The following is a 57,671-nucleotide window of genomic DNA, read 5'->3' on the forward strand; positions in this document are numbered from 1 at the left end:
GGGCCTTCCTCAAGGTCACCGTGCCGCTGATCGTCCCGGGCATTTTGGCGGGAGCGCTCATGAGTTTCGTCACCGCCATGAACGAGCTCTCGTCGTCTCTCGTGCTCTATGTGGGCCGCACGATCACCATGCCGGTGAGGATCTATCTGTCGGTCATGGACGGCGAATACGGCACGGCCTCGGCGCTCTCGTCGATCCTTCTCGCCATGACCGTTGTGGCCGTCTATGCGGCCTTCCATCTCTCGGGCCGCAAGGAGAGCGCTCTGCTCTGATCCGCGCCCGCGTTTCGATGCGGCGCCTGCTGCGCCGCATCGAGAGCGCTTGTTTAAATTCCTGTCTTGCGCCCGAGGACCGAGAGGCATAAAACGCTGCCGTGCGGTCGCAGGCGTTTGTCCTGCCGCTGCCCCGGCCCCGGCGCGTTTTCCCCATTGTCATTGCCATCTGCGTTCGACGGAACGCGGACCCTTTAGCCTTTCCGACATTCGGTCGGACCTCAGCAAAGCCTTTTCCCATGAAATCGACATTTCTTCGCAATGCCCTTGTTCTCGGCATGTTGTCTGCGATTGGGCCGTTCGCCATTGATATGTACCTGCCCGCTTTCCCGGCCATCGCGAGGGAATTGCAGGTCGACGTCAGCGCGGTCCAGATGAGCCTGATGAGCTTTTTTCTGGCCGTTGCCCTGTGCCAGGTCATCTATGGGCCCATTTCCGATCAGGTCGGACGCAAGCCGCCGATCTATTTCGGCCTCGCCCTGTTCATCGTCGGCGCCATCGGCTGCAGCTTCGCCCGGAATGCCGAAACCCTGATCGCTTTTCGGTTTCTCCAGGGCGTCGGCGCCTGCGCCAGCATGGTGATCACGCGGGCGATCGTCCGCGATCTTCATACCGGTGCGGAGGCCGCGCGCCTCATGGCGACAACCATGCTGGTGTTCAGCGTGTCCCCGATCCTGGCGCCGTTGGCCGGCAGCACGTTGACCGAGTTCTACAGCTGGCGCGTGATTTTCTGGGCCATCGCCGCCATCGGTCTCGGCGGCCTGTTGGTGGTCCTCATCCTCCTGCCGGAAACCCGCAAGCCCGACGCGGGGCGCAGAAGCGTCGGTCAGGTCGTGCGGACCTATGGCGAGCTTTTCAAGGATTGGAGATTCCTTGGCCTCGTCTTCATCGGAGGGCTCGGGCAATCGAGCTTCTTTGCCTATCTCGCAGGATCATCGGTCGTCTTCATCGAGCATTTCGGTCTCACGCCGTCGCGCTACAGTCTCGTTTTCGCCTCCAATGCGGTTGCCTTTATCGGCGGCGCGCAGTTCAACAGCATGCTCATGCGCCGCTTCGGGGCCGAGCGGGTCGTCCGTATCGCCATCAGCGTCTTTGCCGTTCTGACCACCTGTCTCTTTGCCCTGACGCTGTCCGGAATGGACAATCCTTATGTGCTTTGGGGCTTGCTGTTCGTGTCCTTCGGCTGCCTGGGTCTCGTCATTCCGTCGACGGCTGTCCTGGCGTTGGAATCCCACGGCCCCATCGCCGGCACGGCGTCCGCCCTCATGGGGACGTTGCAGCTTTGCACCGGCGCCACCGTGATCGTGCTCGTCAGCGCTTTCTTCGACGGGACGCAGCGTTCCATGGTGGCGGCCATCGCGGCCTGCGGCTGGGGCGCCCTCACCTTGGCCTGGACGGTGCTGAAGCGTCAGCGGTCTTTCCCATAGCCGGAAGCGGCGCCTGCTGCGCTCTTGTCTTGATCCAGTCGCGGAAGGAGCGCACCAAAGGCGCTTCCGCTTTGGGCTCCGGATAAACCAGGTAGTAGGCGCCGCTGCTGACCAGGCTTTGCGGAAACAAACGGGTCAGGCGGCCTGCCGCGAGTTCGTCGGCAATAAGGAAGTGCGGAATGAGGCCGACGCCGAGACCGGCTGCGGCCGCTTGAGCCACCATGGCAAACTGCTCGAAACGGGGACCGCGCAGCGCATTGCCGATCGTCACGCCGACGCTGGCGAACCACTCCGCCCAGGCGGTGGAGCGTGTGCTCTGCTGAAGCAGGATCGTGTGCGTCAGATCGGCCGGTTCCCGTATCCGCTCACGCTCCTTGTATTCCGGGCTGCAGACGGGAACGCATTCCTCGTCCATGAGATGATCGCACAAGGCCCCTGGCCAATGGGGTTGCCCGAAATGGATGGCGGCGTCGAAGGGTTCGGCGGCGAAATCGAAGGGGACGAGCCGAACTCCGAAATTGACCGTCACGTCCGGATGACGCTCGAAGAATTCGGGCATGCGCGGAATGAGCCAGCGCGTGCCGAAGGTCGGCAGAACCGCGAGATTGAGAACGCCCCGGGTTCCGGACAGGGCGATCGCCTGATGGGTGGCGTCGGAGAGTTCGCCCAAGGTATTGCGCACATGGGTCGCGTACATCCTCCCCACATCCGTCAGGACAACCCGCTGCCGGGTCCGGCTGAAAAGCGAAACGCCGAGGGAGTCCTCAAGCTGCTGGATCTGCCGCGACACCGCGCTCTGCGTGAGGTTCAGCTCTTCCGCGGCCCGGGAGACGCTGCCGTGCCGTGCCGTCGCCTCGAAGGCCAGGAGGTTGCCGACACTGGGGAGAAAGCCACGCTTGAGCACAGTTCATTCCGTTTTTGAATAACGTGCTTCGAAGATGTCGCTTTACTTCCCGGCTGTCCAGGGCGAATTTCCCGCGCAATTTCATCAACTCGGTTCGGCGTTGCCGTTTCGCAGCGCCTGGGAAGAAGGATCGGAACCATGGCCGGTGCTCACGAACTTGCGAAGCTCAAATGGGATGACCCGCTCCTGCTCGACGATCTGCTGACCGACGACGAGCGCATGATCCGGGATACGGCCCGCGCCTATGCGCAGGAAAAGCTCCTGCCGCGCGTGATCGAAGCCTATCGCGAAGAGCGCACCGACCGGGCGATCTTCAACGAGATGGGAGAACTCGGCCTGCTGGGCGTGACCCTGCCGGAGGATTACGGCTGCGCCGGAGCCTCCTATGTGGCCTATGGGCTCGTGGCGCGGGAGGTCGAGCGCGTCGATTCCGGCTATCGCTCCATGATGAGCGTGCAATCATCCCTCGTCATGTATCCGATCTATGCCTATGGCAGCGAGGAACAGCGCCGGAAATATCTGCCGAAGCTGGCCTCCGGCGAGTTCGTCGGCTGCTTCGGCTTGACCGAGCCCGATGCCGGATCGGATCCGGCCGGCATGAAGACCCGTGCCGAGAAGATCGACGGGGGCTATCGCCTGACCGGCAGCAAGATGTGGATTTCGAATTCTCCCATCGCGGACGTGTTCGTGGTCTGGGCGAAGTCTGCCGCCCATGACAACCAGATCCGCGGCTTCATCCTCGATAAGGGCATGAAGGGCCTGTCCGCGCCGAAGATCGGCGGCAAGCTGTCCCTGCGGGCCTCGATCACCGGCGAGATCGTCATGGACGGCGTCGAGGTGCCGGAAGACGCATTGTTGCCGAACGTCTCCGGCCTGAAGGGCCCGTTCGGCTGCCTCAATCGCGCCCGCTACGGCATTTCCTGGGGCGCCATGGGCGCCGCGGAGGATTGCTGGCATCGCGCCCTGCAATACACCCTCGATCGGAAGCAGTTCGACAAGCCCCTGGCCGCCACCCAGCTGGTCCAGAAGAAGCTCGCCGACATGATGACCGAGATTACGTTGGGGCTGCATGCATCCTTGCGTGTCGGCCGCCTCTTCGACGAGGGTCGCATGGCTCCGGAGATGATCTCCCTCGTGAAGCGGAACAATTGCGGAAAGGCGCTGGATATCGCGCGCCAAGCCCGCGACATGCACGGCGGCAACGGCATCCAGGAGGAATATCATGTGATGCGCCACGCGCAGAACCTAGAGACGGTGAACACCTACGAGGGGACGCACGACGTGCATGCGCTGATCCTGGGGCGCGCGCAAACCGGATTGCAGGCGTTCTTCTAAGCACAAGAGCGGAAAGCAAAAACCTCATGACGAAGCCGCTTGAAGGGCTCAAGGTTCTTGAACTCGCCCGTATCCTGGCCGGCCCCTGGGTCGGTCAGCTCCTGGCCGATCTCGGGGCCGATGTGGTCAAGGTCGAGCGGCCGGGGGCCGGGGACGACACGCGCGGCTGGGGCCCGCCCTTCATCGAGGCCGCCGACGGGGGCGATCTCTCGGCTGCGTATTTTCATGCCTGCAATCGCGGCAAGCGCTCCATCGCGGTCGATTTCGAGACGCCGGAGGGTCAGGAAACCATCCGGAAGCTCGCCGCCGGCGCCGATGTGCTGATCGAGAATTTCAAGGTCGGCGGCCTCAAGAAATACGGTCTCGATTACGAGAGCCTGAAGGCCGTCAATCCGCGCCTCGTTTATTGCTCCATTACCGGGTTCGGTCAGGACGGGCCTTACGCGTCCCGTGCGGGCTATGATTTCATGATCCAGGGGATGGGCGGGATCATGGATCTCACAGGTGATCCGGACGGGGAGCCGCAGAAGATCGGCGTGGCCTTCGCCGATATCTTCACCGGCGTTTATTCCGTCGTCGGCGTGCTGGCCGCCCTTCGGCACCGGGACCAGACAGGGGAGGGGGCTCAGCTCGACATGGCCCTCCTCGATGTGCAGACGGGTGTCCTGGCCAACCAGGCCATGAACTACCTGGCCTCCGGCAAATCCCCCCGGCGAATGGGCAACGCTCATCCCAACATCGTTCCGTATCAGGTCTTTCCCGTCTCGGACGGCCATGTGATCGTCGCGGTCGGCAATGACGGTCAATATGCCCGGTTCGTGAACGTTCTCGGACGGCCGGAGCTGGCCGAGGACGAGCGTTTCAGGACCAATGCGGGCCGGGTTCGCCACCGGGCCGACCTCGTGCCGATCCTGACGGAGCTGACGCTGCGAACGACCCGTGGCGCCCTTCTGTCGGACCTCGAGAAACAGGGTGTTCCGGCGGGCCCCATCAACGCGGTGGCCGATGTCTTCGCGGATCCTCAGGTAATTGCGCGGGGCATGAAGATCGATCTGCCGGCCGCGGCCGCTAAGGGTGGGTCGATCCCGTCGGTTCGGTCGCCGATCGTCATGAACGGCAAGCCGATGGCCGCGACACGCCCGTCGCCCCGGTTGGGAGAGCATACCGACGAGGTCCTGAACGATCCGTCCTGGGTCGCCTGACGACGTGCTTCAGGCGGCCTGTTCGGCAATGCCCTTCTCAAGCAGGCGGCCGATGGCTTCGATGAGACGCTCCCGGTCGGCATCCGTGAACGGGCTGATATCGTGCATTTCCATGCTGCGCAGGCCCTCGACCGCAAGCCAGGCCAGAAGACTGGCGTCGGGATCCTCGGACGTGGTCTGGAGCTTTTCCAGCGTGTCCTTGACCACGTGGCGAACGGGCTCCAGGAGACGGGGGTTCTCGGAAGATGCCGCCAGCATTCCGGTGGCGATCTCTTTCATCTTGCCGCCGACACACATCTTGAGAAGGGCTGCCGTGCAGAGCTTGGCCTCAAGGTTGCGGCTGGGCGTCATCTGCGCCCTGAGCGCCTCTTTTTCAGAGGAAACCTCATCAACCAAGCGCTGAATCATGGCTTGGAGAAGTGATTCTTTACTTGGAAAGTTGTAAAGAAGCCCGCCTTTGCTGAGGCCCGCTCGTTCCGCGACAGCGTCAAGAGTCAGGCGTCCGGCGCCGATTTCGCCGACAAGTTCTGCAGCTGCATCGAGAATTTTTTCTCGGGAACTCTTCCGGCCCCGGACACATCCGAACATTTACATCTCTTGCAACTAAACCGTCTGGACGGTATATAAAGGCTGCCGCGGCATTGGCGTCAAGGGGAAGTTGCGCTAAAGCCGCCCCTCCACAATCAGATAGGATCCGATTCTTCGGACCCGCAAACTCTCGGATTAAGCCATGAAGCGGCGCATCGTAGTCTCCCTTGTGTTCATTCTTGCGGTTGGACTCTGCGCCGGCTTGGTCTGGTTCAACTTCTTCAAAGACAAGATGATCAAGGACTTCTTCGCCAACATGAAGGCGCCTCCGCAGGTGATCTCTTCGGCGAAGGTGGAAACCAAGACCTGGAATCCGGCCGTCAGCGCGATCGGGACCGCCCGTGCGGCGAACGGCGTCGAACTCTCGTTCGAGATCCAGGGCATCGTGAAGGAAATCAAGTTCAAGGCGAACCAGGAAGTCCGCAAGGGCGAGGTTCTGGTTCAGCTCGATGATGCCGTGGAGCGCGCCGACCTGACGGACGTGCAGGCGGCCGTGAAAGTGGCCGAGAGCAATTTCGAGCGGGCGAAGACGTTGTCCGCACGGGGTTACGGTACAGAAGCCAATTTCGATCAGGCGAGCGCCGCGCAAGCCGCCGCACGCTCCCGGCTCGCGCGCCTGGAGGCGACCATCGAGCAGAAGGCCCTGAAGGCTCCGTTCTCGGGCATCATCGGCATTCCGCGGATCGATATCGGCCAGTACCTGCAGCCCGGAACGGTCATTGCGAGCTTCCAGGATCTGTCGTCCATGAAGGTCGACTTCACGGTTCCGGAGCAGGAAGCGAGCAAGATCAAGCTCGGTCAGGAAGTCCGCGTCGGCGTTGCGGATAACGATCTGCGCTTTGCCGGCCGTGTCACCGGCAAGGATCCGCGTGTCGATCCCAAGACCCGCCTGGTTTCGGTCCAGGGGATCGTCGAGGCGAACAAGGACGGTGCCATCCTGCCGGGTCAGTTCCTGCATGTGGAAGCCGTCCTGCCGGCTGAGCCGAACGTCGTCACGATCCCTCAGACGGCGGTCATCACGAGCCTTTATGGTGATTACGTCTACACCATCGAGCCGGAAGACAAGGGCGGACAGAAGGTCGACGTGGCGAAGCAGGTTTTCGTCAAGCTCGGCCGCCGCCGCGGCGGCACGGTGGAAATCCTCTCCGGCGTCGAGCCGGGCCAGCAGGTCGTCGCCTCGGGGCAGAATAAGCTTCAGGCGGGCTCAACGGTGAAGATCAACAACACGATCGACCTGACCAAGGTCGACGCGACCAAGCTCGCGACCGGAGAATAGGCAGCTTTCCCATGAGTTTTACAGAACTCTTCATTCGCCGCCCGGTCTTGTCCATGGTGGTGAGCCTCCTGATCCTGCTGCTTGGTGCGCAGGGTCTGATGAGCCTCCAGGTCCGTCAGTATCCGGAGGTCGAGGAAACCACGATCACCATTACGACGACTTACACGGGCGCCAGCGCGGACCTGATGCAGGGCTTCATCAGCACGCCCATCGCCAAGGCCGTGTCGAGCGCCGAAGGCGTCGATTACGTGACCTCGCAGAGCCGTCTCGGCCTGAGCACGGTTTCCGTGCGCATGCGCCTCAATACCGATCCCAATGCGGCGCTCACCGAAGTGACCGCAAAGGTTCAGACGGTGCGCGCCCAGCTGCCGACGGATGCGGAAGATCCGGTGATCGTCAAGGGCACCGGCCAGACCTTCGCCCTCATGTATCTGACCTTCGCCAGCTCGGAGATGAATCCCGAGCAGGTGTCGGAATTCCTGACCCGGGTGGTGCAGCCGCGCTTCGCGACCCTGGAAGGCGTCGGAACGGCGGAAATCCTCGGTGGCCGCGACTTCTCCATGCGCGTGTGGATCGATCCGGTGCGTCTTGCGGCGCGCGGCGTGACCGCAGGTGACGTCGTCGCCGCCGTGCGCTCCAGCAACTTCCTCGCGGCGCCGGGCAAGACGCAGAACGAGTTCGTGGCTTATGCCCTCGAGATGCAGACCACCTTCCAGACGCCGGAATCCTTCGGGACGCTCCCGATCCGTTCCAACGGCGATCAGGTTGTGCGTCTGCGTGACGTCGCAGACGTGGCTCTGGGTCCGAAAAGCACCGATACGAAAGTCAGCTTCAACGGCAAGGAAGGCACCTTCATCGGCATCACGCCGACGCCGTCCGCCAACCCGCTGACGGTTGCCGCGGAGGTGACGAAGGCGATCGATTCCATCCGGCCGACGCTTCCGAAGGGGATGACGGTCGAGATCGTCTACGACGCCTCGAACTTCATCTCGGCCTCCATCGAGGAAGTGTTCAAGACCATCGGCGAAGCGGCCCTGATCGTGATCATCGTGATCCTGCTCTTCCTGGGCTCGTTCCGCTCGGTGCTGATCCCGATCGTGACGATTCCGCTGTCGCTGATCGGTGTCTGTTTCGTGCTCTTCGCCCTGGGCTATTCGATCAACCTTCTCACGCTACTGGCAATGGTGCTCGCCATCGGCCTCGTGGTGGACGACGCCATCGTGGTTCTGGAGAACATCCATCGCCATATCGAGGAAGGTTTGAAGCCTGTCGATGCGGCCATCGTGGGCATGAAGGAAATCTTCGTGCCGATCGTCTCCATGACGATCACGCTGGCGGCGGTTTATGCGCCGATCGGCTTCACGCAGGGCCTCACCGGCACTCTGTTCCGGGAGTTCGCGTTCACGTTGGCGGGATCCGTCGTGATCTCGGGCGTCATTGCCGTGACCTTGTCGCCGATGATGTCGTCCAAGCTCCTGAAGGCGCATGGGCATGGGGGCCAGACCGGCTTTGCCGGCGTGGTCGACCGGACGTTCACGCGTGTTGAGAACTGGTATGCGCGGAGGCTCAAAGGCTCCCTCGAATACCGCTATGTGACGCTGCTGATCGTTGCGGCGCTACTTGGGACGACGGTTTTCCTGTTCTCGAAGACACCGTCCGAGCTTGCTCCGGAAGAGGATCAGGGCGCCTATCTCGGTCTGGTCAACGCACCGCAATATGCAACGGCCGACTATACGCAGACCTTCTCGACCCAGTTCACCAATGCCGCCGAGAAGATTCCGGAGATCGAGGATTCGTTCCTGATCGTCGGCATCGACGGTGGCGGTGGCGGCTTTGTCGGCTTCAAGCTCAAGGAATGGAGCGAGCGGCAGAAGAAGGGTGCGGTCACCAAGCAGGACATTCAGAACCTTCTGAACGAGAATGCGGGCGTGCAGGCATTCGTCTTCGCACCACCTTCGCTTCCGGGCGCAGGCGGCGGTCTACCGATCCAATATGTGCTGCGTACGATCGGGGATCCCGCTCAAGCCTACGAGGTCGCCGAGCAGGTGAAGCAGAAGGCGATGGCGAGCGGCAAGTTCATCGTCGTGCAGAACTCCGTCTCCTATCAGACGCCGCGGGCTCGGATCGTCGTCGATCGTGACCGGGCTGCCGCCATGGGCGTTCCGGTCAGCGAGATCGGCAACACCCTGGGAGCGCTGGTAGGTGGTGCCCCGATCTCGAAGTTTGACCGGGACAACCGGAGCTATGACGTCATCAGCCAAGTCAAGCAGGAGGACCGCCTGAACCCTGAGCGTCTCGGCACATATTATGTGCGCGCGTCGGACGGGTCGATGGTGCCTCTCTCTGCCCTGGTCCATATCAAGACGGACGCCGCGCCGGCATCGATCGAGCAGTTCAACCAGCTCAACGCGGCGACGCTATCGGCGCTTCCGCTTCCGGGCGTCACCACATCGGAAGGGCTCCAGACGCTTCGGTCGATCGCAAAGGAGATCATGCCGCAGGGCTTCTATGAGGATTATGCCGGCCAGTCGCGCCTCGAGGTGCAGGAGGGGAGCTCCATTGCGCTTGCCTTCGGTCTCGCGATCATCGTGATCTATCTGGTGCTTGCAGCCCAGTTCGAGAGCTTCCGCGATCCGTTCATCATCATGATGTCGGTTCCGCTCTCGATGTTCGGAGCGATGATCTTCCTCAACCTCGGCCTGGCGACCCTCAATATCTATACGGAGGTCGGACTGATCACCCTCGTGGGGCTGATCACGAAGCACGGCATCCTGATGGTCGAGTTCGCCAACGAGCTCAAGGAGAAAGAGGGCATCAGCCGCCGGGAAGCCATTCAGGAAGCCGCCAGAGTTCGTCTCCGGCCGATCCTGATGACCACGGCCGCGATGGTGCTGGGTGTCGCGCCGCTGCTTTACGCCAGCGGTGCGGGCGCTGCCGCGCGCTTCTCGATGGGTCTCGTGATCGCGGCGGGAATGTCGATCGGAACGATCTTCACGCTCTTTGTCGTGCCGATGTTCTACACCTTCATCTCCCGTGAAACCAAGAAAGCGGTGCCCGGGGACAAGCACGAGCCCATCCCCCACAGGGCTCTCGCCGCCGAGTAACAATAAGAAAAGCCGGGCATTGCCCGGCTTTTCTGTTTGCTGCCTCGAGAAGAAAGGGCGGGGTTCGCCCTGTTCCTGATTTTATGAGCGAACCATTTCGCCTTCGACTTCGATGAACGGCGAGAGGGACTTGAAGCCCGCTTCCTCGGCCGCCTTCTTGACCGCCTCGGCCACTTCCTTGGAATGAACTTCCACGGTCTGGCCCGTCTTGGTGCAGACGAACATGATCTTCATCGCGTTCACTTCGGGCTGGCCATGAGACACGATGTAGGAGTTCTGCGTCGCCAGGCGGTGAACCAAGCCGGCATCGCGCAGGAAGTCGAGAGCCCGGTAGATCGTCACGGGGGCAAGACGCTTCTTGTCGCTGCTCAGGCGGTCGACAAGATCATAAGCCCCGACAGGACCGCCGCTCTGCACCAGCTCGCGATAGACCCGCTCACGAATAGGCGTCAAACGAAGATTGTTGGCACGGCACAAATCGTCCGCACGCTGGAGGAGCATCTCCTCCTCTTCTTTCCGATGGGCTCGGGCGTTCATACCTGGCTCCTGTAATTTCAAAACCTATATGTTCATATAGGTAAAGCTTCGCTTGCACAATGTGGTATCGTTGCAATTTCTGCTTGCAAGGTTGCATAGAGACCTATGCTTCCGCGCGAAATTTAGCCGGGCAGCAGCCGTAACTGCCGGATTGCGCTAGCCTATTGGGGCGCCGCTGCATCCGCGCAGCAGCCGACGCAGAGGCCGCGAACCTCCACGGTGACTTTCTTCGGACGGAACGAATGGGCGTCGCTCCAGCCGGTTAGTCGCTCGTCGATCTGCGAATCCGTGAACTCCGTAACGAGGCCGCAGGCCTCGCAGATCGCGAAGGCCGCCATGTCATGGTGGTGCGGGTGCTTGCAGGCCACATAGGCATTAAGGCTCTCCAGCCGGTGAGCCAGTCCTCTTTCGATCAGCTTGTCGAGCGAGCGATAAACGGTCGGAGGCGTCACGGCGCCTTTCGAGCGCATCTTGTCCAGCACCTCATAGGCCGAGAGAGGATTCTGGGCGGCCATGAGGATTTTGTGGACACGCTTCTGGGTGTCATTCAGCCCCTCGACGGAGTGATCGTGATGATGGGTCGAGGCCATGAACGAACGAGAACTCCCTGTTGCCGAAGCGCGAAGACGGACGGAGGACAACCCGCCCGTAGCGCACCTTTGGCTATGTTATAGGTGGCCGAGCCGCCGGTTGCCAGCCTGTCCGCCGTTCCTGTGACAAAGTGAATGTATGGGCGAAGGATTCATGCCCTTCGCCCGCAACGATCCACAGGTTAGAGATTGATCCAGGCGGCCTTCCGCTGCGACGAGCGGACGGCGGCTTCAATGAACCTCACACCGCGCACGCCGTGTTCGACGGTCGGGACCTGAAGCGAATAAGGATTCGGCTCCCGTTCTTCGAGGCGAGCCGCAATCTGTTCGGCGACGTCCGCGTAGATCTGGGCGAAGCCTTCGAGATAGCCCTCCGGGTGCCCGGCCGGAATGCGCGATGCGGCCTGCGCCACCTCCGAGGATCCTGCGCCGTTGCGCCGAATGAGCCTGGGCGGCTCTCCCAAGGGCGAGTGGATCAGGAGGTTCGGATTCTCCTGATGCCATTCAAGGCCGCCCTTTTCACCATAAACCCGGATGCGAAGGCCGTTTTCCTGTCCGGCGGCGACCTGGCTGCACCACAGCATCCCCTGAGCCCCGGAAGCGAAGCGCAACATCATGTGGGCATTGTCGTCCAATCGTCGTCCCGGCACGAAGGTGTGAAGGTCGGCCGCGAGGGACACGATCTCCACCCCCGCAATGAACTCAGCCAGGTTGAAGGCATGGGTGCCGATGTCGCCGACGGCCCCTGCCGGTCCGGACCGGGCCGGGTCCGTCCGCCATTCCGCCTGCTTGCTCCCCGTTTCCTCCACGCGGGTTGCCAGCCAATCCTGCGCATACTCGACCTGAACGACCCTGATCTCGCCCAGATCCCCGGCCTTCACCATCGCCCGCGCCTGCCGAACCAGCGGATAGCCCGTGTAGTTATGGGTCACCGCGAAGATAAGGCCGGAGTCCCGGGCAAGTCTTGCCAGCTGATCGGCCTCGCGGCGCGTGGTGGTGAGCGGCTTGTCGCAGATGACGTGAATGCCGGCCTTGAGAAACGCGCGAGCCGCCGCCGCATGGGCATGGTTCGGCGTCACAATGGCGACTGCATCGATACCGTCCTTCAAACGGCGCTCCCGCCGCGCCATCTCGTTGAAGTCGCCATAGATCCTGTCGTCCCGCAACAGGAGGTCCTGTCCTGAAAGGCGTGCCCGTTCCGGGTCGGAGGAGAGCGCCCCCGCCACCAGCTCCCAGCGGTCGTCGAGCCGGGCCGCGATGCGATGAACGGCACCGATGAAGGCGCCGCGGCCACCCCCAACCATCCCGAGCCGAAGACGGCGATTGAGCTTTTGACGATCCGATCCTTTGATGGTCATGGCGCTTACTCCGCGGCCTTCGCAAGGTCGTCGATGCCGAGCAAACGCCGATTGGCCGCGTCGTCGGTTCCGCCCGCGGCGAAGTCGTCAAACGCCTTTTCGGTGACGCGGATGATGTGATTAGCGATGAACTGCGCTCCCTCCCGGGCTCCATCCTCCGGATGCTTTAGGCAGCATTCCCATTCCAGGACGGCCCAGGAATCGTAATCGTATTGGGCAAGCTTTGAGAAGATGGCGTTGAAGTCGACTTGCCCATCCCCGAGGGAGCGGAAGCGGCCGGCCCGATTGATCCAGCTTTCATAGCCGCCATACACGCCGACCCGGCCCGTTGGATTGAACTCCGCATCTTTGGCGTGAAATGCCTTGATCCTCTCGTGGTAGAGATCAATGAAGGCGACATAGTCGAGCTGCTGAAGAAGGAAATGGCTCGGATCATAGTTGATGCAGGCTCGGGCATGCCCTCCGACCGCATCCACGAAGCGCTCGAAGGTCGCACCATCATGAACGTCCTCGCCAGGGTGGATCTCATAGGCCACGTCGCAGCCTGCATCCTCATAGGCATCCAAGATCGGACGCCAGCGGCGGCCCAGCTCCTCGAAGGCGGTTTCGATTAGCCCCGCGGGTCGCTGCGGCCACGGATACACGAAAGGCCAGGCCAGAGCGCCCGAGAACGAGACGCTTGCCGTCAACCCCAAGCGCCGGGAAGCCTTCGCGGCCATGAGCATCTGTTCGACCGCCCATTCCTGACGCGCCCGCGGATTGCCGCGCACCGCCGGAGCAGCAAAGCCGTCGAAGGCTTCGTCGAAAGCCGGATGAACGGCGACGAGTTGCCCCTGAAGATGGGTGGAGAGTTCCGTGATCGACAGCCCGTGCGAGCGGACGATACCCTGGATCTCATCGCAATAGGTTTCCGAGTCCGCCGCCTTTGCGAGGTCGAAGAGCCGCGCATCCCATGTGGGGATCTGCACGCCCTTGTAGCCGAGCGAAGCCGCCCAGCGGCAGATGGAGTCGAGCGAGTTGAACGGGGCTTCATCGCTTGCAAATTGAGCAAGAAAGAGCCCCGGCCCCTTCATGGTTTTCATGGAATGCCTCCCGGTCTCCTCCATGGCGCGAAAAGGAGGGTGCCCGTCGGTGAAGTCTGTTGCGAGGGGTGTCCCTCTCCCGAAAGGAGAGGGACGGGACCATTTTAGAAGGACGAGTTGGGGAAGTAGTGTTCCTTCGCATTGTCCTTCGTGATCAGCTGGGCATTCAGCACATAGGTGCCGCGCATCGGCGCATCCGTGAAGAACTGAGCGGCCGTCACGTTCATGGCCGTCGCGATCATCGCAGGCGGATAGGACACGTCGGCGGGGATCATCTTGTCGCCATCCATCACGCGCTTGATCATATCCTTCATGCCGGCGCCGCCGAGCACGAACTTGATATCCTCCCGCTTGGCCTGGCGAATGGCCTCGAGCACGCCGAGCGCCATGTCGTCGTCGGAAGCCCAGACTGCATCGATCTTCGGATGCTTCGACAGGTAATCCTGCATCACCCGGAAGGCGTCGTCGCGGTTCCAGTTGGCATATTGCTTGTCGATCACCTTGACGCCGGATCCTTCGAGCGCCTTCTCGAAGTTCGAGACACGCTCCTCGTCGATCACCGTCGGGATGCCGCGAAAGACGACGACGTTACCGGACTTCAGGTTGTCGACCATGTATTTTCCAGCGACCCGGCCGAATTCAGGATTGTTGCCGGCGACATAGATATCCTGGATCGCCGGATCCTTCAGGCCCCGATCCACGACCGTGATAAACGTTCCGCGCTTCTTTACGGCCCGAACCGGATCGGTCAGTTCGTCGGAGTTGAAAGGAAGGACGACCAGGGCGTCAATCTTCTGCGCCGTCAGATCATCGAGGGCGTTGGCCTGGGAAGCGCCGTCCGGAGATGTCTTCACGACGACCTTGAGGCCCGGATAGGTCTTCTCCAGTTGTTTGGCGGCTTCCTGGGCGTGATACACAACGCCGCCCGTCCACCCGTGAGTCGCGGCCGGGATCGACACCCCGATGGTCACGTTCTTCTTGTCCTGCGCCATGGCACCCGTGGCGAGGCCTGCCAAGAGGCCCGCTGCGGCTGCCAGTCTTAAGGTCGTTTTTCTCATGTTTCCCTCCCTGAAGGATCTGTTTTGAGCTCTCATGCGGAACCGGCGAGCTCGGCCGGCTTCATCGCCCGCGCTGAAATGAGCGCTGCACGAGCATGGCGATAATGATGATGGCGCCCTGAACCGCCCCGACCAGAAACTCGGACACGAAGTTCGACAGCACCATGATGTTTGCAACGAGTTCCAGAATGACGGCGCCGGCCACCGTTCCCCAGATCCGGCCGATCCCGCCTCTCAGCGCCGTTCCGCCGACCACCACGGCGGTGATCGCCTGGAGTTCCCAGAGAAGGCCCGTGGTCGGAGTCGCCGAGCCGAGGCGCGGCACATAGACAAGCACGGCGATCGCCACACAGATGCCCTGGATGACGTAAGTGAGCGTCCTGACGCGCCAGATGGGAACGCCCGAATAGCGCGCGACATCCTCGTTGGAACCGATGGCGATGACATGCCGCCCGAAGGACGTCCGGTAGAGAAGAACCGCCCCGATCGCCGCCACGACCAGGAAGACCAGGATTGGAACAGGAATTCCGGCAATGGTTCCGAAATAAGCCGGGCGATAGATTTCTCTCAGATCAGCGTTGCGGAGCGTGATCGTCCCACCGGCCGCGAGCCAGATTACCAGGGAGCGGAAGATCCCCATCGTCCCCAGGGTGACGATGAAAGGCTCGATGCGTCCGAACGTGACGATCAGGCCATTGGCAAGGCCGCAGACGGCGCCCAGCGCAAGAGCCGCGCCCATGCCCATCGCGAGTGTTCCGACGTCCGCGCCGCCCATGCGGTTCAGAATGAGAATCATGGCTCCGGCGATAAGAGCCGCCATGGAGCCCACCGACAGATCCAGGCCGCCGCCCGAGATAACGAATGTGGCGCCGACCGCGATGATCGCGATAAAGGCGGACCGGGTGACGACATTGAGAAGATTGGATGCCGTCAGGAAGTCGGGATTGATGAGCGTGCCGGCAATGATCAGCACGATGAGGGCAATAAAGGGAGACAGCGTCCGCATATCCACGGAAAAGCGTCGGGCTTGAGATGCGCTGCGGATAACGGTTTCAGTCATACATGGCCTGCGGCGATTTCCGCCGCCCTTTCTTCGTGAACTCCAGTCGCCAGAAAGACGATGGCATCTTCGGTCAGACGGTTGCCTTCCACCTCTCCGGCGATCTGCCCGTTGCGCATCACGAGAACGCGATGGCACAGGCCGATCAGTTCCTGCATCTCCGACGAGATGACGATGACGGAGCGTCCTTCCTGAGCAAGGGAGGCAATGAAGCTATAGATCTGTTGCTTGGTTCCGATGTCTACGCCGCGGGTCGGCTCGTCGATGATGACGATCTGGGGCTCGGCAAGCATCATCTTGGCAAGAAGCAGCTTCTGCTGGTTGCCACCGGAGAGCTGTCCCGCCAGCATGTCGCGGCGGCGAGCTCGGATATCGAAGTCCTGAATGGCTTTGTCGAGCGCGCCTTCTTCGGCACCTCTGTCCATGAGCGACGCCCGGGTGAATTTCTCGAGGGCCGCGAGGGTCAGGTTCACGCGCAGATTCTGCTGCAGCAGAAGCCCTTTTCCCTTTCGGTCCTCCGACAGGTAGACGATCCCTGCCGCCATCGCTTCCCGTGCATCCTTGAAGCGAATGGATGCGCCGTGAAGAGTTATCGACCCATGGCCCGCCCGCAAACCCAGGAGACTCTCGAAAAGCTCCGTCCGTCCTGCCCCGATCAGTCCGCCAAACCCAAGGATTTCACCACGCCGCAGCGAAAAGGATGCCCGTGTGACATGTCCGGGGACGGTGAAATCCCTGACCGCCAGAACCGTATCGGCAGAGGCCCCCGCGGGCTTTTCCGGGTAGAGCTTCGACATGTCGCGCCCGACCATCAGGCGGGCCATTTCGAGGGGCTCGAGCCCTTCGATATCCCGATTCGTCACAAGGCGGCCATCCCGCAAGACTGTGACGCGATCTGCTATCGCCTTCACCTCGTTGAGGCGGTGGGAAATATAAAGGACGGCGACGTTCTGCTCCCGCAGTTTCCGGATGATGGCGAAGAGGCTCTCGGCTTCGACAGGGGTGAGAACGGCCGTCGGCTCGTCGAATGCGACCACTCGGTGCGGCACCAGGAGGGCGCGGGCAATCTGAACGAGTTGCCGGTCGGCGATGGACAGGTTGCGGACATGAGTGTCCGGATCGATGACTGCACCCAGATCGTTCAGGATCGCCCGGGTCTTGTCGCGCATCGTCCGGTCGTCGACGAAGCCTAGCCGCTTTATCTCCCGTCCGAGAAACACATTCTCCGCCACGGTGAGGTCTTCCGCGAGGAGAATCTCCTGATGCACCAGGACGATGCCCTGTGCCTCCGCCTCTACAGGGCCGGAAAAGCGGACCGGGACTCCGTCGAGCAGCAATGCACCCTGGCTCGGCAGAAGATGGCCGGACAGGATACGCATGAGGGTCGACTTCCCGGCGCCGTTCTCGCCGATGACCGCGTGCACCTCACCGGCCTGGAGATCGAGGGAGATGTCCTTGAGGACCTCAATCGGCCCGAACGATTTCGAGATGCCTTCTGCACGAAGAACGGAAGCCATGCGCTGCTCCGGACCCTTGTCGATGATTGCGGTCCGCCGCCGTGTTCCGGAAGCGGTTCTCGGACGTCGAAGACGTCCTTCATGTCAGCGGGGCAAAGGGGATGAGAGCATGCATTTTCCTCCGGATGAGCCGGCATCCTCTTTCGGGACGCTCGGCGACAAAGGCTCCGCGGGTCAGTGCGGAGCCACGATGTAATCGATTACATCAACTTTACCGCAACCCTCGCTTCTGTCAAACAGAGGTCGGAAGGATCAGGCTGGGATGGACGATTTCGGGCCCAAGAGGCGTCTGGAGCGGCGCAGCACTCCCCACCGCGGAGTGCGTATCCAGGATGTGGCAAGACTGGCCGAGGTTTCGACCGCCACGGTCAGCCGTGCCCTCGCGACGCCACAACGGGTCTCCCCGGAGAAGCGGGCACGGGTGCTCGAGGCCATCGCCCAGACGGGCTACACGCCCAACCTTACGGCTCGTTCCCTGCGCTCCCAGAAAACCGGAATGGTTCTGGTGGTTCTGCCCGATCTCGCCAACACCTTCTTTTCGCGAATCCTGCGCGGCATCGAGGAGACGCTGTTCGAGGCTGGCTATGGCATGATCATCAGCGACCTGGATGGTTCGCCGGAGAAGGAGGCACATTTTACCGCCTTCACCACTGCGGGCCGGGTCGATGGGGCCATCCTGCTGAATGGCCACCTCTTTGGCCAAAGCCGGGATGGTCAGGGCAGGGCGGCGGATATCGATATCCCGATCGTGGCGCTGTGCGAGGCCATTCCGAACGCGGACATTCCCCAAATCGAGATCGACAATCGAACGGCCGCCCGCAAGATGACCCAGTACCTCGCCTCGCGGGGCCATCGCGAAATCCTTTACGTCAGTGGCCCAGCCGGGAACGTTCTCGAGAAGGAGCGTTATCGGGGCTATCGCGACGGCCTGCAGAGGGCGGGGCTGTCTTTCGACCCGACATGGGTCATTCCTGGCGATTACACGATCGAATCGGGAATGCGGGCAGGGCACTCGATCGTTCAAAGGGCCAATCGCCCGTCAGGCGTATTCTGCACGAGCGACGAGATGGCGATCGGCTTGATCCGCACGCTGCTATCCGCCGGTATCCGCGTGCCGCAAGACATCTCCGTCGCAGGGTTCGACGATATCGAATTCGCAGCCGTCGCGGAGCCGGCTCTCACGACAATCCGCCAGCCACGCCAGGAACTTGGCCGGGCGGCTGCAGCGGCCTTGATCGCCTTGCTGCAAAAACAGGAAACACCGCGGCTGATCCGCCTCGAAACGGAACTCGTCATCCGGGACAGCGTCACGGATCGCTAACCGAAATCCGGAAAACCGCTGACGGTCGCCAGGCGGACCTAACCCTCCATACTCCTAAAGAACCGGCAAAATTTCGGAACCTGTCCGGATTGACGCTCCCTTCGTTCTGCCGCACTATGACATAATTAAGATCCATATTTCATAAATATGGAATAAGGAGGGGAAGTCGTGAAACTGATCAGTCGTGTTCTGCTGCCAGGACTCCTGGCTCTTGGAATAAGCCCTGTTGCTGCTCAATCGTCCGGCGGCGTCATCAACGTGGCCACCGTCGGTGAACCGCCGACCATGGACCCCATGGTCTCAACGGCGGATCTCGTCGGCATCGTCACCCAGCACTTTTATGAGACTCTCTTCACCTTCGATAAAAACTGGAAGGTGACCCCACTCCTTGCCGAGGCGATGCCGGAGATCACCGAGGCCGGAAAGGTCTACACGATCAAGCTCCGGCGCGACGTGACCTTCCACGACGGATCTCCCATGGCAGCCGAGGATGTCGTGGCCTCTCTGAAGCGGTGGATGGAGCTTGCGTCCCGCGGCAAGCAGACGGCCGCGAATATCGAAAAGGTCGAGGTTGCGGATCCTGCGACGGTGCGGATCACCCTCAAGGCTCCCTATGCACCTCTCCTGGCGCTTCTAGCCTTCAACAATTCCGCGGCCGTCATCATGCCGGCGAAGAAGATGGAGAATCCGCTAAAGGAGCCTGTCGGAACCGGCCCCTATATGCTCAAGGACCGCAAGGCCGACCAGTATATCCAGCTCGTGCGCTATTCCGGCTACAAGCCTCGCCAAGGGGAAGCCGACGGTTATGGCGGCGCGCGTAAACCCATTCTCGACGAAATCCGCTTCGTTCCGGTGCCCGATCCCAACACGCGCATCGAGGGCGCCATTTCCGGCCAGTTCGACTATGTGGATGCCCTGCCGGTTGAGGCGTATGACCGGCTCAAGGGGCAGCAGACGACGAAGCCGGTTGTTCTGAAGCCCTTCGGTTGGCCGGTCTTCGTGATGAACACGAAGCAGGGCGTGATGGCCAATACGGATAGCCGGATGGCCGTGCGTCTGGCTCTGAGCATGGAGGACATGCTTGCCGCGGCTTTCGGATCGACGGACTTCTATGCCCTCGATGCAGCCATGTATCCGGAAGGTTATGTGTGGCACACGAATGCAGGGACGGAGGGCAAGTACAATGTCGCCGATCCGGAAAAGGCGAAGGCTCTTCTCAAAAAAGCCAACTACGACGGTTCGCCGGTGCGAATCCTGACGAGCCGCCAGTACGAGTTCCATTACAAGATGGCGCAGGTGGCCGCCGAGTATCTGAAGCAGGCTGGCTTCAAGGTCGACATGCAGGTGGTGGATTGGGCAACGCTCACGCAGCGCCGTGCAGATCCGGCCGTCTGGGACATCTATATCACCCACAGCCCCTTCCTGCCCGAGCCCGCCCTCATCGGTCAGCTTTCCGAGAGCTCGCCCGGCTGGTGGACATCTCCGGCGCGCACACAGGCGGTTGATGCGTTCAATACCGAAAGCGATCCGCAGAAGCGGGTTGCCCTGTGGGCCAATGTCCAGAAAGTCATGTACGACGAAACGCCCAGCATCAAGATCGGCGACTTCAACGCTCTCGCGGCTCAGGCTCCGAAGCTCGAAGGCGTTGTCCCGGCCCCATGGCCTTACTTCTGGAACGTATCCGTCAAGAAGTAGAGCTTGTCTTGCACTCACGGGAGACGCGGATGCCGCGTCTCCCGAACCCGAGGCTGAAAAAGAAACACCATGGGTCGCTACGTTATTCAACGTCTGCTCGGCATGCTTGCGGTGATGTTCGTCGTGGTGACGATCGTCTTCGTGATCGTGCGGATCGCACCGGGCGATCCGGCCGCCGTCATGCTCGGCCCCGATGCCACGCCGCAGGATATTGCCGCTTTGCGCGGACGCCTTGGACTCGATCGGCCGCTTCTTATCCAGTACGTGATTTTCCTGGCTCAGCTTGTTCGCGGCGATCTCGGTGAGTCCATCTTCCTCAATCAGCCCGTTCTGTCGGCCCTTGCGGATCGCGCCGAACCGACATTCTTTCTGACCCTGTTCTCGATTCTGATCGCTGCTCTCATCGCCATTCCGATCGGCGTCATCTCGGCCTACAAGCGCGGCTCCTTGTTCGATCAGACCGCGACCACCCTGGCCATGCTGGCGGCCTCCGTGCCGAGCTTCTGGCTCGGTCTGCTTCTGATCCAGTTTTTCGCCGTGCGCTTCGGCTTCTTTCCGGTCTCCGGTTATGGAGGACCGGGCGCCAGTTTCGGAACCCGCCTGGTCCATCTGGTTCTTCCTGCCTTCGCGCTCGGCATCGTGTCGTCGGCACTGATCCTGCGCTTCACGCGCGCCAGCATGCTGGATGTCCTCAACGACGATTATGTGCGGACAGCACGCTCGAAAGGCATGGGTGAGTTCCGTGTCGTCATGAAGCATGCGTTCAAGAATGCTCTCATTCCTGTTCTGACGGTCATCGGATTGACCGCCGCTCTCCTGGTGTCGGGAGCTGTCGTGACGGAGACCGTTTTTGGACTTCCCGGGGTCGGGAGCCTTGTGGTTTCGGCGGTTCTGAGGCGGGACTATCCGATCATTCAGGGCGCGCTTCTGATCATCGCGGCGCTTTACGTTCTCATCAATTTCCTGATCGACATGCTCTATCTCGCGGTCGACCCGAGGGTGCGCTACTGATGGTTGCCGTTGCGTCCAATCCGGAACAAGTGCGTTTCATCTCCCTGCTGCTTCGCCGCCGGACAGTTCTCATCGGGCTGGCCGTGCTGGCGCTCATCGCGGGATTGGCCATTCTTGCGCCGGTGACTGCCCCTTATGCGCCCAACAAGCTGTCCATCGCCAACCGGTTGAAGCCGCCGAGCGGCACATTCTGGTTCGGAACCGACGAGTTCGGCCGGGATATCTTCAGCAGGACCATCTATGCGGGCCAGCTCTCCTTGCTGGTCGGCGTATCCGTTGTGTGTTTCGCGTCGATCTTTGGAATTGCCTTGGGCCTCGTGGCCGGATTCTTCCGGAAGCTCGATACACCCGTGGCGCGGTTCATCGACGCCATGATGGCGTTTCCCGATATCCTGCTGGCAATCGCTCTTGTGGCTGCCCTGGGGCCGTCCCTGGCAACCGTCATCGTGGCGCTTGGAATCGTCTATACACCTCGTCTTGCCCGCATCGTTCGCGCCTCGACGCTCGTAATCCGTGAACTTCCCTACGTGGAGGCCGCGCGTGCGCTCGGCGTATCGACCTGGCGGATCATGACGCGGCATGTGCTGCGCAATCTGGTCTCGCCGATCCTTGTCCAGGCGACCTTCATCTTCGCCTATGCGATGCTGGCCGAGGCTGGGTTGTCGTTCCTCGGCCTGGGGGTCAGCCCGGAGGTGCCGACGTGGGGAACGATGATCGCGGCGGGTCGGCAATATGTCGGCCGCGCCGACTGGATGACCTTGTTCCCCGGGATCGCCATCATTCTCTCCGTTCTGTCGCTGCAGATGGTCGGCGATGGCTTGAGGGACATGCTCGACCCACGCTTCAGAAAGGATCTTTGAGTCAATGACCGCTGCTGCAGAACTCTCGGGCGGCTTGCTGCTGACACGGGCCAAGCCGGTAGGCTTCGGGCCGGGAACGCCGCAAGGTCCCGTGGATATCCTGATCGGAAGAGACGGAACAATTCAGACCGTCGGGTCTGATATTCAGGCTCATGACGGGTACCGCCGCATCGATGCCGGAGGGGCCTATGTCTCACCCGGCTGGGTCGATCTTCATGTTCATGTCTGGCATGGCGGCACGGACATTTCGATCCGTCCGGAACTTTGCGGACTGGAGCGTGGCGTCACGACCATCGTCGATGCCGGTTCCGCAGGCGAGGCCAATTTTCACGGCTTTCGCGAGTTCATCATCGAGCCTGCACGGGAACGCATCAAAGCGTTCCTGAACATCGGCTCGATCGGGCTCGTGGCCTGCAACAGAGTCAGCGAGCTGATCGACATCCGATCGATCGATCTCGACCGGACGATTGCCTGTGTCGAGGCGAACCGTGACGTGATTGTCGGCATCAAATGCCGGGCAAGCCATGTGATCCTGGGATCGTGGGGCATTACCCCGGTCAAGATCGCCAAGAAGCTGGCCAAGATCCTGAAGCTGCCGCTGATGGTTCATGTCGGCGAGCCTCCTCCGCTCTACGATGAAGTGCTCGAGGTGCTCGGCCCGGGCGACGTCATCACACATTGCTTCAACGGCAAGGCCGGTGGGAGCATCATGGAGGACGAGGACCTGTTCCAGCTCGCCGAGCGTTGTGCCGGTGAAGGGATCCGTCTCGATGTCGGCCATGGGGGCGCTTCGTTCTCCTTCCGGGTCGCCCAGGCGGCCATCGAGCGTGGACTTCTGCCGTTCTCGATTTCGACCGATCTGCACAACCGTTCCCTCGACAATCCGGTTTGGGATATGGGAACGACCATGTCGAAGCTTCTGGCGGTCGGCATGCCGTTCGAGTCCGTGATCGAAGCCTCGACCCTGGCTCCGATGTCGGTCATCGGGCTTCCGACCAAGGATCTTCTCTCTCCCGGCACAAGAGCCGAGCTGACGGTCTTCGACATCGAGGACAGCGATCTGAGAATACAGGATTCGATGGGTGACGAGGCGCATATCGACCGAATGATCACACCGCGCTGGGCCATCGTGGGAGCGCAGGCAACCAAGGCCAGCCGCTATGAGCCGAAGAGCAAATACTCGCTCAAGGGCTCCGGCTGTCCCCATTGCGGATGGGTTGGGGCGCAATGAACTCACTGCCGGCCGATATCGTCCTGAGAGTTGACCGCCTGCGTACGCACTTCGAACTTGGAAGTCGTGTGGCGAAGTCGGTCGACGACGTCAGCTTTGACGTGAAACGCGGCGAAACCGTCGCCGTCGTCGGCGAGTCGGGGTCCGGCAAGTCGGTCACGAGCCTGTCGATCATGCGGCTTCTGTCGCCGCCGGGGCGCATCGTCGGCGGGCAAATCCTGTACCGTGCGGGCGACGGGCGGGTTCTCGATGTGGCGGCCGTATCTCAAAAGGAGATGCGACGAATTCGCGGACGGGAGATCGCCATGATCTTCCAGGAGCCGATGACGAGTCTCAATCCGCTCTACACGGTGGGGGACCAGATCGTGGAGATGATCAGGCTCCACGAGCCCCTTCCGAAGCAAGAGGCCCGCAAGCGGGCGCGCCGGATGTTGGAACTCGTCGAGATTCCGGCTGCCGAAAGGCGTCTCGACGAGTATCCGCACCAGATGTCGGGGGGGATGCGCCAAAGGGCGATGATTGCACTGGCGCTGTCCTGCAATCCGAAACTGCTCATTGCGGACGAGCCGACGACGGCTCTCGACGTCACCATACAGGCGCAAATTCTCGATCTTCTTCGCCGCCTGCAGGCGGAGATCGGCATGAGCATCCTGTTCATCACGCATAATCTCGGCGTGGTTGCCGATATCGCTCACGAGGTTGTCGTGATGTACGCGGGCCGGGTCGTCGAGCAGGCATCGTCGCAGCGCCTGTTCGAGCGTCAGAAGCACCCCTACGCGCGGGGACTGCTCGCTTGTATTCCAGATGCATCTCGCGATCGGACCCCTTCCGGCGAACGGCTTCGCTTAAATCCCATTCCCGGCAATGTGCCCAGCGTCATGGCGCTGCCGAAAGGCTGCAGTTTCGCGCCGCGTTGTCCGTTGCGGATTCCTCGCTGTGAGGAGGACCCGCCGTTGCTCGTTGCCGAGCCGCATCACCTCAGCCGTTGCTGGAGGCACGACGAACTATGACGGACTCCGACATTCTTCTTCGCGTCGAGAATCTCAGCAAGCATTTTCCGACGAAATCCGGCTCGGTGAAGGCCGTGGACGGAGTGACTTTCGACGTGAAGCGCGGAACGATCGTGGGTCTCGTCGGCGAGTCCGGATCCGGCAAGACGACAGTCGGCCGATGCACGCTTCGCCTGATCGAGCCCAGTGGCGGGCGGCTGATCTTCGACGGCAAGGATCTCGTATCCCTGTCGGACAGGGAAATGCGTTCATACCGGCGCCGCATGCAGATCGTCTTTCAGGACCCTTATTCGAGCCTGAACCCGAGGATGCGCGTGGAGGAGATTATCGGGGAAGCGATCGATACCCATCGGCTTGCGCGCGGGTCAGCGAGACGTGAGCGCATTTCAGAGCTTTTAGCGCGCGTGGGCCTCGATCCGGAACACGGCAGGCGCTACCCCCACGAGTTCTCGGGCGGCCAACGTCAGCGAATCGGGATCGCCCGCGCCCTGGCGGTCGAGCCTGAGTTCATCGTCGCCGACGAGCCTGTCTCGGCACTGGACGTATCCGTTCAGGCTCAGGTTCTGAACCTCATTCAGGACCTGCAGCAGAGCTTCGGACTCACGATGCTGTTCATCGCCCATGATCTGTCCGTGGTCGAGTATCTCTGCGACGAGGTCGTGGTCATGTATCTGGGACGCGTGATGGAACGCGGTCCAAGCCGCACGGTCTATGCGATGCCGCGTCATCCATACACGCAGGCCCTGCTGTCAGCCGCTCCCGTGCCAAATCCCAAAGCCCATCGGCAGCGAGTGATTTTACAAGGGGACATTCCCAGCCCGATGAACCCGCCCACGGGGTGCGTCTTTCGCACGCGCTGTCCCTTCGCAATCGACGCCTGCGCCGAGGTCATTCCGCCCCTCGATCCTGTTGCGCCCGGACACTACGCCGCCTGCATCCGCCGTGATGATCCCGCCGTTCTCTCTCAAGGAAAAAGACTGTGAGCCAAGCTCAAGAAATCGGCCACGAAACACCCTACACCCGCCTACAGCGCCTCGGTATCGCTCTGCCCGACGCACCGTCACCCATTGCCAATTTCGTCACCTATGTGCGGGAAGGAAACCTACTGTTTCTCTCGGGCCAAGGTCCTCAGGAAGCCAATGGCTTTCTGCACAGCGGCAAGGTCGGAGCGGATGTGAGCGTGGACGCCGCTTATCAGCATGCCCGCTTGACGGGCATCAATCTGATCGCCGTGATGCATCATGCCTTGGGAGATCTCAGGCGCGTCAAGCGTGTGGTGAAGCTTCTCGGCATGGTCAATGCAACGGCCGATTTCGGTGAGCATCCGAAGGTGATCAACGGATGCTCCGACCTCATGATCGCGGTCTTCGGCGAGGACGGCCGCCATGCCCGCTCCGCCGTAGGGTTCGGCTCTCTGCCGAACAACATCACCGTCGAGATCGAAGCCGTGGTGTCGATCAGGGATTGAGGGCGGTGTCAGCGCCAGCCCAAAATGGTTTCAACCCGCGCCGCAGCCGACTGTACGGCATCTGCGTAGCGTGCCTGAGCCTGCATCACCTTGTGCTCCGGGAGCACGATCGACATGGTCGCCACGCACGCACCATTCGGGTCGCAGATCGGAGACGCGACGCAGGCGACCGAGAAATCGGACTCACTGATCTGGATCGACAGCCGCTCCTTCAGCGCAGCCGCGGATGCGTCGGACAAAGCCTTCGCGTTGATCTCCGCATGGCCGGTCGGAGAAACGCACGCCGCACGTTGGAAGAGGGCAAGGCGCTCCGCATCCGGCAGATGGCCGGCAAGAAGACGTCCGGAAGCCGTCCAGTTCAGGGGAACTCGCGTGCCGACGCGGGAGATCACGCGGAAATGTCCCGGACCGTCAGCCATTGCCATCACCACCATATGGTCGTCGTCGCGGCCGCAGATCTGAATGGTTTCCTCGACTTCCCGGCAGAGTTCCTGCATCTCGTGAGTGGCGACATCCAGGAAATCGAGGGAGCGCGCGTAAGCCAGGCCGTAATGATAGAGGCGTGGGCCGAGCCAAAGACTGCCGTCATTCCTGCGCTGCAGGAGATGCTTGTCCACGAGATCGTCGATAACCGCATAAACCGTGGACAGCGGAGCACCGATCGCCTTGGCAACCGCATAGGCGCTGGCGGGGCTTTCGTTGTCACGAAGATAGTCAAGAATTTGAATAGCTCGGTCGATGCCGCTGACGCGGGCGCCCCTGGTCTGCTTGGGTCCGGGCGAGGATCCAAGGCCTGTTGGTGTCTTTGCGTCCACAGTCGTGTCTCCCGACCTGCTCAAGGGCATTCTTATCTCACAATAAAGTAACTTCCTGAATAATGGAATAGCGATATCCCTCTTATCCCAAAAGGACGACCAATGGACCAGCAGGACATCCGCCGCGAGCTTGGCCTTCGCCCCATCATCAATGTATCCGGAACCATGACGTCGCTTGGCGCCTCGATCGTCGTTCCGGAAGCGGTCGCCGCCGTTGCGGGAATCCTTCCGCAATTCGTGGAGATCGATCATCTTCAGAAAAAAGCGAGCCAGGTGATCGCTCGTTTGTGTAACACCGAGGCCGGCTTTGTGACCGCTTCCTGTTCTGCCGCCATCACTCTGGCGGTTGCCGGCGCCATGACCGGGCCGGATCTTGCTGCCGTGGAGCGCCTCCCGGACACGACAGGTCTCAAGAATGAGGTGCTGATCCAAACCGGGCACATGGTGAGTTACGGTGCCCCGGTCGAGCAGGGAATTCGGCTTTCCGGCGCAAGAGTTGTCCCGGTAGGGCAGGCGACCTCGGCTCATGCCTATCAGCTCAAAGGGGCGATCACTGAAAGAACGGCAGCCGCCGTTTACGTCGTATCGCATCACACGGTTCAATACGGCCTGATCCCGCTCGATGAATTCGTCGCCATCTGTCACGCTCATGGGGTGCCGGTTATTGTCGACGCCGCATCGGAATATGATCTCACAGGGTTTCTGGCGACGGGCGCCGATATCGCACTTTATTCCTCCCATAAGTTCCTCGGCGGGCCGACAGGCGGCATCGTCGCGGGGAAAACCGAACTCGTTCGAGCCGCATATCTTCAGAATTCCGGCATCGGACGCGGCATGAAGATCGGCAAGGAAGGTATGGTCGGCACCATCGCGGCCTTGGAGGCCTGGGAAAAGCGGGATCACGCGGGGATTCGCGAGCGGGAAACCGGATATCTCAAGCTCTGGCAAGATACGCTCAATGGGCGCCCGGGCATAACGGCATTGATCGAACCGGACCCGACCCACAACCCGCTGGATCGTCTCAAGGTCTTTGTCGAGCCGCAGGAAGCGCATATCACCGCCTGGGATCTCGCCGATGCCCTTGCGTCCGGATCCATTCCGGTGATCGTCCGCGATCACGAGGTCGAGCATGGGTTTTTCTATATGGATCCCTGCAACCTTCACTCTGGTCAGGAAGCCATTGTGGCGCGGCGGCTTGTCGAAGAGCTGGAGAAGGCGCGGCAGTCGAATGAAGTGATCGCAACCTCTCTGGAGCGCCGCCGCAATCGTCGGGAGGAAGCCCTTAAGAAATGGCCCCACTGAAGCCCGGGACGCCTTCTCCCGCTGGATGACAGGTCGCCCGAGTTGCGCGTATAGAGAAGTGCCCAGCGCGCGAGCGATTGGGCACTTTTTTCTTAAGCCTAGCCCTCTCAGGACAACAGGCAGACGTAATGCGGAACGTGCGCGACAGGCTGGAAGAAATCTTGGAGCGGTTGGATCGGCGCGCGGACGAAGAGCGTGTTTATCTGAGACTTTATGCCGATGCGGCCCGCGCGGCGGCCGATGCTGCCGATGCCCGGCGGCGATGTGGGATTTCTCTCGGCCCTCTCGACGGAGCCCTCGTGTCCATCAAGGATCTCCTCAATGTTGCCGGTGAACCCACAACTGCGGGCTCTGTCGTGTTGAGCCGCCGCCCCGCTGCGACCGAGGATGCCGTCGTCGTGAGGCGTCTGCGCTGCGCGGGTGCTGTCATTCTCGGCAAGACCAATATGGTCGAGTTCGCATTTTCAGGGATCGGCCTCAATCCCCATTTCGGAACGCCGGGAAATGCGACCGACCCTGATCGCGTCCCAGGCGGCTCATCATCGGGCGCCGGGGTCGCAGTGGCGGAGGGAACCAGCGACATCTCCATCGGCAGCGACACGGGCGGATCCGTCAGAATCCCGGCAGCCTTCAACGGTGTCGTCGGGTTCAAGCCGACCGCTCGGCGCATTCCCCTGGAAGGGGCATTCCCGCTTTCTTATTCCCTGGACTCGTTGGGACCTCTCGCGCGAGACGTTGCCGGTTGCGCGGCAGCTGATGCCGTCATGGCCGGTGACGAGGTTTCGCCGCTGTCCGACATTCCGCTGTCAGGTGCCCGGGTCGGTATTCCCCGGGGACGTCTCTTTGCTGAAACGGAAGCGCTTGTCGGTGACGCTTTCGAGAACAGTCTTCGGACGCTCTCCGCCAGCGGCGCGCACGTTGCCGAGTGCGATATCGAAGACCTTCTGGAGGAAATGAGAGAGGCGACGTCCCTTGCGTCCATCGCGTCTGTTGAAGCCGCGGAGATTCATGCGGACTGGATCGATGACGAGGCGATTGACCCGCGCGTTCGGAAGTGGGTCGCCCTGAGGCGCAGCGTTCCCGCTCATTCCTACATTCGAATGATGCGAAAGCGCGCTGAGCTGGTGGAGAAGATGGATAAACGCCTGGCATCTTGGGATGTGCTGGCGCTGCCAACGACCGCCGTTACGGCACCGTTGATGGCGCCTCTGGTGGCCGATGAGAAACTCTACAACAAGACTGATACGCTTGTCCTTCGCAATACGACTCCTGCCAACCAGTTCGATTTGACGGCAATTTCATTGCCGCTCCCGGGTCGCCCGAGGCCTGTTGGTCTGATGCTTGTTGCCCGTCGCGGAGGCGACCGGCGACTCCTCAGCATCGCAAGCCGTGTCGAGAACGCCCTGTTGTGACGATGAACAGGGTATTCTCAGACACGGATTTTCTCGTCGATAGCGAAGACCTACCGAACTCTGACGCGGGCGCCGTGATAGACGGCGACAGGCCTTACTGACCTAATTGAGCCTACGGTTCGTACGGATGCATAGGGCCGAGCGACCCGGTAAACGGGCCTTGGCTGATAGACCGTGCGTACCCGATAGGCCCGATAAGGTCTGTAATAGCCCGGATAGTAGCTCACGGCCGGGGCGCTGTAGCCATATGCCGGGTACGTGTAGGCATAGGGATAAGAGCCATAGGCCGGATAGGAATATCCTGGAGCATAGTAAGCGTTGCCATATGGGTATGTGCTGGAAGGATACCCATAAGCCGGATAGGAATAGGCCGGAGTGGCCGCTGCGGTAACAAGACCGCCGAGAATGGCGCCACCGATCAGGCCGGCCGCCACGGCGCCACCATTGTTCCAACCTCGCCGGTAGTATCCAGGGTAGTATCCACCCCGCCAGCCGCCCCATCCACCGCGGTAAAAGCCACCATGATAGTAACCACCATTGAAGCGAGGTTGGGCTTGGGCCTCTTTAACAGTGGTAAAGGCAACCGCCAAGCATGCGGTGCCAGCAAGGAGAACCGACTTCATCATCGTTCGTCTCCAGAACACCTCAACGGAAGCAGCACTCCGTTTCCAATAGGTTTAACGCTGCTCTTGATATGTAACTTGATCGAGTTGAGTTCCCTTTTCTTGAAGCTTAGCTTCACAAAAAGTGTTTCATTCTAGTTGTTCTCTAATGAATACCAGCTGAAGATTTTTGCTGACTTGAATTTGGAGCTCATTGGGACAAGGGAGCATAAATCCGCATGCCTTACTGCTCTTGCTGCCTGTCGTCAGTGTTCAGGTAGCCATCCGTTTTCAGCCGTGCGTTTGAGAAGCGGGGTTCTCAGGACGCCGATCACACGTTCCGGGCAGTCAGGGCCGAAGGTTGAAAGTTTCTCGCGCCATCGTTCCGTCTGCAACATAGCTGCGCCGATTGCCACAGGCGTAACACCGCAACGCGCAAGAAGCTCGATCGCCGCGGCCATAGACGTGCCGCTGCTGATCACATCGTCGACGAGGAGAACACGTCGGTTCTGGATAAGGGGCAGCATTCTAGGGTCGACATAAAGGCTCTTCTTGTGCCCAGGACTCGTGATGGACACCAAGGGTACGGACAAGTCGTCACGATACCAGAACTTGCGGGATGTTCCGAGAGGGACATAGCGCGAATGCCCCAGGTACCTTGCTACACCTCGCGCAAGCGTGAGGCCGAGGGTTGGCAGCCCAACCACGACATCCGCCTCATGGATCGAAGCCTTCTCGGCAAGGGCCCGGCATAATGCATCTTCAACCTCGAAGCTGGCCTGATTGATGATCAGAGATGCAAGCGCATGTTGTCCATTGGCCAGCTCTCGGATCGGAAGCAGCAATTGCCGGCCGTTATCGAACTGCGCTGGAAAGAAGCCGTGGTGTCCTCCGGGAGGGTGTTGGTCGAATGTCCCTGGAGCGTGAGTCTCTTGCCAGAAGTCGTGAGGGCGCATGCAATTTCTCTACGGGCGCATCAGTGCTAAAACGTCTATAAAGACTCCATGATTCATTCGCCAGAGCCGACGTTTCTATCGGCTTGCGCCCAGTGAGCAGACATCCTGAACACGGATCCTAGAGGTTAACGCGCCATGTCACTCGTCGATCTGGACAGAGATGAACTTGAATTCCTCCGGAATCTGCGACGGGACCTCCATGCTCATCCCGAGTTGGGCTTCGAGGAGACGCGCACGAGCGAGATCGTTGCGTCGATTTTATCCGATGCCGGGCTCGAGGTGCATCGCGGCCTTGGTCAAACCGGAGTTGTAGGGACGTTACGGGTCGGAAATGGCCCCCGCGCCATCGGCTTGAGGGCGGATATGGATGCCCTTGCCATGCCCGAAACGGCGGAGCGTCCTTATCGATCACGTCATCCTGGGAAGATGCACGCATGCGGCCATGACGGGCACACCACGCTACTGCTCGGTGCTGCTCGGCATCTCGCAAGAACACAGCGATTCTCCGGAACCGTTCACTTTATCTTCCAACCGGCAGAGGAGGGACGTGGGGGCGCAAGAAAGATGGTGGAAGATGGCCTCTTCAGCCTGTTTCCCTGTGATGCCGTCTTCGGCCTCCATAACATGCCCGGTTTGGCGACGGACGAGATGGCCGTCGTTGCAGGACCTCAGCTCGCCTCGTCGGATAGTTGGTTCGTTAATTTCAAAGGAACCGGCACTCATGGGGCAAAGCCTCATCTCGGAAAGGATCCGATTACCGCGGCGGGCTATTTTCTCACGTCACTGCAGACGATCGTCGGCAGGGTTGTCGATCCCCTAGAGCCTGCCGTCGTCAGCGCCTGCTCCGTTCAGGCCGGAGATCCGAAGGCTCTGAACGTTATTCCTGATAGTGTTCATATCGGCGGAACCGCGCGTGCCTATTCGGCTTTCGTGCGCGCTCAGCTCGAGACGGAGATCGAGCGTCTTGCCCGAGGTGTCGCTCATATGTTCGGAATTGATGTGGAATACGAATTTCGCCGCCGCATCCCGCCCGTCGTGAACGATAGAACGATGACGGAGCGAGCCTTTCAGGCCGCGCAAGCCGTGTGCGGAGCAAAGGTGCTGAAGGACTTTCCTCCGTCCACGGCAGGCGATGATTTCGCGTTCTTTGCCGAGGCTGTTCCCGGCGCCTATGTCTGGCTTGGAAACGGATCGGCAATCGACGGAGCCTTGCACCACAATACGGCTTACGACTTCAACGACGATGCCATTCCGACAGGCGTCTCCTTTTGGGTTAGGCTCGTCGAGCAGGAACTGTCGTCATAGGCCATCAGGCCAGGACTTCGAGAACGGGTGATTCAAGAACGCTCTTATCCGCAACGTCCGCGATGCCCCGGTCTGTTTGATGAGGGCCTGCGTTGCAGGCAAGTGTCGCTCCAAAACAGGCCTTGAATACGAGATAGGGCGGTTGCCAGGGGGCGATGCGGTCCATCGCCGCGCGAAGCGCCTTGAAGCCATCGGCGACCTGCGCCATCTCGGCGTCCGATACCAAGCCGGCAATAGGAAGCTCGAGGACGGCATCGAGTTTGCCACCCGAGGCGACCGCCATGCCACCGCCAGCAGCGATGACCGCATTAGCCGCAAGGCACATGTCGCGAGGATTGCTGCCGAACACTGTCAGATTATGACTGTCATGGGACACGGTCGTGCAAAAGGCGCCTGTCCAGTTACCCCATCCTGTGAGAATGCCAACGCGCGGGACGCCGGGCATCCGACCATGCCGATGAACAACCGCAATGAAGGTCGAGTCGCTCGGGGCCATGACACGCCCCTCATGGACCTCCGCGATCGTCTCTCCCCAACGGGTAAAGCGGGGACGGTCGATCGTGGCAACTCTCACGCGTTTCCCCTCCGCCGGAATCGTGAAATCATTTTCCGTCAGAGCAGTCAGTTTCATCGTACGGCGAAGGCTGTCGCCTGGATGATCCGGCATGGTTTCTGTCATCACGCCGCCAGCAGCAACCTGCCGGCCGTTCGCCAGAACATGGCGCGCCTTGAAGTCTTTGAGATCCTCAAACACCACGAGATCCGCCCGGCGTCCGGGCGCCACGAGGCCGAGATCGTTCCGTCCCAGGCGGCGGGCTGCATTCAAGGTTGCAGCCTGCAACGCCCATTCCGCAGGAAGTCCGTAGCGCACGAGCCGCCGCACGACGTCGTCGAGACCGCCGCTGTCGTGCAGGTCATCGGGAAATACATCATCCGTGCAGAGCGTCACCGTCTGCGGCAGATGGCCGAGCTGGTTGAGAGCAGCCACGAATTCAGGCAGCAAATGGTCATGCGATCCCCGCAACTCGATCGTGAGGCCGGCTCGCAGCTTGGTCATCAGATCGTCCGCGGAAATCAGCTCATGGTCGGAGCTGATCCCGGCAGCGATGAAAGCGTTCAGATCCGTGCCGGAAAGGCCGCGGGCGTGCCCGCAGACCAACTTGCCGGAATCGAGTCCTGTCTGAACGATCCCCGTCATGCGCGGATCACGGTCGATCACGCCGCGCATGTTCATAACTTCCGCAACACCGCCGATTTCAGGCCAGGCCAGCATGGTCTCCAGCTCCGCCGGACCGAAATCCGCTCCGGCGGTTTCGAGGCCCGGTGCCGAGGGGACACAGGAAGGAGCAAGAGCGATCACCCGCAAAGGCAATGGGCCTGAGGCATCGATTGCCCATTGCACCCCCTCGAGGCCGCTGACGTTGCCGAACTCATGAGGATCCCACACGATGGTCGTCACACCGCGAGGCAGCACGGTTGCCGCATAGGTTCGCGGCGTCACCATCGAGCTTTCGATATGCATATGGGTGTCGATGAGGCCGGGCGAGATAAAGCAGCCTCCCGCGTCGAGCTCGGCGGCGGCGCGAAGCGAATCGTCGGGCTCGTGCACGCTTGCGATAAGCGGCCCAACGAGCCCCACATCCGCGAGGCGCTTCTCTCCCGTCACCATATCGACAAGCGTGCCGCCTTTGATCAGCAGGTCAAAGGGCACGTCCCCGCGGGCGGCCGCTACGGCGCGATCACGCAAGGACCGTTCATTGAGGTCATGGGGCTCTTGCCGGTGAGCTTTCATCGCGACGCCTCCTGCCGCAAGGCTTCAAGAATTAATGTTCGTGCTGCCTCGATGTCGATCTCGTCCGCCACATGAGCATTGAAAGCCGCATTGTAACGGATATCGACGATCGTCCGCCCTCGCGTGTGATACCCGCCGAGTTCGGCCTCGATGCGGGCTGGCCGGAAGCGAACGAGATCCGGTCTGGTGAAGGCGACCGCCGCGATAGGGTCGTAAAGGGCCATGGCCGGACGGCGGCGCTGAATCGCGATGTCGATGAAGCCTTCGAGCATATCGGCCAGCACCGGCGCGTTCCTGCCTTTTGCTTCGCGGATCGGGCCGACGGCGGAAGGGGCGACAAGCACCTTGCGGCAGATATCGAGATCGACCATCCGAAGCGGGAGGCCGCTCGCGAGAACGATCGCCAGGGCTTCCGGATCCGCATAGGCGTTAAACTCCGCTGATGGGGTATGGTTACCTGCGGTTACGCCGCCGCCCATCCAGACAATATCTTGAATCCGTGGCGACAGATCGGGACGGGCTAGCGCCAAGGCGGCAATATTGGTCAAGGGGCCGAGGGCCAGGATGCGCCGAGGAGCGCCATCTTCTGTTGAGCCTTCAAGCCAGCGGGACATCGCCAGAAACGCGTTGCTTTCCGGCAGCATCTCCGCAGGATCAAAGCTCCGTCCGACAGTCGGAATGCCGCTCGCGCCCAGAACATTCTGGGCCGTGTCGGACCCTCCAAGGACAGAGGTCGAACGCCCCGTATGAACAGGATGGGACCATCCGAGAGCCTTGGTGGCGCGCGCGGCGTTGTCCTTCACCGTTTCGAGCGGAGCGTTTCCAAACACCAAGGATATGCCGTCAATCGGCAGGCCCGACTGTTCGACGACCATGATCGCCAGAATGTCGTCAAAGCCCATGTCGGTGTCGATCCAAACTCCCATCATGGCCTCACGCAAACCGCGACAGGCGGGCGGCGCCTTCTATCGGCAGGTCGAACGGCACGGCTTCGCCTATATCATAGGAGGATCCGGTGGCATCGGCTTCAGCCTTGATGATCCCGAGAGGAGTGTCCAGGAGATATTCCCGTGTCCGGCCGGCAAAGGACGTACCCCGTACCGTTCCCTGGTATGGCCCCAGGCCCATTTGAACAGCAATGGGCCGCCAGGCAAGTCCCGCCGCTCCAACCGGAGCCGGACTGGATAAACCCACAAGGCCTCGGGGTGTCTTCAAGTGCCCGTTTTCCAAGGCGAAGACATTCTCGAAGCCCACGAAATCGGCCACGAAGGCCGAGGCCGGGGCGTTATAGATCTCCTCTGGGGTTCCGATCTGCTCGATATGCCCGTCCCACATCACGACGATCCGATCGGCAAGCGCCAAGGCCTCGCCCTGGTCGTGCGTCACGAAGATCATGGTGATCCCGCTTTCCTTTTGCACGCGCTGCAACTCGGCACGCATCTCCAAGCGGAGACGGGCGTCGAGGTTCGACAGCGGCTCATCCAGAAGCAGGACTTTCGGGTCCATCACCATGGAGCGCGCCAGGGCGACACGTTGCTGCTGCCCCCCCGAGAGTTCCGCCGGCTTGCGATCCGCGAAGCGGCTGAGGCCAACGGATTTAAGCCCGTCCTGCACACGCTTCTGCAGTTCACCGCCCGGGATTCTCTTCAACCGAAGCCCGAAGGCGACGTTCTCAAACACCGACAGGTGAGGAAATAGGGCATAGGATTGAAACACGAGGCCTACGGCACGCTTGTTGGCAGGCATCCGCGTAATGTCGGCGCCATCCAAGAGGATTTTTCCGGAGCGGGGCTTCAGGAGACCTGCGATCGAGCGCATCGTGGTCGTCTTGCCGCAACCCGACGGTCCCAGCAGAGCAACGAGCTCTCCCCGCCCGATGCTGAGGTCAAGGTCCTTGATGGCAGGCGTATCCCCATAGGCGAGGGTCAGCCGCTCGAGGCGAAGGAAGGATGCATCAGACATAGCGGGAGAACCCTAGGAAGCGTTCGGCAAGAAAGACGATGCCGATGGACATGAAAGCAAGGAGAGCGGACAAAGCCGCCACGGACGGGTCATAGGTCGTCTCGAGATAAGCGAGCATATCGATCGGAAGTGTGCGGATCCCGGGACCCGAGAGGAAAAGCGAAACCGGAACCTGATTGAAGCTCGTCACGAAGCCCAGAATGAAGGCGGCCAGAATGCCGCCCCGGATGTTCGGAAGCACAACCCGGATGAATGCTCCGAGGCGTGAGCATCCCAAGAGGACGGCAGCCTCCTCGATGTCGCTGCGGAGATTGGCCATGCTGGCGGACACGACGCGTACGGCATACGGCAGAACAAGGGCCGTATGAGCAAGGAAGAGGGCCAGGGTCAGGTTGAAACCGAAAGGGATGACCAGATAACGAAGAAGGGCCAAGCCGACGACGATGCCCGGGACGATGATGGGAGCCGATACGATCGTCCGGATCGCTTCTCCGAGCGGTAGCTTATACCTGGCGAGCGCATAGGAGACCGGAGTGCCGATCACGAGCGCCGCCAATGTGCCGAAGATCGCCAGCATCATCGACATGACGAAACTCGACCGGAAACTCTCGATTTCGAAAACCTTCAGCACCCACTTGAAGGAAAAGCCCTGGGGCGGAAAGGCCAGCGTCTCGCCGGCCGAGAGAGAGGCCGCAACGATGATGAAAAAGGGTCCGATCAGGAAGATCATGACCACGGCCAAGATCGTCGTCGATAGAATGCGGGAGGTCATCGCTTGGCCCTCGCTGTCGCCAGACGCTTCAGGAGAAGATTGGCGGAAAAGCTCATGATGATCAGGATCATTGCAATGACGCTGGCCGATGCGAAGTCGTTGGCGATCGTGACCCGCTGATAGAGCAGGGTCTCAAGCATCAGGACCTTGGAGCCACCGAGAATGGCCGGGGTGATGTAAGCGGTCAGGGAGCCCGTGAAGACCAGGGTGCCGCCGATCACCAACCCTTCCTTCGTGAGCGGAAGGATGACCTTCCAGAACACTTGAAGCCAATTTGCTCCCAGAACGCGAGCCGCTGCGATCGCGTCGCGTGGCATATTCTCCAAAGCGCTCACGAGTGAAATGATCATGAGGGGAAGGAAGAGTTGCAGGAGCCCGATAAAGATGGCCGTTTCAGAGAACAGGATCCGCAAGGGACCGTCGGTCAGCTCCAGGGCCTCCAGCGCTTGGTTGACGATCCCTGTGCGCCCGAGGATCACGATCCAGGCATAGGTGCGGGCAACCGGCGAGATCATCAATGGCAGGACGATCAGGCCGATCATGCGACCGCGGCCTTTTGCCGAAAGATTGACGATGCACAAAGCTGCCGCGTAGCCGATGATGGCCGCCGCGACCGTCACCAGGACGCCGAGTTTGAGCGTGCGGATGAAAACGGTCAGATTAAGCGGCGTCGTGAAGAAGGATACATAAGGGGCTAATGACCAGCCTCCGGCCGGCCGGATCCCTTCCGAGAGGAGGATCAGGACAGGCGCAATGAAAATGATCGCCGCGAAAAGCGTGGCCGGCAGGACGAGAGCCAGGGATTCGGCTCGGTTCTGAAACATGAGTGTTCAGTCCGTGAGAACGTGCGGAGATCCGCCGGGTGGGAGAACGATCCTTGCTGATTGCAAGGATCGCTCCGTCGAGATGAGAGTCCGCCTTACTGGCCGACCTTGGCGTTCCACTGCGAAATCCAGCTTTCGCGATTGTCGAGGATGGCATCCGCCGGTTGGAGATCGAGAGATTTCGCCGTCTCCTCGCCGTAAGTCAGGTTCTCCGCCACTTTCGGATCAAGCTTGACCTCCTTGTTGGCCGGGCTGTCGATGAGACGCTCCGCCAGCTTGGTCTGAATCTCGGTCGAGAGCCAGAAATCCATGAACTGGTAGGCGAGATCCTTGTTCTTGGCGCCTTTCACGAGAACCATGACGTTCATCCCCCCGGTCTGGCCTTCCTTCGGGGTTGCCCATTTGAGGGGCATGTTCATCTTGGCAAAGCCTTCCCAAGCGAAGCGGCCGATGGGGGCTGCCCAGATCTCTTCCTGCTGCATGAGCTGCGTCAGCTGGGAAGAGCGGACGTAGAACGTCACGAAGTCATCCTTGTGTTCGGCCACTTTCTCGATCGGCGCCTTCAGGTCCGGCGTATTCTGGCCCATGGCCTTGCCGATCATGTAGAGCGTCGGAGGGCCTTGGTTGGTGGTCACATTCGGAAATGCCACCCGCCCGGCGAGTTCTTTCGAGAAAAGATCATTCCATGAATTGATCGTGACCTTATCGGACCGATACACGATCGATGTGGCATAGAACGTATAGCCGACACTCAGGTGTCCGCCGATCGGATCCTTAGCAATGTCATAGAGCTTGTCATAGTTGGACAGGCGGGAAACGTCGATCGGCTCGATCAGGTTGGCCCGCGAGGCTGCGAGAGCATCCGGGGTCGCCACCACGGCCATGTCGATCACGGGTGCACTCTTGTTGGCTTCGAGCTTGGCCAGGCGCTCGACGCTGTTGCCCGTTTCCACGACAACCTTGCAGCCGCATTTTGCCTCGAAGGGGTCATAAAGAATGGTCTTGAAGGCGTCCTGGGCGAAACCATAAACCGAGATGACGAGCTTGCGCTCTTGAGCCTCTGCCGAGGCCGAACAAAGCAGGAGCGCGGTGCTTGCTGCGAGCAGAATCTTTCTCATGACTGATCTATTCCTTCCGGGCATGAATATCGGCGGACGGCGCTGGGCCGCTCGACTGACGGACGATAAGGTGCATTGGAACGCTTGATGTCTGCGCCTTTGCGGGACTATGCGCGAACAAGCTGCCGTTCTCGGTTTCGCGAGGATTGCTCGCGGATGCTTCGATATCTCGCAAAAGGCTCTCAACCGCGATTTCCGCGATCTTCGGCATGTCCATACGCATGGTCGTCAAGGATGGGGTGACGACCGAGGACCACATCATATCGTCAAAACCCGTGACGCTCGCGTCCTCCGGGACACGGATCCCGGCTCTCTGGAGTTCCATCAGGACACGCAGGGCGTGAAGATCCGACACGGTGCAAAATGCCGTGAACCCCCGGCGCACCAAATCGGCGACACCAAGATCGCAGCCTTGCCCGGCATCGTGTTCGATTTCGTCAATCCAGAGCGTATCGGTAACGGCCGATCGGGGCAGCGACGAGCGAATACCGCCGATTCGATCATTCTGAACATTGGAATTCGGGCTGCCGCCGATCACCGCAAACCGGCGGTGGCCTTGGGTAAGCAGGTATTGCGCAATCTGCTGGCCGCCATTCCAGTGATCGGCCGCCACGGTATTTCCTGGCGTCGAGGGACTGTCGATGACGGCAACTGGCCTGCCAATGTCACCGATCCTCGTCCCACGGCGTGGAACGATGATCAGCCCATCCGCACCCCGTTCCAACAAGCGGTTCACCGCATCGGTCTGTGCGGCAATGTCGCCGCGGGAATCTCCGATCAGAACTCCGTAGCCGGATTTCGCCGCTGCATACTCGATGGCCTGCGCCAGCTGCGGGAAGAGGGGATGCGCGATATTGGCCAGCACGAGGCCCAAGACGCCGCTCCGCCCCGTGCGCAGGGCCTTCCCGGTCATGCTTGGGATATACCCGACTTCGGAGGCTGTTTTCCTGATCTTCTCGATGAGATCCGCCGACACGCGCCCCTTGCCCGAAAGAGCATTTGAAACGGTCGCGACGGAAACGCCGAGCGAGGCGGCAATATCGCTTAGATTCGGGCGGGGCCGGAGAATGGACACATTCGGGCGCTGAGCTGATTAACCGTTTAATCACTACTACGCGAAACGATAGCAATGTCGAATCCTATTTTTCGCTCATCCTGCGATCAATGGACCTTGTGTCATGTAGCAACGTTTCTGTTCGGGCCCGACGGCAACGTCTAAATCTCTTCGCGCCAGGGCATGCCACCTTGCGCCCCGAGAGCCATGCAGGTTCGTGAAGCGGCAAGGCATGCGCGCTCCATGGCCGCTTTGATCGGCAATCGCTCCGCGATCCCTGCGGCCAGCACGCCGACGAAGGTGTCGCCGGCCCCCGTCGTGTCGAGAGGCTCGATTCGAGGAGCATCCGCATGAATGCGCTCACCGTCCTGAAGGAATGCCGTGGCACCCGAGGCTCCCGCCGTCACCACACAGGTCAGCCGGAAAGTCCGCGCCAGAAAGGATGCCGCATCCTCGTGACCGTACGTTCCCGTTTTGCCCGCGCCCCCCGACACGACGAGCGCCTCGTGCTCGTTGACGATCAAAACATCCGTGACGGACATGATCTCATCAATCCGTCGCGCCTGATCGTCCGTAGGAGCCGGTGCGAGATTCCAGACGATTTGCGCCCCAAGGCTCTTCGCCCATCTGGCGGCAATCAGGTTTTGCTCGAGCGACACCTCCATTTGGAGCACGAGGACGACTGGCGAGACGGCGTGCTCCGTCAGCTCCGCCGCATGCAGCGCCATGTTGGTGCCGCTGGCGACGGTAATGGCATTCTCGCCCTTGCGATCCACGGTGATAAAGGCGCAGCCTGTGGGTTCTGGAAGGACAGCAACGAGATGCGTCGCAACGCCATTGCGAGCCAGATTGTCGAGGCATGATTGGCCGAAAGGATCGTTCCCTACCGCTCCCGCCATCAGAACATCAATTGTCGTCCCTTTCGCGACGCGAGCGGCGGCGACAGCCTGATTGGCACCCTTGCCCCCGAAAAAGCTCTCGGCTTTCGGTGAGAGAACGGTTTCGCCGGGTCGCGCAATCGTTTCGACGCGTGCGACCAGATCCATGTTGATGGAGCCGAAAACCAGGATCGTCGTATCCGCTGTCATGGGCTGAACCCCCGCCGCTCGAGATAAGGACTTGCGACGGTTCTGGCTCAGAACCGTTCACCCGTCAAAGGTCACTCAAACCGGGATGCAGTGTCCGAGCCGGCGAAAAATCTCCAAGGGATTCATGGCGGTTCAGCTGCTGCACCGCTCGATCAGGACATGGCCCGTATCGATTATCGCAGGAAGAGGAGGTGCCGCGGCCCGGATTCGGCTCAGGATGAGACGCGCGGCCTCCTTGCCGATCAGATCTCCGGACGGACGGATGGTTGTCAGCGACGGTATGCATGAGGCACTGAAATCGAGATCGCCGAAGCCCACCACCGATATGGCATCGGGAATCGCGACCCCCAGGCGCTGACACTCAAACAGAATGCCGAGGGCGATCCAATCGTTCGAGCAGGCAATTCCATCGAGCTGGGGGTTTTGCTGGAGCGACCGATTGAGAAGAATGGCCCCGGCCTCGACGGTTGCCGCTCCCGGATGGTTGATGACCGACCAGGAGGCCGCCTGCCCCTTCCGGCAGGCTTCTTCAAAGCCTTCTGCTCTCTGCGCGGCTCGGTGGTCTTCCTGCATCCTGGCGCCCAGAAAAGCCAAATTCCGGCGGCGCTTCGAGAGAAGGTGTTCGGCCGCCGAGGCACCGACCCGTGGGTGGAGAAACCCGACAGCCATATCCAGAGGATCGCCTCCAAGCTCCCACATCTCGAGCACCGGAATGCCACCGGCTTTCAGGAGCTTTCGGGTATCTCGGCTGTGACTGAGGCCCGTCAGGACGATCGCGGCGGGGGCCCAGGAGAGGGCGGTGCGAACCAGGGCCTCCTCCTGCTCTTTGTCGTATTCCGTATGTCCGAGAAGGACCTGAAGTCCTTCCGAAGTCAGTTCTGCCTGAAGAGCCGATACGGTCTCGGCAAAAAAGGCATTGCGAATGGATGGGACGATAATGCTCACGACGCGGGACGACGCCGCCGCCAAGCCGCCCGCGACGAGATTGGGCACATAGCCGAGGTGGTCAATGGCGCGGGCAATTTCACGGCCGGCGGCCGGGGACACCGCATCGGGCTTGCGAAGGTAGAGGGAAACGGTCGACGGCGAGACCTTGGCGAGCTTGGCCACGTCCGCCATCGTGATCCGCTGCATCTTGCGCCTTTTGCGCGGAACGCGGTCCTTTCCAAGGTCGTCTGTATCCACCAACACCCTCTTTTCGTAGCGCTGTGAAGAGATATGAATAAGATCATGGAATGAATTCATCATAATATCAATGCTTTAAACCACTCATACTAACCATAATGGGCGATTTGATCCCCCTTGTCGTCATTTCATCGTAGCGCTAAGATGCTCGAAATGAATGAGCCGGCCAACGAACGGGCCTGGCTCATCGCCGCTTTTTTCAAAGCGGAGCGATGTTGAGGGAGTGAACATGTCGTCGGTCAGCTTTCGTCGGCTTGAGAAGGCTTATGGTCCCTTGCGAATCGTGAAAGGGATCGACCTGGAAATCGCCGACAAGGAGTTCGTCGTCCTTGTGGGCCCCTCCGGCTGCGGTAAGTCCACAACCCTGCGCATGCTGGCCGGACTGGAATCGATCAGCGGCGGCGAGATCCGTATTGGCGAGCGCGTCGTGAACAAGCTCCCGCCGCGGGAGCGCGACATCGCCATGGTGTTCCAGGATTACGCCCTTTATCCGCACAAGACCGTGTACGACAACATGGCTTTCAGTCTGAAAGTTCGCGGAGTGCCTGCTTCCGACATCAGAACGCGGATCACGCAGGCTGCGGACATGCTGGGAATTGGACAGCTTCTCGACCGTAAGCCGTCCCAGCTTTCCGGGGGGCAGCGTCAGCGCGTGGCCATGGGGCGCGCGATCGTCCGCCGCCCTCAGGTCTTCCTGTTCGACGAGCCCTTGTCGAATCTCGACGCCAAGCTGCGTGGACAGGTTCGAACCGAGATCAAGCGTCTCCATCAGGCGGTCGGCACCACCATCATTTACGTGACGCATGATCAGGTGGAGGCCATGACCCTCGCCGACAGGATCGTCATTCTCAAAGGCGGCGAGATCGAGCAGGTCGGAACGCCCGACGAGGTCTACAACAAGCCCGCGAGCGTCTTCGTCGGAGGCTTTATCGGATCTCCTGCCATGAACTTCGCGAAAGCGCAGCTTCAAGGCGGCAGGCTGAAATTTGAGGGCGGAGCAGATATTCCGCTCAATCCGGGAGTTGACGTCAAATCCGTTGCGCTTGACGGGCGGGATGTCGTGGTCGGCATCCGTCCGGAGCATTTCAGCGCGGCCGGGCAGGGCGCGACCTTGTCGGGGCGTGTCCAGGTCGTTGAGCCCTTGGGCTCCGATACGTTGATCCACTTTGCCGTGGGATCTTCAACTCTCACGGCTCGCGTGGTGCCCGAAATGAGGCCCAGCCCCGGCGAAATCCTGGAAATCGGCGTCGATCCATCCCGCGTGCATATCTTTGATGCAGGAACGGAGCGTGCTCTGCACTGAGGCCACGACGAAACGACGAGATGCCGGCCAAGGACCGGCATTCAATGGTTCCCCTATGGAGGAAATGATGAAGCTGAATCGATCCCTGACTCTTCTGCTCGCGGGGGCGGCCATGACGCTGACGGCATCCGCAGCGTCCGCGCAGACCAACCTGCGTGTGTTCGTCTCCAGCCAGCATCGGCCGGACGTATGGCGCAAGGCCTTCGATATGTACGAGGCCAAGAACCCGAGCGTGAAGGTCACAATCGAGACCGGCGGCAACACTTCCGAAGCGCAGGCGCAGTATCTGAATACAATCATGACCGCGAAGGACGCGTCCCTCGACGTGATGATCCTCGATGTCATCCGGCCGGCACAGTATGCTGCGGCAGGGTGGACGGTGGCTTTCAACGATGTGATCGGCAAGGATGCCGACACTTATATGAAGCGCTACCTTCCGGCCTATGCCGAGGCGAACACCGTGGACGGCAAGATCGTCGCCCTGCCGGCTTTCGCGGATGCGATGTTTCTTTATTATCGCAAGGATCTTCTCGAAAAATACGGCATCGAGGCTCCCAAGACATGGGATGAGCTGACCGCCGCGGCCAAGAAGGTCATGGAAGGCGAGAAGGATCCGAACCTTCAGGGACTTTCCTTCCAGGGCAAGGCCATCGAAGGCGCGGTGTGCACCTTCCTGTTGCCTTACTGGAGCATGGGCAAGCAGTTGGTATCCAACGGCAAGCTGAATTTCGACCGTGAAGCCGCGGTGAAGTCCCTTGCCATGTGGAAGGGCTTCGTCGACCAGGGTGTCGCGAAGAAGAATATTTCCGAAGTCGCGACGGACGATACGCGAAAGGAATTCCAGGCCGGCAATGTGCTGTTCGCTGTGAACTGGTCTTATGCTTGGGGTCAGTTCCAAGGTGCGGATTCCGCCGTAAAGGACAAGGTGGGCGTCGTTAAACTGCCGGCGGTCAAGGGCGGCGAGCCGGCTTCCTGCCTCGGCGGTTGGGAATGGGGCGTGTCCGCCTACTCGAACAACAAGACGGAAGCTCAGAAGTTCGTCCAGTTCGCTTCGAGCCCGGAAGTCTCGGAATTCATGGCGATCAATGCAGCTCTGCTGCCGCAGTTCGGCGAAGTCTATACCGATGCCGACGTCACCAAGGCCGTCCCGTGGTTCGCAAGCGCTCGCCCCGTCGTCGAAACCGCGAAAACCCGCCCGGTGACCCCCCGGTATAACGAAGTGAGCGATATCATCCGCACGACCGTAAATGCGGTTCTCGCCGGCACCTCGACGCCGGAGCAGGGCGCCGAGCAGATGGAAGGCCGCCTGCGCCGCGTTCTCCGCTAAAAATCTCAATCGTCATGGACGGCGTCTCCCGCCGTCCATGATTCACGAAAGATGGGGTTGCGACCATGGCTGTTGCCAGCAACACAAGCCCGATGATCAGAAAAAGCGAGAGCGCCTCCCAATGGTGGACGCGCTGGCTCGATCCCAGCGAGCGCACGCTGGCGGTTCTGCTTCTGCTGCCTGCGGCGCTGTTGCTGTCGCTGATCATCGTCTATCCTGTTGTCCGGCTTGTGTGGACGAGCTTCCAGAACCTTTCCCTCACCTCCGGTGTGCCGGCAAAATTTTCGGGTCTGGAGAATTATGCCCTCATGCTCGAGGATCCCATCTTCTGGGAAGCGACCTGGAACACGGTGCTGATCACATTGATCACCGTACCGGGGGCCCTCGTTTTCGGCCTGGCCCTCGCGCTGATGGCAAACCTTCCCTTCAAGAGAAAGTGGCCGGTCCGCCTGTCGCTCCTGATCCCGTGGGCGCTGCCGCTTTCCTTTGCCGGTCTGATCTTTGCGTGGTTCTTTCACTCCGAATACGGGGTCGTGAACGATATCCTGCGCCGGGTCGGTATCTCGGGAATCATCTGGTTCAACTCAGCCGGCTGGGCGTTCGCGGCAATCTGCCTCACGATCATCTGGAAGACCTCGTCCTTCATGGCTCTGATCATCCTGGCCGGTCTTCAGACAATCCCGCGCTCGCTTTACGAAGCAGCCGACGTGGACGGGGCCGGGCGTCTTCGCCAGTTCTTCGAGATCACCTTGCCGCTTCTGAAGCCGGCCATCGTCGTTGCGCTCATCTTCCGGACGATCACGGCGCTCCAGACCTTCGATATTCCTTTCACGATGACCCGTGGCGGGCCTGGCACATCGACTTCGACTTTGGCCATGTATATCCACCAGAACACGGTCGACTTCCTCGATCTGGGCTATGGCTCCGCGCTGGCCGTCGTGATGTTCGCGATTTCCATGTGCGTCACGACCGTTTACCTGCGCATGATCCGCACGAAGGGGTGACCAATGGCCTCCACCATGTCTGAACGCCCCCCCTTTCTCACAGGCACGCCGCTGCGGGTCCTGGTTGGTCTCGTGCTGGTCGTGAACGGGATGTTTCCGGCTCTCTGGATCCTCTTCACCTCCCTGAAGGCCGAAAACGAGCTGATGCTGAAGCCGATAACCTGGCTGCCGCATGCGCCGACCCTGGCGAACTATCTGCGCGCATTTACGGATCAGCCTCTTCTTCTGTTCTTGTTCAACAGTTTCATGGTGGCGATCCTTTCAACCGCCCTGACCCTCTTCATATCGGTGCTCGCAGCTTATGCCCTTGCCCGCCTCCACATCCGCGGACGGGATCTGATCCTCTCTGCGATCATCGCCGTTTCGACCTTTCCCCTCGTCACGCTGCTGGTTCCCTTGTTCGAGATCATGCGCACGCTTGGGCTTCTGAACACCTGGACTTCGCTGGTTCTGCCTTACACGGTGCTCAGCCTGCCGGTTTGCACTCTGATCCTGGTATCGTTTTTCGAGGGAATTCCACGGGACCTTGAGAACTCCGCCATGATTGACGGCTGCACTCGCCTCGGTGCGCTCTTCAAGATCGTGGTTCCGCTCTCGGCTCCTGGCGTGTTCACGGCGGGAATTCTGGCCTTCGTCAATTCCTGGGACGAATTCCTCCTCGCCTTATCGTTCAACTCCAACCCGCAGTTGCGCACGTTGCCGGTCGGGATCACCCTCTACCAGGGCGAGTTCGCTTTCCCGTGGCCGGTTATCTCGGCAGCGCTCGTGGTCGGCATCGTCCCGGTCGCTGTGCTGATCGTGATCTTCCAGGAGCGGGTCGTCTCCGGATTGACGTCCGGCGGCATCAAGGGCTGAAGGAGAAACGACAATGACCCGCAGGACAATCGGGGAGCTGCGCAGCCAGCGCTGGTACGCGTCCGACGACATGCGTGGCTTTGCCCACCGCCAGCGGACCCAGCAGATGGGGATGCGACGCGAGGAGTTCCTGAAAAAACCCGTCGTCGCCATCATCAACACCTGGAGCGACCTGAGCCCGTGTCATTCGCACCTCCGGGACCGCGCCGAGGCCGTCAAGCGTGGCGTATGGCAGGCCGGGGGCTATCCGGTGGAGCTTCCAGCCCTGTCGGTCGGCGAGGTGATGGTGAAGCCGACGACGATGCTCTACCGCAACTTCCTTGCGATGGAGACGGAGGAGCTCCTTCGGTCCCATCCCATCGACGGGGTGGTTCTGCTCGGTGGCTGCGACAAGTCTACGCCGGGTCTCCTGATGGGCGCCATCAGCATGGACCTTCCGGCCATCTACTGCCCCGCAGGGCCGATGTCGAACGGCCAATGGCGAGGCCAGAAGACAGGCGCCGGGACCCATACCAAGAAATATTGGGACGAGCTGCGCGCCGGGAATATCACGCAAGCCGACTGGGTAGACCTCGAAAGCCGAATGACCCGCTCCATCGGCACCTGCAATACGATGGGCACCGCCTCCACGATGACCTCGATCGTCGATGCGATGGGACTCACCTTGCCGGGAGCGTCCTCCATCCCCGCAGCCGATAGCGGCCACCCGCGCATGGCGTCCGCCTGCGGGGAGCGGATCGTCGAGATGATCTGGGATGATCTGACACTGTCGAAAGTTCTGGACAGGCGAAGCTTCCAGAACGGACTGGTGGCCTACATGGCGCTTGGCGGCTCCACCAATGCGGCGGTCCATCTTATTGCCATGGCCCGGCGAGCCGGGGTTTATCTCACCCTCGACGAAATGTCGGACATGGCCGGAAAAGTGCCGGTCTGCGCCAACCTCTTTCCATCGGGCGAGTACTTGATGGAGGACTTCTATTTCGCAGGCGGCCTGCCGGCCCTTCTCAAGAAACTTGAGGCTTACCTGGCACTCGATGCGGCGACCGTGAGCGGTCGCACGCTAGGCGAGAGCCTTGTCGATGCGCCCTGCTGGAACGACGATGTGATCCGCGGCCCGGATAATCCGGTCGTGCCCCTGTCGCGAGGAAAGACGCTGGCGGTTCTCCGGGGCAATCTCGCGCCGAACGGCGCCGTGATGAAGTCATCGGCGGCCAATCCGAAATTTCTCAAGCATGTCGGCCCTGCAATCGTTTTCGACAGCCCGGCGGAGATGAACCGGCAGATCGACGATCCGTCCCTGGATATTACCGAAGACAGTGTCATCGTCCTGCGCAATGCAGGCCCGGTGGGAGCACCGGGCATGCCTGAGTGGGGCAATCTGCCAATTCCCAAGAAGCTGCTGAAGCAAGGCGTGCGCGACATGGTCCGCATCTGCGACGGGCGCATGAGCGGGACCCATTACGGCACCTGCATCCTGCATGTGGCCCCGGAAGCCGCCGTGGGAGGGCCTCTGGGCCTGCTCAAGACCGGTGATCTCGTGGAACTCGATGTCGAAGCAGGCCGGCTCGACATGCGCGTCGACGCCGACGAGCTCGAGCGCCGCCGTGCCGCCTGGAAGCCGACGGCCCCGGTTTACGGCCGCTCTTTCGCCGCACTTTATCAGCGCCATGTCTCCCAGGCCGATCAAGGATGCGACTTCGATTTTCTGAGCACCCCTGGCCCTGTGGTGGAACCAGCAATCTTCTGAGGACGACATGATCGACATTGAAAATCGCTTCAAGCGCTGGCTGAAAGGCGCAGGTCCGCGTCCACCCTATGGGACATGGCTGATGGCGGCAGCGCCCGCGACTGCGGAGGCTCTCGGCTATACGGGCTTTGATTTTCTGGTCGTCGATATGGAGCACGTTCCTATCGAGGTCTCGGATCTCGCGCAGATTCTGCGGGCCATTGGCTGCACGCCTGCCGACGCGGTGGTGCGTCTCGCCTGGAATGATCAGGTTCTCGTCAAGCGCGTGCTCGATGCGGGTGCGCAAACGATCATGGTGCCGTTCGTGCAGAATGTCGACGAAGCGAGACAAGCCGTTTCTTTCGCCAAGTACCCTCCGACCGGAGTACGCGGCGTAGCGGCCGTTCATCGCGCCTCACGTTTCGGGCGGGCCACGGATTACCTGAAGCGGGCAAACGACGAAGTCGCCGTCATTGTCCAGCTCGAAACCCCGGAGGCTATCGAGCGGCTGCCGGAAATCGCATCTGTTGAAGGAGTTGACGCGCTCTTCGTCGGCCCTGGTGATCTGTCCGCTGCCATGGGACATATCGGCAACATTGCTCACCCTGAGGTCCAGGCGCTGATCGAAAAGGCGGCTCAAGACGCTCATGCGGCCGGTAAGCCTGTGGGTATCGTGGGGCCCAACCCCGACATGGTGCGCCGCTTCGTCGGCTATGGCTATGACTTTGCGGCCGTCGCGTCGGACATCGCCATGATGACCGGACGTGCGTCCGAATGGCTTGGCGCTTTGCGGGAAGAACCGGTACAAACCACGGCTCCTGCGGCAGCGTATTGACGTTGGCGACAGGCTGTTCGCAAACGGTGAAATTCAGCAAGGCCATAGCATGAGCATGATTGTTGCCCTCGATCTCCGAGCCGAGCTTGGAGAATGTCCCATCTGGTCGGTGCATGAACAGGCTTTGTTCTTCGTCGATATCAGAGGCCGGGCACTTCACCGTTTCGATCCGGCAACCGGTGATCATCGCTCGATAGCGATGCCCGAGGAAATCGGGTGCATGGGATTCGTGAAAGGCGGGGGCTTTGTCGCGGGCCTCCGCTCCGGTCTATGGCTGCTCGACGCCGAGGGGCGCGTCTCGAGAAAACTGGCAGACAATCCGGAAGACCAGCGCACGAGCCGATTCAACGATGGGCGGGTTGACCCTGCCGGACGTTTCCTGGCCGGAACCGTCGATGAGCCCAAACAAGGCGGCAAGGCGCATCTTTATCGGTATGACAGCCGTGGTCTTTCGGCGATCGCGGGCGGTTTGCTGACCTCAAACGGGGTCGCTTTTTCACCGGACGGGCGGTTCCTGTATCATTCCGACACTCCCACCTTCACCGTAAGGCGCTATGCCTATGATCCCGCAACGGGCCACGCTCATGATCCGCAAGTGTTCGTTCGCTTGAATCCGACCGATCATGACAAGGGCCGGCCGGATGGAGCGGCGGTGGATGCGCAGGGGTGTTACTGGACGGCTCTCTTCGAAGGCGGGCGTATCCAGCGTTATGCGCCCGACGGACGCCTTCTCGCCGAATATCCGGTCCCGGCCCGATGCCCGACGATGGTGGCGTTCGGAGGGCCGGACCTGAAGACGCTCTTCGTGACATCGGCCCGGGCGGGGCGATCCGACGAAGAGCTGGCGGCACTGCCTCATTCAGGAAGTCTCTTCACCATGGAGGTGGAGGTGCCGGGCCTTCCCGAGTCCTTCTTTGATCCCAGCGTCTGACATTCGAGGTCCCGATGCCGTTCGACTACCAAACAGTCCAGTACCGCTCCTTGTCGGATCGGTCCGTGGTCATTTCCGGCGGCGCATCCGGCATCGGCGAGGAAATGGTCCGTGCTTTCGCCGCACAGGGATCGCGCGTGTCCTTCTTCGATATCGATGCCGAACGGGGTAAGGTTCTGGCCGCGGAAACCGGCGCATCCTTCTATGTCTGCGACGTCACCGATATTCCGCTCCTGCGCGGCACGCTCGAGCGGATCGAGGACGAACACGGTGGCATTGATGTCCTGGTCAACAATGCCGGTAAGGATGATCGGCACGCGATGGCTGAGGTGGAGCCGGAATACTGGCGGCGGGCGTTGGCGCTGAATCTCGATCATCAGTTTTTCGCCACGCAAGCCGTCACCCGAACTATGGCCGCGAACGGCCGCGGGTCGGTCATCATGCTGGGTTCCATTTCGTGGATGCGGGGGCGGCCCGGAATGGTGGGCTATACAACCGCCAAGGCTGCGATCAACGGCATGACCCGGACCCTTGCGCGCGAACTCGGACCATCCGGAATTCGGGTGAACTGCATCGTGCCCGGTGCCATTCTCACCGAGCGCCAGGAAAAGCTCTGGTTGACGCCCGAGTTCAATCAGCAGTTCTTGGATCTGCAGGCCCTGAAATTCCGCCTCGATGCCAGCCATGTGGCAAAGCTGGCCCTTTTCCTGGGATCGGACGAGAGCGCGGGCTGCACCGGCGCCAATTTCATCGTCGATGCCGGTCTGACCCAGAACTGAGATATCGTCATGATCGCATTGCATAGTGATGGTTTCGATCTTGTCGTTGGCGATAAGGTCATCATCCGGCATCGCTCGGAGGATCCATGCCTCTTCGTCGGGCGCGGCGATGCCAGAATGGACATGTACCGGGGCAATTTCGACATCGAAGATTATGTGGTCGAGCGCGTGGCCTTACGGCATGTTCAGGTCACGGAAATGGACGAGACGCGGAGCCTTGCCTTCGCGCCCGAGCCTGGGCAGCCGGCGCGGATCGTCATCACGATCTCAGGCAAGGGCGAGGATCTCGTCGCATCCTTCAAGAGCGCGGATCCCGGCATCAATCGCATCTGGTTGCGGATCGCAGCCGGTCCGGACGAACACATGTGGGGCGGCGGCGAGCAGATGTCGTATTTCGACATGCGCGGCCGCCGGTTTCCCTTGTGGACCTCGGAACCAGGGGTCGGGCGCGACAAAAACTCGGAGATCACCTTCAAGGCCGACGCGACCGGGAAGGCCGGGGGCGATTATTGGAACACCAACTATCCGCAACCGACCTATCTGTCGTCCCGGCGCTATGCTCTCCATGTGGAAACGACGGCCTATTCCGCCTTCGACTTCCGGCACCAGGATTTCCATGAGATCGAAATCTGGGCGGTGCCGGATCGGATCGAGTTGACGGCACGCTCGACTTTCATGGCTCTCGTGGAGGCGATGGCCGAACGCTTCGGCCGCCAGCCGCCCTTGCCAGAATGGGTCTATGGGGGCGCGATCATCGGCTTGAAGGACGGCGCACGCTCGTTCGATCGCCTGGAGACGATCCTTCAGGCCGGCGCGAAGGTGTCGGGTCTCTGGTGCGAGGACTGGGTCGGACTGCGCCATACATCGTTTGGGGCACGCCTGTTCTGGGACTGGCAAGCCAACGAGGACCGCTATCCGAGCCTGCGCCAGCGAATTGCCGAGTATGAGGATCGCGGTATCCGGTTTCTCGGGTATGTGAATCCTTATCTGGCCGTCGACGGACCGCTCTTCCCCGAAGCGGATGCCGCCGGGTACTTCGCCAAGGATGCGAGCGGCGGCACGGCCCTCGTGGATTTCGGCGAGTTCGATTGCGGCGTGGTCGACTTTACGAATCCTGACGCGGCGGCATGGTTCGCCGAACGGGTCATCGGGCGCAACATGATCGATTATGGTCTTTCAGGCTGGATGGCCGATTTCGGCGAGTATCTCCCCATCGACGTGCACCTTGCGAACGGCGTCGACGCCACGCTCATGCACAATGCCTGGCCGACCCTTTGGGCGGAGGTCAATGCGCGGGCCGTGGCGAGTCGAAACAAGACAGGAGAGATCCTGTTCTTCATGCGCGCCGGATATACGGGCGTCCAGAAGCACTGTCCGCTCCTGTGGGCGGGCGATCAATCGGTTGATTTCACGCGGCATGATGGCCTCGTGACGGTTATCTCCGGCGCTCTCTCGTCAGGCCTTCTCGGCAACGCCTATCATCACTCCGATATCGGCGGATACACCAGTCTTTTCGGCAACGTGCGCACCGCCGAGCTCATCATGCGCTGGGCGGAGATGGCCGCTTTTACGCCGGTCATGCGGACGCATGAAGGCAACCGCCCACGGGACAATCTTCAGATCGACCAGGATCCCGAAGTGCTGGCCCATTTCGCCAGGATGACGCGGATCTACGTTCACCTCGTGCCCTATCTCAAGTCTCTCGTGTCGGAGGCGAGCGAGCGCGGTCTCCCGGCGCAGCGCCCCCTGTTTCTCCACTTCGAGGACGACTTGCGCACCTATGCCCTTCAGGAGTCCTATCTTTACGGCGCCGACCTGCTCGTGGCGCCGGTCTGGCAGGCCGGACTATCCTCGTGGACGACCTATCTGCCGAAAGGCGCCGAGTGGGTCCACGTGTGGTCGGGTCAATCCTTTCCCGGGGGGGCGGAGGCAACCGTTGCGGCCCCATTTGGAGAACCGCCCGTCTTTTATCGGTCCGGCTCGCCGTTCGCCGCTCTCTTTGCGGACCTGAGGAGCCTTTAGGGCATGTCTTTCTCGGCACTCATCGGTTTTCTGATGCTGACGGGTGCAGCAGCCTATGCCCAAACGCTGACAGGTTTCGCGTTCGGCTTGATCACCATGGGCGGGATCGGCCTGACGGGCCTGCTCTCCCTGCCGGACGCGGCCATGATCGTGAGCGTCCTGACGCTCGTCAACGCCACGCAGATGCTCATCAAGGGATGGCGCGAGGTTGCTTGGCGCGAGTTCAGGCTGGTCATGCTTTCGAGCATTCCTTTCCTGTTCGTCGGCTATGCGCTGCTGGAATGGCTCGCAGGCACGAGGGCAGACTGGCTTCGATTGATCCTTGGCGTCGTGATCATTATCTCCAGCCTTCAACTTGCCAGAAAGCCGGAGCCTTTGCCCCAGCGTTCCGGCAACGCCTCTTTCTTGTTCTTCGGCGGCATCGCCGGATTGATGGGAGGGTTGTTTTCGACGGCCGGTCCGCCCCTGGTCTATCATTTCTACCGTCAGCCGATGCCTCTGCTGAAGATCCGCGAGACTCTTGTGACGGTATTCGCCCTGAATGCCGTGTTCCGGATTGGCCTTGTGGGGCTTTCGGGAGGTTTGCCGACCGGCTCGGCCTGGTCCGGACTTCTGGCCATTCCCGTGGTCATGGGGGCCACCCATGCGGCACGCAACTGGCCGCCGCCGCTCTCACCCACTAGGATGCGGCAGATCGTTTTCGTTCTTCTGTTTCTCTCCGGCGTGTCGCTCGGCGCGCCTGCCGTCCTCCATCTGATCGGAGCTTCCCGATGACTGCTCACCATAAGCCTGCCGCCCGCCGTGTCCTGGATCTCAAGGACCCTGCGCTTCTGACAGATCGCGCCTATGTGGCGGGAGAATGGGTCGCCGCCTCGAACGGAAAATCGATTCCGGTAACCGATCCGTTCGATGGCGCTGTGATTGGCGACGTTCCGGATCTCGGACCGGACGCGGTGCGTGCGGCGATCGATAAGGCTCATGCCGTTCAGAAGGAATGGGCGGCGCGCCCTGCGAAAGAACGCGCCTCCGTGCTCAAGCGCTGGTACGAGCTCATCGTCGCCAACGCAGACGATCTCGCACTGATCCTGACCTCGGAGCAGGGCAAGCCGCTCTCCGAGGCGAAAGGCGAAATCCTGTCGAACGCAGCCTACCTGGAATGGTTTGCCGAGGAAGCCAAGCGCATCTATGGCGATGTCATTCCTGCCTCTCGACCTGATCAGCGGATCGTTGTTCTCAAGCAGCCGGTCGGTGTCTGCGCTGCGATCACGCCCTGGAACTTCCCGAATGGCATGATCACGCGCAAGGTCGGCCCAGCCCTTGCGGCCGGTTGCACGATGGTGCTGAAGCCCGCAGCCCAGACACCCTTGTCGGCTTTCGCACTGGCCGTTCTGGCGGAGCGCGCCGGCGTTCCGAAAGGAGCCTTTTCGGTCGTAACCGGCGAGGCGGAGCCCATCGGGCTGGAGTTTTGCCATAATCCGAAGATCGCAAAGATCACCTTCACGGGATCAACGAAGGTCGGGCGCTGGCTCATGAAGGAGGCGGCGGACGGGATTAAGCGCCTGTCGCTGGAGCTGGGCGGCAACGCTCCTTTCATCGTGTTCGACGATGCGGATCTCGATGCGGCCGTTGAAGGAGCCATGATTTCGAAGTTCCGCAATGCCGGCCAGACCTGCGTATGCGCCAACCGGATCTACGTGCAGGCGGGCGTCGTTGAGGCATTTACGCAGAAATTGAGCGAGAAGGTGAAGGACCTGAAGCTCGGCCGCGGCACGGAGACAGGCGTCGTCATGGGGCCGCTCATCGATGATCGGGCCGTTGCGAAAATGGAGGAACATGTCGCCGATGCCCTGAGCAACGGCGGCACCCTCGTGGCCGGGGGCAAGCGCTCGAGTCTCGGCAGCACCTTCTTCGAGCCGACAGTCATCACGGGGGTGACGCAGGCGATGAAGGTTGCAAAGGAGGAAACCTTCGCACCCCTGGCGCCGATCATCTCCTTCCGGGATGAGGCGGACGTGATCGCGATGGCCAATGATACCGAGTTCGGTCTGGCCTCCTATTTCTATGCCAAGGACATGGCTCGCGTATGGCGCGTTGCCGAAGCCCTCGAGAGCGGCATGGTCGGGGTGAATACCGGGCTGATTGCCAACGAGGCCGCACCCTTCGGGGGCGTCAAACAATCGGGCCTCGGCCGTGAGGGCTCGAAATACGGCATCGAGGGCTTCCTCGAGATGAAATACGTCTGCCTCTCCGGGATGTGACCTCAAAGATGCCTGACCTTAGGTCAGATTCGCATTGAGGCGGAACGGCTGTCACGCGATTCGTGTGGCAGCCGTCTTGTTTTTGGCCAGGATCGGGACTGTTCCCCAACGTCATCAACGGTGCTTGTCCAAAAAGGACAGGGCGGAAGAAATCCAGGCATTTCATGGGTTTTCCTGGCCATTAGGGGGCGCGGAGGCCAGGGCGGAGCGTGACGTCGTCAGAACCTAACCCTCTTTTTACCTGTCGGATCCACATTGCGCATCAAGACCCATCACGGGCTGCCAGCCCTTTGAACCCCCAGATCAGATGCGCCCAACCCACTCTGCCACACCTGCAAAATCTGCACTCCAACAGGCCCAGGACACCGAGACCCCTTCGTCTCAGGCCGGAGCGGCTCCTGCTCGTGCCGGACACAACCAGGTCCGCCCGTCTTCTGCGCGCCCGGAAGCGGCAAAGCCTTCGGATGGCCCGAAGCCTGCCTCCCAGGCCGGCGCTGCAAAGGGGGCTGTCTCGACCGCCGACCATCCCGCGTGGTGGCAGGCTTTCGTCGTGGCCGGTGCAACCTGCACCCGAACCCCGGACAAGTTTCTGCGGGACCGGACTGGCCGGTCGGAAAGCGGGGGGCGTTCTCAAGTTTCGTCCAAGACCGGAGCGCATGAGAGCCGGGCCGTGTCTGTCAAGAATGGTCTCACGCGACAAGATCCACGTGAGCCGCGTCAACTGCCTCATGAGCCGGTCGTGTCCGGAGCACGGCCTGCGGTCCGCCAACAGCTGGCGACCCTGCTGGCGACCTATCCGTCTCGCTCCGACGCCCTCCCCGGTGGAGCAGAAACCGGCGCGATCTCGTCGGTTGAGATCTCCGTCGAGGCGCAACCGCCTGTTCTCGATCAGGGCGATTCCGTTCCTGCGATGGAGGACCGCCAGGATCCTCCGGAGGACGCCGGCGATCGTCCCGTCATGCTTCAACCGGAAATACCGGCGGACGTGGAAGAGCAGGTTCTTCTTGTCGTGCCTCAGGTGAGCTTTTCCCGGTGGCACTTCAGCTATTACAATGTCGAGACGGTCTTGTTCGGCGCTTCCTCGGCGCCTCTCGACGCCGCCATGCCTGAAGCGGTCTATGAGGAGGCTTCGATACCTCTGGTAGAGGAGGTTGCCGCGAGACCTGATGTTTCCCGCGAAGAGGATCTCGATGCCGGTTACTTGTCCCTTTACATGGACGAGTTGCTCCCGGCACCGCAATATGTGGCGGCTCCGAAGGAGGAGTCCCAAGGGCATCTCGAGGTTCCGGGTCCCGTCGTAACCGAGCAACCGCCGGTCGAGGCGGAGCCGGCTCCGCTTCCCGCGCCCGTCCTGTCGGTTCTTCCGGCTGTGCGCGATCAAGCTCCGGCTGCTGCGGTTGCAACAGCGTCCGAGGTGCTGCTTCCTGCCATCGCCAAGGGCGGCTATGAGCTGCCCGATCTCGAATTCCTCGCATTGCCGCCGGAACGTCAGGAGCCGGTGATGGCGGAGGACATTCTGGAGGAAACGGCGGGACGGCTTGAAAAAATCATCCGGGATTTCGGCGTCAAGGGCGAAGTGATCCATGTGCACCCAGGCCCCGTCGTGACCCTTTACGAGCTGGAGCCCGCGCCGGGGACGAAGTCATCCCGCGTCATGGCCCTCTCCGACGATATCGCCCGCTCCATGAGCGCGACCTCGGCGCGTGTGGCTGTTATTCCGGGCCGCAACGCCATCGGCATCGAGCTGCCCAATCAGGCGCGCGAGACCGTCTTCCTGCGCGAGCTCCTGGCGAGCGAAAATTTCGCGGTCTCGCCGCACAAGCTTCCCCTGTGCCTCGGCAAGACGATCGGCGGCGAACCGGTAATCGCGGATCTGGCGCGCATGCCGCACCTCCTGGTCGCCGGCACCACCGGCTCGGGCAAGTCGGTCGCCATCAACACCATGATCCTCTCGCTGCTTTACCGGTTCAAGCCGGAAGAATGCCGGCTGATCATGGTCGATCCGAAGATGCTCGAACTGTCCGTCTATGACGGCATTCCTCACCTGCTGACGCCGGTGGTGACAGATCCCAAGAAGGCGATCATCGCTTTGCGGTGGGCGGTTCGGGAGATGGAGGACCGGTACAAGAAGATGTCGAAGCTGGGGGTGCGCAACATCGACGGCTTCAATGCCCGCGTGTCGGAAGCCAAGGCCAAGGGTGAGGTGATCACCCGCACGGTCCAGACCGGCTTTGACCGCGAAACCGGCCAGGCGGTGTACGAGGACGAGGTGATGGACCTCGAGCCGCTGCCGTACATCGTGGTGATCGTCGACGAGATGGCCGACCTGATGATGGTGGCCGGCAAGGAGATCGAGGGGGCGATCCAGCGCCTGGCGCAGATGGCGCGGGCGGCGGGCATTCACGTGATCCTGGCGACCCAGCGTCCGTCGGTGGATGTGATCACCGGCACGATCAAGGCGAACTTCCCGACGCGGATTTCGTTTCAGGTGACGTCGAAGATCGACAGCCGGACGATTTTGGGCGAGATGGGGGCGGA

Annotated in this window: 49 protein-coding genes and 2 pseudogenes (2 of these 51 running past the window's edge); 29 read left to right on the forward strand and 22 right to left on the reverse strand. The window is 61.1% G+C overall.

Going from position 1 to position 57,671, the window contains the following annotated elements; genetic code table 11:
• Together LJD17_RS03750 and LJD17_RS03755 are read left to right on the forward strand one after the other, a co-directional pair.
• A protein-coding gene (locus LJD17_RS03750; protein ID WP_227382788.1) for an ABC transporter permease crosses the window boundary here: on the forward strand, positions 1-272 show its 3' end. Its footprint begins 1,381 nt before the window's first position; the window shows 272 of its 1,653 coding nt (coding positions 1,382-1,653); the start codon falls outside the window, past its left edge; the stop codon is at positions 270-272.
• Between the two features lie 239 nt (positions 273-511).
• A complete protein-coding gene (locus LJD17_RS03755) occupies positions 512-1,699 on the forward strand; it encodes a multidrug effflux MFS transporter (RefSeq protein WP_227382789.1) in 1,188 nt (395 codons plus the stop codon).
• On the opposite strand, the gene gcvA is transcribed toward LJD17_RS03755, so the two are convergent.
• Positions 1,653-2,603, reverse strand: a complete 951-nt coding sequence (gene gcvA / locus LJD17_RS03760) for a transcriptional regulator GcvA (protein WP_227382790.1) — start codon at positions 2,601-2,603, stop codon at positions 1,653-1,655. The genes LJD17_RS03755 and gcvA overlap by 47 nt on opposite strands.
• Before the next feature lie 138 nt (positions 2,604-2,741).
• Here gcvA and LJD17_RS03765 point away from each other — a divergent pair, with 138 nt between their 5' ends.
• On the forward strand, positions 2,742-3,938 hold the full coding sequence (locus LJD17_RS03765; protein ID WP_227382791.1) for an acyl-CoA dehydrogenase: 1,197 nt from the start codon (positions 2,742-2,744) through the stop codon (positions 3,936-3,938).
• A gap of 26 nt (positions 3,939-3,964) precedes the next feature.
• Positions 3,965-5,140: a CaiB/BaiF CoA transferase family protein gene (locus tag LJD17_RS03770; protein ID WP_227382792.1), complete on the forward strand. Its 1,176-nt coding sequence runs from the start codon at positions 3,965-3,967 to the stop codon at positions 5,138-5,140.
• 9 nt (positions 5,141-5,149) lie between these two features.
• On the opposite strand, the gene LJD17_RS03775 is transcribed toward LJD17_RS03770, so the two are convergent.
• Both LJD17_RS03775 and LJD17_RS24325 read right to left on the reverse strand, forming a co-directional pair.
• Positions 5,150-5,491: a hypothetical protein gene (locus tag LJD17_RS03775; protein WP_227382917.1), complete on the reverse strand. Its 342-nt coding sequence runs from the start codon at positions 5,489-5,491 to the stop codon at positions 5,150-5,152.
• A 114-nt stretch (positions 5,492-5,605) separates the two neighbouring features.
• Positions 5,606-5,728 (reverse strand): annotated as a pseudogene (locus tag LJD17_RS24325) (TetR family transcriptional regulator); the annotation flags it as partial.
• Between the two features lie 142 nt (positions 5,729-5,870).
• On the opposite strand from LJD17_RS24325, the gene LJD17_RS03785 reads away from it, so the two are divergent.
• Positions 5,871-7,004, forward strand: coding sequence for an efflux RND transporter periplasmic adaptor subunit (locus tag LJD17_RS03785; RefSeq protein ID WP_227382793.1), 1,134 nt, complete (start codon positions 5,871-5,873; stop codon positions 7,002-7,004).
• A gap of 11 nt (positions 7,005-7,015) precedes the next feature.
• Positions 7,016-10,108 (forward strand): efflux RND transporter permease subunit, encoded by a 3,093-nt coding sequence (locus LJD17_RS03790; protein ID WP_227382794.1) that lies wholly within the window; start codon positions 7,016-7,018, stop codon positions 10,106-10,108.
• 81 nt (positions 10,109-10,189) lie between these two features.
• On the opposite strand, the gene LJD17_RS03795 is transcribed toward LJD17_RS03790, so the two are convergent.
• From LJD17_RS03795 to LJD17_RS03825, 7 genes are all read right to left on the reverse strand, one after another.
• Positions 10,190-10,645, reverse strand: a complete 456-nt coding sequence (locus LJD17_RS03795) for a Fur family transcriptional regulator (RefSeq protein ID WP_227382795.1) — start codon at positions 10,643-10,645, stop codon at positions 10,190-10,192.
• 161 nt (positions 10,646-10,806) lie between these two features.
• Positions 10,807-11,235, reverse strand: coding sequence for a Fur family transcriptional regulator (locus LJD17_RS03800; RefSeq protein ID WP_227382796.1), 429 nt, complete (start codon positions 11,233-11,235; stop codon positions 10,807-10,809).
• A gap of 182 nt (positions 11,236-11,417) precedes the next feature.
• Positions 11,418-12,593, reverse strand: coding sequence for a Gfo/Idh/MocA family protein (locus tag LJD17_RS03805; protein ID WP_227382797.1), 1,176 nt, complete (start codon positions 12,591-12,593; stop codon positions 11,418-11,420).
• Positions 12,594-12,598: 5 nt separating this feature from the next.
• Positions 12,599-13,675: a sugar phosphate isomerase/epimerase family protein gene (locus LJD17_RS03810; RefSeq protein ID WP_227382798.1), complete on the reverse strand. Its 1,077-nt coding sequence runs from the start codon at positions 13,673-13,675 to the stop codon at positions 12,599-12,601.
• 104 nt (positions 13,676-13,779) lie between these two features.
• Entirely contained in the window at positions 13,780-14,733 is a 954-nt protein-coding gene (locus LJD17_RS03815) for an ABC transporter substrate-binding protein (RefSeq protein ID WP_227382799.1), read from the reverse strand.
• A gap of 61 nt (positions 14,734-14,794) precedes the next feature.
• Positions 14,795-15,793 carry an ABC transporter permease gene (locus tag LJD17_RS03820; protein ID WP_227382800.1) on the reverse strand — a complete coding sequence of 333 codons (999 nt, stop codon included), beginning with the start codon at positions 15,791-15,793 and terminating at the stop codon, positions 14,795-14,797.
• Complete coding sequence (locus LJD17_RS03825) at positions 15,790-17,310, reverse strand: sugar ABC transporter ATP-binding protein (RefSeq protein ID WP_227382801.1); 1,521 nt, start codon at positions 17,308-17,310, stop codon at positions 15,790-15,792. The genes LJD17_RS03820 and LJD17_RS03825 overlap by 4 nt, the downstream gene beginning before the upstream one ends.
• 262 nt (positions 17,311-17,572) lie before the next feature.
• On the opposite strand from LJD17_RS03825, the gene LJD17_RS03830 reads away from it, so the two are divergent.
• The 8 genes from LJD17_RS03830 to LJD17_RS03865 all read left to right on the forward strand — a co-directional run bounded on the left by LJD17_RS03830 (position 17,573) and on the right by LJD17_RS03865 (position 25,906).
• Complete coding sequence (locus tag LJD17_RS03830) at positions 17,573-18,631, forward strand: LacI family DNA-binding transcriptional regulator (RefSeq protein WP_227382802.1); 1,059 nt, start codon at positions 17,573-17,575, stop codon at positions 18,629-18,631.
• 174 nt (positions 18,632-18,805) lie between these two features.
• Entirely contained in the window at positions 18,806-20,326 is a 1,521-nt protein-coding gene (locus LJD17_RS03835; RefSeq protein WP_406600756.1) for an ABC transporter substrate-binding protein, read from the forward strand.
• A 69-nt stretch (positions 20,327-20,395) separates the two neighbouring features.
• Positions 20,396-21,337: an ABC transporter permease gene (locus LJD17_RS03840; protein ID WP_227382804.1), complete on the forward strand. Its 942-nt coding sequence runs from the start codon at positions 20,396-20,398 to the stop codon at positions 21,335-21,337.
• Positions 21,337-22,197, forward strand: a complete 861-nt coding sequence (locus LJD17_RS03845) for an ABC transporter permease (RefSeq protein ID WP_227382805.1) — start codon at positions 21,337-21,339, stop codon at positions 22,195-22,197. The genes LJD17_RS03840 and LJD17_RS03845 overlap by 1 nt, the downstream gene beginning before the upstream one ends.
• 4 nt (positions 22,198-22,201) lie before the next feature.
• On the forward strand, positions 22,202-23,428 hold the full coding sequence (locus LJD17_RS03850; RefSeq protein ID WP_227382806.1) for an amidohydrolase/deacetylase family metallohydrolase: 1,227 nt from the start codon (positions 22,202-22,204) through the stop codon (positions 23,426-23,428).
• Positions 23,425-24,438 (forward strand): ABC transporter ATP-binding protein, encoded by a 1,014-nt coding sequence (locus tag LJD17_RS03855; RefSeq protein ID WP_227382807.1) that lies wholly within the window; start codon positions 23,425-23,427, stop codon positions 24,436-24,438. The genes LJD17_RS03850 and LJD17_RS03855 overlap by 4 nt, the downstream gene beginning before the upstream one ends.
• Entirely contained in the window at positions 24,435-25,421 is a 987-nt protein-coding gene (locus tag LJD17_RS03860; RefSeq protein ID WP_227382808.1) for an ABC transporter ATP-binding protein, read from the forward strand. Before LJD17_RS03855 ends, LJD17_RS03860 begins: the two co-directional genes overlap by 4 nt.
• Positions 25,418-25,906: a RidA family protein gene (locus LJD17_RS03865; protein ID WP_227382809.1), complete on the forward strand. Its 489-nt coding sequence runs from the start codon at positions 25,418-25,420 to the stop codon at positions 25,904-25,906. The genes LJD17_RS03860 and LJD17_RS03865 overlap by 4 nt, the downstream gene beginning before the upstream one ends.
• Positions 25,907-25,914: 8 nt before the next feature.
• Here LJD17_RS03865 and LJD17_RS03870 read toward each other — a convergent pair whose 3' ends face one another.
• Positions 25,915-26,721: an IclR family transcriptional regulator gene (locus LJD17_RS03870; RefSeq protein ID WP_227382810.1), complete on the reverse strand. Its 807-nt coding sequence runs from the start codon at positions 26,719-26,721 to the stop codon at positions 25,915-25,917.
• Between the two features lie 102 nt (positions 26,722-26,823).
• On the opposite strand from LJD17_RS03870, the gene LJD17_RS03875 reads away from it, so the two are divergent.
• Together LJD17_RS03875 and LJD17_RS03880 are read left to right on the forward strand one after the other, a co-directional pair.
• Entirely contained in the window at positions 26,824-28,023 is a 1,200-nt protein-coding gene (locus LJD17_RS03875; RefSeq protein WP_227382811.1) for an aminotransferase class V-fold PLP-dependent enzyme, read from the forward strand.
• Positions 28,024-28,151: 128 nt separating this feature from the next.
• Positions 28,152-29,435, forward strand: coding sequence for an amidase (locus tag LJD17_RS03880; RefSeq protein ID WP_227382812.1), 1,284 nt, complete (start codon positions 28,152-28,154; stop codon positions 29,433-29,435).
• Positions 29,436-29,485: 50 nt separating this feature from the next.
• Here the strand turns inward: LJD17_RS03880 and LJD17_RS03885 are convergent, their stop codons facing one another.
• Together LJD17_RS03885 and LJD17_RS03890 are read right to left on the reverse strand one after the other, a co-directional pair.
• Positions 29,486-30,061 carry a hypothetical protein gene (locus tag LJD17_RS03885; protein WP_227382813.1) on the reverse strand — a complete coding sequence of 192 codons (576 nt, stop codon included), beginning with the start codon at positions 30,059-30,061 and terminating at the stop codon, positions 29,486-29,488.
• A 242-nt stretch (positions 30,062-30,303) separates the two neighbouring features.
• Positions 30,304-30,993 carry a phosphoribosyltransferase gene (locus LJD17_RS03890; protein ID WP_227382814.1) on the reverse strand — a complete coding sequence of 230 codons (690 nt, stop codon included), beginning with the start codon at positions 30,991-30,993 and terminating at the stop codon, positions 30,304-30,306.
• A 135-nt stretch (positions 30,994-31,128) separates the two neighbouring features.
• Between LJD17_RS03890 and LJD17_RS03895 the strand changes: the two genes are divergently transcribed.
• The gene (locus LJD17_RS03895; RefSeq protein WP_227382815.1) at positions 31,129-32,298 is read left to right on the forward strand and encodes a M20 aminoacylase family protein; all 1,170 of its coding nucleotides are present in this window, start codon (positions 31,129-31,131) and stop codon (positions 32,296-32,298) included.
• 4 nt (positions 32,299-32,302) lie between these two features.
• Here the strand turns inward: LJD17_RS03895 and LJD17_RS03900 are convergent, their stop codons facing one another.
• The 9 genes from LJD17_RS03900 to LJD17_RS03940 all read right to left on the reverse strand — a co-directional run bounded on the left by LJD17_RS03900 (position 32,303) and on the right by LJD17_RS03940 (position 42,093).
• The gene (locus tag LJD17_RS03900) at positions 32,303-34,090 is read right to left on the reverse strand and encodes an adenine deaminase (RefSeq protein WP_227382816.1); all 1,788 of its coding nucleotides are present in this window, start codon (positions 34,088-34,090) and stop codon (positions 32,303-32,305) included.
• Positions 34,087-35,016 (reverse strand): nucleoside hydrolase, encoded by a 930-nt coding sequence (locus LJD17_RS03905; RefSeq protein ID WP_227382918.1) that lies wholly within the window; start codon positions 35,014-35,016, stop codon positions 34,087-34,089. Before LJD17_RS03905 ends, LJD17_RS03900 begins: the two co-directional genes overlap by 4 nt.
• A 7-nt stretch (positions 35,017-35,023) precedes the next feature.
• Entirely contained in the window at positions 35,024-36,052 is a 1,029-nt protein-coding gene (locus tag LJD17_RS03910; protein ID WP_227382817.1) for an ABC transporter ATP-binding protein, read from the reverse strand.
• On the reverse strand, positions 36,045-36,824 hold the full coding sequence (locus tag LJD17_RS03915; protein ID WP_227382818.1) for an ABC transporter permease: 780 nt from the start codon (positions 36,822-36,824) through the stop codon (positions 36,045-36,047). The genes LJD17_RS03910 and LJD17_RS03915 overlap by 8 nt, the downstream gene beginning before the upstream one ends.
• Positions 36,821-37,648: an ABC transporter permease gene (locus LJD17_RS03920; protein ID WP_227382819.1), complete on the reverse strand. Its 828-nt coding sequence runs from the start codon at positions 37,646-37,648 to the stop codon at positions 36,821-36,823. Before LJD17_RS03920 ends, LJD17_RS03915 begins: the two co-directional genes overlap by 4 nt.
• 95 nt (positions 37,649-37,743) lie before the next feature.
• Positions 37,744-38,766 (reverse strand): ABC transporter substrate-binding protein, encoded by a 1,023-nt coding sequence (locus tag LJD17_RS03925; RefSeq protein WP_227382820.1) that lies wholly within the window; start codon positions 38,764-38,766, stop codon positions 37,744-37,746.
• Between the two features lie 7 nt (positions 38,767-38,773).
• Positions 38,774-39,841, reverse strand: a complete 1,068-nt coding sequence (locus tag LJD17_RS03930; protein ID WP_227382821.1) for a LacI family DNA-binding transcriptional regulator — start codon at positions 39,839-39,841, stop codon at positions 38,774-38,776.
• Between the two features lie 140 nt (positions 39,842-39,981).
• Positions 39,982-40,908 (reverse strand): ribokinase, encoded by a 927-nt coding sequence (locus LJD17_RS03935; RefSeq protein ID WP_227382822.1) that lies wholly within the window; start codon positions 40,906-40,908, stop codon positions 39,982-39,984.
• 132 nt (positions 40,909-41,040) lie between these two features.
• A complete protein-coding gene (locus LJD17_RS03940) occupies positions 41,041-42,093 on the reverse strand; it encodes a LacI family DNA-binding transcriptional regulator (protein WP_227382823.1) in 1,053 nt (350 codons plus the stop codon).
• Between the two features lie 229 nt (positions 42,094-42,322).
• Between LJD17_RS03940 and LJD17_RS03945 the strand changes: the two genes are divergently transcribed.
• From LJD17_RS03945 to LJD17_RS04000, 12 genes and pseudogenes are all read left to right on the forward strand, one after another.
• Complete coding sequence (locus LJD17_RS03945) at positions 42,323-43,396, forward strand: ABC transporter ATP-binding protein (RefSeq protein WP_227382824.1); 1,074 nt, start codon at positions 42,323-42,325, stop codon at positions 43,394-43,396.
• Between the two features lie 67 nt (positions 43,397-43,463).
• Positions 43,464-44,723: an ABC transporter substrate-binding protein gene (locus LJD17_RS03950; RefSeq protein ID WP_406600757.1), complete on the forward strand. Its 1,260-nt coding sequence runs from the start codon at positions 43,464-43,466 to the stop codon at positions 44,721-44,723.
• A 65-nt stretch (positions 44,724-44,788) separates the two neighbouring features.
• Positions 44,789-45,727, forward strand: coding sequence for a carbohydrate ABC transporter permease (locus LJD17_RS03955; protein WP_227382825.1), 939 nt, complete (start codon positions 44,789-44,791; stop codon positions 45,725-45,727).
• A 15-nt stretch (positions 45,728-45,742) separates the two neighbouring features.
• Positions 45,743-46,582, forward strand: coding sequence for a carbohydrate ABC transporter permease (locus LJD17_RS03960; protein WP_406600751.1), 840 nt, complete (start codon positions 45,743-45,745; stop codon positions 46,580-46,582).
• Positions 46,583-46,595: 13 nt separating this feature from the next.
• Positions 46,596-48,329, forward strand: coding sequence for an L-arabinonate dehydratase (araD, locus tag LJD17_RS03965; RefSeq protein WP_227382827.1), 1,734 nt, complete (start codon positions 46,596-46,598; stop codon positions 48,327-48,329).
• A 7-nt stretch (positions 48,330-48,336) separates the two neighbouring features.
• Positions 48,337-49,143 (forward strand): HpcH/HpaI aldolase family protein, encoded by an 807-nt coding sequence (locus LJD17_RS03970; protein ID WP_227382828.1) that lies wholly within the window; start codon positions 48,337-48,339, stop codon positions 49,141-49,143.
• 49 nt (positions 49,144-49,192) lie between these two features.
• On the forward strand, positions 49,193-50,074 hold the full coding sequence (locus LJD17_RS03975) for an SMP-30/gluconolactonase/LRE family protein (RefSeq protein WP_227382829.1): 882 nt from the start codon (positions 49,193-49,195) through the stop codon (positions 50,072-50,074).
• A gap of 14 nt (positions 50,075-50,088) precedes the next feature.
• Positions 50,089-50,853 carry an SDR family NAD(P)-dependent oxidoreductase gene (locus LJD17_RS03980; protein WP_227382830.1) on the forward strand — a complete coding sequence of 255 codons (765 nt, stop codon included), beginning with the start codon at positions 50,089-50,091 and terminating at the stop codon, positions 50,851-50,853.
• Positions 50,854-50,862: 9 nt separating this feature from the next.
• A complete protein-coding gene (locus LJD17_RS03985; RefSeq protein ID WP_227382831.1) occupies positions 50,863-52,875 on the forward strand; it encodes an alpha-glucosidase in 2,013 nt (670 codons plus the stop codon).
• Positions 52,876-52,878: 3 nt separating this feature from the next.
• Entirely contained in the window at positions 52,879-53,649 is a 771-nt protein-coding gene (locus tag LJD17_RS03990) for a sulfite exporter TauE/SafE family protein (protein ID WP_227382832.1), read from the forward strand.
• Entirely contained in the window at positions 53,646-55,133 is a 1,488-nt protein-coding gene (locus tag LJD17_RS03995) for an NAD-dependent succinate-semialdehyde dehydrogenase (RefSeq protein ID WP_227382833.1), read from the forward strand. Before LJD17_RS03990 ends, LJD17_RS03995 begins: the two co-directional genes overlap by 4 nt.
• Positions 55,134-56,577: 1,444 nt before the next feature.
• A pseudogene (locus tag LJD17_RS04000) lies at positions 56,578-57,671 on the forward strand (DNA translocase FtsK); its annotated part runs 424 nt beyond the window's last position; the annotation flags it as partial.

The sequence above is a fragment of the Microvirga rosea genome (assembly GCF_020595095.1).
GTDB lineage: Bacteria > Pseudomonadota > Alphaproteobacteria > Rhizobiales > Beijerinckiaceae > Microvirga > Microvirga rosea.

Coding starts and splice junctions, on each gene's coding strand:
- LJD17_RS03755 (WP_227382789.1), top strand. CDS start 512: ATGAAATCGACATTTCTTCGCAATGCCCTTGTTCTCGGCATGTTGTCT.
- LJD17_RS03765 (WP_227382791.1), top strand. CDS start 2,742: ATGGCCGGTGCTCACGAACTTGCGAAGCTCAAATGGGATGACCCGCTC.
- LJD17_RS03770 (WP_227382792.1), top strand. CDS start 3,965: ATGACGAAGCCGCTTGAAGGGCTCAAGGTTCTTGAACTCGCCCGTATC.
- LJD17_RS03775 (WP_227382917.1), bottom strand. CDS start 5,491: ATGACGCCCAGCCGCAACCTTGAGGCCAAGCTCTGCACGGCAGCCCTT.
- LJD17_RS03785 (WP_227382793.1), top strand. CDS start 5,871: ATGAAGCGGCGCATCGTAGTCTCCCTTGTGTTCATTCTTGCGGTTGGA.
- LJD17_RS03790 (WP_227382794.1), top strand. CDS start 7,016: ATGAGTTTTACAGAACTCTTCATTCGCCGCCCGGTCTTGTCCATGGTG.
- LJD17_RS03795 (WP_227382795.1), bottom strand. CDS start 10,645: ATGAACGCCCGAGCCCATCGGAAAGAAGAGGAGGAGATGCTCCTCCAG.
- LJD17_RS03800 (WP_227382796.1), bottom strand. CDS start 11,235: ATGGCCTCGACCCATCATCACGATCACTCCGTCGAGGGGCTGAATGAC.
- LJD17_RS03805 (WP_227382797.1), bottom strand. CDS start 12,593: ATGACCATCAAAGGATCGGATCGTCAAAAGCTCAATCGCCGTCTTCGG.
- LJD17_RS03810 (WP_227382798.1), bottom strand. CDS start 13,675: ATGAAAACCATGAAGGGGCCGGGGCTCTTTCTTGCTCAATTTGCAAGC.
- LJD17_RS03815 (WP_227382799.1), bottom strand. CDS start 14,733: ATGAGAAAAACGACCTTAAGACTGGCAGCCGCAGCGGGCCTCTTGGCA.
- LJD17_RS03820 (WP_227382800.1), bottom strand. CDS start 15,793: ATGACTGAAACCGTTATCCGCAGCGCATCTCAAGCCCGACGCTTTTCC.
- LJD17_RS03825 (WP_227382801.1), bottom strand. CDS start 17,310: ATGGCTTCCGTTCTTCGTGCAGAAGGCATCTCGAAATCGTTCGGGCCG.
- LJD17_RS03830 (WP_227382802.1), top strand. CDS start 17,573: ATGGACGATTTCGGGCCCAAGAGGCGTCTGGAGCGGCGCAGCACTCCC.
- LJD17_RS03840 (WP_227382804.1), top strand. CDS start 20,396: ATGGGTCGCTACGTTATTCAACGTCTGCTCGGCATGCTTGCGGTGATG.
- LJD17_RS03845 (WP_227382805.1), top strand. CDS start 21,337: ATGGTTGCCGTTGCGTCCAATCCGGAACAAGTGCGTTTCATCTCCCTG.
- LJD17_RS03850 (WP_227382806.1), top strand. CDS start 22,202: ATGACCGCTGCTGCAGAACTCTCGGGCGGCTTGCTGCTGACACGGGCC.
- LJD17_RS03855 (WP_227382807.1), top strand. CDS start 23,425: ATGAACTCACTGCCGGCCGATATCGTCCTGAGAGTTGACCGCCTGCGT.
- LJD17_RS03860 (WP_227382808.1), top strand. CDS start 24,435: ATGACGGACTCCGACATTCTTCTTCGCGTCGAGAATCTCAGCAAGCAT.
- LJD17_RS03875 (WP_227382811.1), top strand. CDS start 26,824: ATGGACCAGCAGGACATCCGCCGCGAGCTTGGCCTTCGCCCCATCATC.
- LJD17_RS03880 (WP_227382812.1), top strand. CDS start 28,152: ATGCGGAACGTGCGCGACAGGCTGGAAGAAATCTTGGAGCGGTTGGAT.
- LJD17_RS03885 (WP_227382813.1), bottom strand. CDS start 30,061: ATGATGAAGTCGGTTCTCCTTGCTGGCACCGCATGCTTGGCGGTTGCC.
- LJD17_RS03890 (WP_227382814.1), bottom strand. CDS start 30,993: ATGCGCCCTCACGACTTCTGGCAAGAGACTCACGCTCCAGGGACATTC.
- LJD17_RS03895 (WP_227382815.1), top strand. CDS start 31,129: ATGTCACTCGTCGATCTGGACAGAGATGAACTTGAATTCCTCCGGAAT.
- LJD17_RS03900 (WP_227382816.1), bottom strand. CDS start 34,090: ATGAAAGCTCACCGGCAAGAGCCCCATGACCTCAATGAACGGTCCTTG.
- LJD17_RS03905 (WP_227382918.1), bottom strand. CDS start 35,016: ATGGGAGTTTGGATCGACACCGACATGGGCTTTGACGACATTCTGGCG.
- LJD17_RS03910 (WP_227382817.1), bottom strand. CDS start 36,052: ATGTCTGATGCATCCTTCCTTCGCCTCGAGCGGCTGACCCTCGCCTAT.
- LJD17_RS03915 (WP_227382818.1), bottom strand. CDS start 36,824: ATGACCTCCCGCATTCTATCGACGACGATCTTGGCCGTGGTCATGATC.
- LJD17_RS03920 (WP_227382819.1), bottom strand. CDS start 37,648: ATGTTTCAGAACCGAGCCGAATCCCTGGCTCTCGTCCTGCCGGCCACG.
- LJD17_RS03925 (WP_227382820.1), bottom strand. CDS start 38,766: ATGAGAAAGATTCTGCTCGCAGCAAGCACCGCGCTCCTGCTTTGTTCG.
- LJD17_RS03935 (WP_227382822.1), bottom strand. CDS start 40,908: ATGACAGCGGATACGACGATCCTGGTTTTCGGCTCCATCAACATGGAT.
- LJD17_RS03945 (WP_227382824.1), top strand. CDS start 42,323: ATGTCGTCGGTCAGCTTTCGTCGGCTTGAGAAGGCTTATGGTCCCTTG.
- LJD17_RS03950 (WP_406600757.1), top strand. CDS start 43,464: ATGAAGCTGAATCGATCCCTGACTCTTCTGCTCGCGGGGGCGGCCATG.
- LJD17_RS03955 (WP_227382825.1), top strand. CDS start 44,789: ATGGCTGTTGCCAGCAACACAAGCCCGATGATCAGAAAAAGCGAGAGC.
- LJD17_RS03960 (WP_406600751.1), top strand. CDS start 45,743: ATGTCTGAACGCCCCCCCTTTCTCACAGGCACGCCGCTGCGGGTCCTG.
- araD (WP_227382827.1), top strand. CDS start 46,596: ATGACCCGCAGGACAATCGGGGAGCTGCGCAGCCAGCGCTGGTACGCG.
- LJD17_RS03970 (WP_227382828.1), top strand. CDS start 48,337: ATGATCGACATTGAAAATCGCTTCAAGCGCTGGCTGAAAGGCGCAGGT.
- LJD17_RS03975 (WP_227382829.1), top strand. CDS start 49,193: ATGAGCATGATTGTTGCCCTCGATCTCCGAGCCGAGCTTGGAGAATGT.
- LJD17_RS03980 (WP_227382830.1), top strand. CDS start 50,089: ATGCCGTTCGACTACCAAACAGTCCAGTACCGCTCCTTGTCGGATCGG.
- LJD17_RS03985 (WP_227382831.1), top strand. CDS start 50,863: ATGATCGCATTGCATAGTGATGGTTTCGATCTTGTCGTTGGCGATAAG.
- LJD17_RS03990 (WP_227382832.1), top strand. CDS start 52,879: ATGTCTTTCTCGGCACTCATCGGTTTTCTGATGCTGACGGGTGCAGCA.
- LJD17_RS03995 (WP_227382833.1), top strand. CDS start 53,646: ATGACTGCTCACCATAAGCCTGCCGCCCGCCGTGTCCTGGATCTCAAG.